This window comes from Thiomonas sp. UBA7699 (genome assembly GCF_002482605.1).
Classification (GTDB): Bacteria; Pseudomonadota; Gammaproteobacteria; order Burkholderiales; family Burkholderiaceae_C; genus Thiomonas; species Thiomonas arsenitoxydans.
Map to the genome: position 1 here is coordinate 112,306 of NZ_DLGH01000001.1, position 55,497 is coordinate 167,802.

A 55,497-nucleotide genomic window follows, 5' to 3' on the forward strand; every position below is an offset into this window, starting at 1 on the left:
TCCCCATCGAAGAGTTCCACAACGATCAGGGTGAAGCCGACGTTCACGTCGGCGATTTCGTCTCGGTTGCCATCGACGCGCTGGAAAACGGCCGCGGCGACACCGTGCTGTCGCGCGACAAGGCCAAGCGCCTGGCCTCCTGGCTGTCGCTGGAGAAGGCACTGGAAACCGGCGAATTCGTCGAAGGCACCACGACCGGCAAGGTCAAGGGCGGCCTGACCGTCATGGTCAACGGCATTCGCGCCTTCCTGCCCGGCTCGCTGCTCGACACGCGGCCGGTGAAGGACACCACGCCGTACGAGAACAAGACCATGGAGTTCAAGGTCATCAAGCTCGACCGCAAACGCAATAACGTGGTGCTGTCGCGCCGCGCCGTGGTCGAAGCCAGCCAGGGCGAAGAACGCGCCAAACTGCTCGAAACCCTACAAGAAGGCTCGCTGGTCACCGGCGTGGTCAAGAACATCACCGACTACGGCGCCTTCGTCGACCTCGGCGGCATCGACGGCCTGCTGCACATCACCGATCTGGCCTGGCGTCGTGTGCGTCACCCCAGCGAAGTGGTCACCCCCGGTCAGGAAGTCACGGCCAAAGTGCTCAAGTTCGACGCCGAGAAGGGCCGCGTTTCCCTGGGCCTCAAGCAGATGGGCGACGACCCGTGGCATGGCGTTTCGCGCCGTTACCCCGCGGGCACCCGTCTGTTCGGCAAGATCACCAACATCGCCGAGTACGGTGCGTTCGTCGAGATCGAGCCGGGCATCGAAGGCCTGGTGCACGTCTCCGAAATGGACTGGACCAACAAAAACGTCGCTCCGAGCAAAGTGGTGCAACTGGGCGACGAAGTCGAAGTGCAAGTGCTGGAAATCGACGAAGACCGTCGCCGTATCAGCCTGGGCATGAAGCAGTGCCGCCCCAACCCCTGGGACGAATTCGCTGCCAACCACAAGCGTGGCGACAAGGTTGCCGGCCCGGTCAAGTCGATCACCGATTTTGGCGTGTTCATCGGCTTGCCCGGTGGCATCGACGGCCTCATCCACCTGTCCGACCTGTCCTGGAACGACACCGGCGAGTCTGAAGTGCGCAACTACAAGAAGGGCCAGGACGTCGAGGCTGTGGTGCTGGCCATCGACATCGAGCGTGAGCGCATTTCGCTGGGTATCAAGCAGATGCTCGACGATCCGTTCATGTCGTTTGCCGCGCTGAATGACAAGGGCAAGATCGTCGAAGGCACCGTGAAGGCGGTGGACCCCAAGGGCGCCACCATCGATCTGGGCAACGACATCGAAGGCTATTTGCGTGCTTCCGAGATCTCGCGCGAGCGCGTCGAAGACGCCCGCAACGTGCTCAAGGAAGGCGATCAAGTCTCTGCGGTCGTCGTCAACATCGACCGCAAAACCCGCAACATCCAGTTGTCGGTCAAGGCGAAAGACGCCGCCGAACAGCAGGAAGCCATGGACCGTCTGGCGGGCGACACCCGCGAAGCCGGTACCACCAACCTCGGTGCGCTGCTGCGCGCCAAGATGGACAAAGGCTCTTGATCAGTTGCGTTGCTCGTTTGCATTGATCGACTCGCCCGTGCGGGCTGCTGTGTTGGGTAGCGTCGAACTCGGCGCAAACCCAACGCGGTCCTGATGTGCGGCGGCCTACGGTGTTCACCGGGGCCGCCGTTTTCACCTGTACCCCTTATGACTCGCTCTGATCTCGTTGAAATCCTGGCCGCTCAGTTTCCCCAACTGACCCACCGCGACGCTGAACTGTCTGTGAAGACCATTCTCGACGCGCTGGCGCAGGCCCTCGATGACGGGCATCGTGTCGAAATCCGGGGCTTCGGTAGCTTCAGCGTCAGCCATCGTTCGGCCCGCATCGGGCGCAATCCGCGCTCGGGCGAGCAGGTGGCCGTGCCCGAGAAGCGCATCCCGCATTTCAAGCCGGGCAAGACTCTGCGTGAACTGGTGGATTACCAGGCCGAAGAGCGCAAGGTGGATGGGCGAAATCAGCCCGAGAACGTCGTCGATTGAGCGTGCTTTAGCGGTCGATTCTGGCGACTGAACCCTAGGAGTCTGTCGGACTTGAGGATCGCGGGCTGCAAAATGGCGCTGCGGCGCCCTGCGCCAGCGGCTTTTTGCTCCATAGCGACGGCTATGGAGCGGCAAATCCGCCGCCACAGGGCATCCACACCGCCATTTTTCGCCATCCACGCCCCAAGCCCGACAGACTCCTAGTCCCGTGCCCTGCGAAGGGCACGGGACTTTTTTATGGGGCAGTCGGCAAACGCGCAATCTGCTCTTTCACCTTGAGCAGCAGCGCCTGGAAATCGCTTAGACGCTCGTGCTCCTGCGCCACCACGGCGGCCGGGGCGCGGTCGACGAAACTGGCGTTGGAGAGCTTGCCTTGTGCCTTGGCGATTTCGGCTTGCAAACGCTGCACTTCCTTGCCCAGGCGCGCGTGCTCCGCTGCGGCGTCCACCTCGACGAACAGGGCGAACTGCGTGGCGCCCAGCGCGGTGGTAGGCGCGGATTGCGAGGCAGCTTTCCAAGCGGCCTCGTCGGCGAACACCTTGACCTCCGACACTTTGGCCAGGGCTTGCAGGGCGAGGCGGTGGCGCTCGATCAAGCTCACGTCGCCGCAGGCCAGCAGCGGCAGACGCTGCGCCGGTGAAACGCCCAGTTCGCCGCGTAGATTGCGGCAGGCGTCGACCAGTTGCTTGAAGGCGGCGATTTCCGCTTCGGCAGCAGCGTCGATCTTTTCGGGTTGCGCCAGCGGATAGGGCGCCACGGCCAGGCTGGCGCCGCTGCGCCCGGCCAGCGGCGCGACGGTCTGCCAGAGTTCTTCGGTGATGAAGGGCATGATGGGGTGGGCCAGACGCAGCACAGTTTCCAGCGTGCGCACCAGGGTGCGGCGGGCGGCGCGCTGTTGCTGCGGCGTGCCGTGGGCGATCTGGGTTTTGGCGATTTCCAGATACCAGTCGCAATACTCATCCCAGACGAATTGGTAGATGGCCTGGGCGGCGAAGTCCAGGCGGTAGTCGGCAAAGCCCTGCGCCACCTGCTGTTCGGTGCGCTGCAATTGCGAGACGATCCAGCGGTCGGCGGCGCTGAAGTGCATATAGCCGTCGGGGCCGCAGTCGCCGCCGCCGGACCGCTCCAAGGCGGCGACCGCCCCCTCGGGGGGCAGCGAGCCTTGGCGAGCGTGGGGGCTGTTGCCTACGCCACATTGATCCATGCCACGGTCGAAGGCTTCGAGTCCATCGACCTGCATCAGCACGAAGCGCGTGGCGTTCCACAGCTTGTTGCAGAAGTTGCGGTAGCCCTCGCAGCGCTTGGTGTCGAAGTTGATATTGCGGCCCAGCGTGGCCATCGAGGCAAAGGTGAAGCGCAGCGCGTCAGCGCCGTAGGCCGGAATGCCGTTCGGGAATTCTTTCTCGGTGGCCTTGCGCACCGCAGGGGCGGTTTCGGGTTTGCGCAGGCCGGTGGTGCGTTTGTCGAGCAGGGGGGCGAGTTCGATGCCGTCGATCAGGTCCACCGGGTCGAGCACATTGCCCTCGCTCTTGCTCATTTTCTTGCCGTGCGAGTCGAGCACCAGACCGTGGATGTAAACGTGCTTGAACGGCACTTTGCCGGTGAAGTGCGTGGTCATCATGATCATCCGGGCGACCCAGAAAAAGATGATGTCGAAGCCCGTCACCAGCACCGAGGAGGGCAGGAACAGGTCCATCTCTTTGGTCGGTTCGGGCCAGCCCAGGGTGGAGAAGGGCACCAGTGCGGAGGAATACCAGGTGTCGAGCACGTCCGGGTCGCGGGTGAGCGTGCGGTTGTAGCCCGCTGCAGACGCCTTGTCGCGCGCCTCGGCTTCGCTGCGGGCCACAAAAATTTCGCCGTTCTCGCCATACCACGCCGGTATCTGGTGGCCCCACCAGAGCTGGCGCGAAATGCACCAGTCCTGAATATTGGCCATCCACTGGTTGTAGGTGTTCACCCAGTTTTCGGGGACGAACTTCACTTCGCCGTCGGCCACCGCGTCGATGGCCTTTTGCGCAACGCTCTTGCCGTCCGGGCCGGGCTTGGTGGTGGCCACGAACCACTGGTCGGTGAGCATGGGCTCGACGATCTGGCCGGTGCGCGCACAGACCGGCACCATGTTTTTGTGCGGCACCGCTTTTTCGAGAAAGCCCTGCGCTTCCAGGTCTTTGAGCAGCGCCTTGCGCGCGGCGTAGCGGTCGAGCCCCTGGTACGCGGCAGGGCCGTTTTCGTTGATGCGGGCGTCGTCGGTGAAGATGGTGATCAGCGGAATGTCGTGGCGCAGCGCGCAGGCGTAGTCGTTGAAGTCGTGCGCGCCGGTGATTTTCACGCAGCCCGAGCCGAAATCGCGCTCGACGAAGCCATCGGCGATGATGGGAATCTTGCGGTTGCACAGCGGCAGATCGACATACTTGCCGATGAACTTGGCGTAGCGTTCATCTTCTGGATGCACCGCCAGCGCGCCGTCGGCCATCATGGTTTCGGGCCGGGTGGTGGCGATGTGCATGCCGCGCACGCCGTCGATCGGCCCGTCGCTGAACGGGTAGAGGATGTGCCACATGAAGCCGTCGTGCTCCTGGCTTTCCACCTCCAGATCGCTCACCGCGCTCTTGAGCACCGGGTCCCAGTTCACCAGCCGCTTGCCGCGATAGATCAAGCCTTGTTCGTAAAGCTGCACAAAAGTCTCCACCACGGCCTTGGACAGCTTTTCGTCCATGGTGAAGTACTCGTGCTCCCAGCTCACCGAGTCGCCCATGCGGCGCATCTGGCCGGTGATGGTGTTGCCCGACTGCTGCTTCCATTCCCACACTTTTTCGACGAATTTGGCGCGCCCCAGGTCGTGGCGGCTCAGTCCCGCAGCCTGCAATTGCCGCTCCACCACGATCTGCGTGGCAATGCCCGCATGGTCCATGCCCGGCACCCACAGGGTGTTGTCGCCGCGCATGCGGTGGTAGCGCACCAGGGTATCCATCACCGTTTGGTTGAACGCATGGCCCATGTGCAGCGTGCCCGTGACGTTGGGCGGCGGCAGTTGCACGCAGAACGACGGTTTGGCGGCGTCCAGCGTGGGGGCGAACACGCCCAGTTCTTCCCAGCGCTGAGTCCAGCGGGCTTCGATGTTGTGGGGCTCAAACGATTTGGCAAGTTCGGTCATGGGAATGTGCGGGTGCGCGGCGGCATGTCGCGGTTCGGATGAAATGCGCTGGGCGCGGCAAATGACGCGACGCCCGAGCAAAGCGCCCGATTTTACGGGCGCGCGTCGCGCCGTTCTACACTCAATAAATGTCTTGTCCTGATTCCAGCCGTTCTGCAAGGTATTCGCTCTGGCGAGGCCTCCTCGCCGCGGTTTCCAGTCTGTATCTGGCCGGGGCGCTCAGCGGTTGCGCCGCATTGCTGCCGCGCGGCGAGGCGCAGACCAGCAAGCCCTGGAGCAACTTCTCCCAGGCGCATGCCGCGTATGAACGGATTACGCCTTACCGCACCACAACCGCCCAGTTGCGTCAGGAGGGCATCGACCCGTTGACCACGCCCAATATCACCATCCTGAACTACGCCGACATCGTGCGGCGGCTGCTGCCGCCCTCGGGCAATGACTTGGCCCTCGACCCCGGCATCCGCGACTGCATGCAGGCGCAAACCGCCTGTCGTGGTTTTGAGATCGACCAGCGCCATATCGACCGCGAGCGGGTGGGCAATTTCTGGCTCGACTTTCTCGACTTCCATCGCGAAACCGTCACTACCGGCTGGCGTTTCAACATGCTCTTGCTCGTGGTGGATGATCGCGTGGTCTATAAGCTCTGGGGCGGGCAGCCTGAAATCTCTGAGGTGGAGACCACGCGCAATCCACTGGGGCCGCTGCAGGGCTTCGGTCAATCGGTGCTCGGGCGATACTGAGCGCCAACGCGGGCGGCAAGCCAACTTCGGACGGCCTTGGGTTGTCTGCGAGCGGCGCGCGGCGAGCACACGACGCTGTGGCTTAAAATTGCGCTTTTTCACAACTAGGCTGCGCGATAGAGCGCCAGCCGCCGGTGGTTCCCTTACCCACCGTCCAAGCAAAAAGGTCGTCCATGTTGTTCACGCTTGACTTGAGCGCTGCTCGCCAGCGCGCCGTCGTGGCCGCTCTGGCCGCGCTGCATATCGCCATCATCATCGCCAGCAACTATCTGGTGCAGTTGCCCATCACCCTGTTCGGCCTGCACACCACCTGGGCGGCGTTCAGCTTCCCGCTGGTTTACGTCGCGACCGATCTCACCGCCCGGCTGCTCGGGGCGGGCCCGGCGCGGCGCGTGGTGCGCTGGGTGATGCTGCCGGCCCTCGTACTGTCCTACGCCATCTCGGTGCTGTTTCACGACGGCGCGTTTGCCGGGTGGGCGGCGCTGGGCGGGTTCAACCTGTTCGTATTCCGCATCGCTATGGGCAGTTTCATCGCCTACGCCGTGGGGCAGATGCTCGACATTTTCGTGTTCTCCCGCCTGCGCGCCACGCTGGCCGGTAGCCGCCATTGGTGGCTGGCGCCCTCGGTGTCGAGCGTGTTCGGCAATCTGGTGGACAGCGTTCTGTTCTTCTCCATCGCCTTCTACGCCAGCAGCGACCCCTTCATGGCCGCGCACTGGGTGGAGATCGCGCTGGTGGATTACGCGGTCAAGCTGGCAATGGCCGTGCTCGGCGTGCTGCCGCTCTATGGTCTGCTGCTGGCCGGACTGCAGCGCTGGCTGGCGCGTAGCGCGGTGCAGGCTGTGGCGGCTTGAAGTGAACGGGCGCTCCCTGCTGTTCAAACAAGTATAATTCCACATATACTTACCGGACTGCAGGGAGATCGCCATGTCACAAATCACCCTCTATCTCGACGACGCCACGCAAGCGCTGGTCGATCAGGCCGCCCGGGCCAATGGCGTATCGAAAAGTCGCTGGGTGGCCGACATCATCCGCAAATATGCCGCGCAGGAATGGCCGCAGGACTGCCTCGCGCTGGCAGGCCGTTTTGCTGATTTTCCGCTACGTGAAGAGGGCGGCGCCGCGCAGCCCGCCGATGTGCCGCGCCTGGGCTTTTGATCGCGCGTCATGCTTTTGCTCGACAGCAACACCATCAGCTATTACTTTCGCGGCGACCCACAGGTCGTGCCCCGTCTGCAGGCGCTTTCCCCGGCAGACATCGGTGTGCCGGCCATTGTGGAATACGAACTGCGCTACGGCCTCATGCGCCTGCCCGCAGAAGCTGCGCATCCCCGTCTGGCGGCGTTGACCGCCTTGCTTCGTCCGCTGCAGATCTTGCCCTTCGATAGCGAATGCGCCGCGCAGGCCGCCCGCATCCGTGTGGAATTGGAAGCCGCTGGCACGCCCATCGGCCCGCACGACACCCTGATTGCCGCCACGGCCTTGCGACATCAGGCCACGCTGATTACGCGCAACGGACGCGAATTCTCCCGCGTGACCGGCTTGCAGTGGCTGAACTGGCACGACTGAGCCGCCGAACGTCGGTCCGAAGGGCAGCGCGCGGTCGCCCTACCATCGCGCCAAACGCCGCCCACGCCATGACCGCCCATCCTTCCACGTCACCCTCTGCCGTCCCACACCCCGACGCCGCCCGCGCCGCCGATTTCATCGCCCGCTGGAGCGGCGTTGCCACCTCCGAACTCTCCACCGCGCAGAGCTTTGTGCGCGAGTTGTGCGAGCTGCTCGGCGTGCCTGTGCCGCACCCCACGCCCGAGCTCGACTACATGTTCGAGCGGCCCATCACCTTTCGCCACGGCGACGGCAGCAGCAGCCCCGGCCGCATCGACTGCTACCGGCGCGGCGCCTTCGTGCTCGAAGCCAAAAAGCTGCGTGCCAGCGCCGACACCCGCCGCTTCGACGACGCTCTGCTGCGCGCCCGCGCCCAGGCGGAGGGCTACGCCCGCGCGCTCGAACCCGCCGAACTCGCCGCGGGCGGCCGTCCGCCCTTTCTGCTCGTGGTCGATGTCGGCCAGGTGATCGAGCTTTACGCCGAATTCACCCGCAGCGGCGCCACCTACACCCCGTTTCCCGATCCGCGCAGCCACCGCATCGCGCTCGCCGACCTCGCCCGCGCCGAGGTGCGCGACACCCTGCGCCGCATCTGGCTCGACCCGCTCGGCCTCGACCCCGCCCGCGCCAGCGCCCGCGTCACCCGCGAAGTCGCCGCCCAACTGGCCGAGCTCGCCCGCTCGCTCGAAGCCAGCGGCCACGCCCCGCAGCTTGTCGCCGCCTACCTCACCCGCTGCCTGTTCTCCATGTTCGCCGAAGACGTCGGCCTGCTGCCCGGCGCGGGCGAAGGCGGGCAGGGTGGCCAAGGTGCACAGAGCGGGCAGGGCGACCAAGGCGGCTTCGTCACCCTGCTCAAGCGCCACCGCGACGACCCCGTCACCCTGCAGCGCATGCTCGCCGCCCTCTGGGCCGACATGGACCGCGGCGGCTTCTCCGTCGCCCTGGCGCAGACCGTGCTGCGCTTCAACGGCAAGTTGTTCAAGGGCGCGGCCGACGACGCTTATTCGCTGCCGCTCACCCGCGCGCAGGTCGATCTGCTGCTCGCCGCCGCCCGCGCCAACTGGCGCGAAGTCGAGCCCGCCATCTTCGGCGCCCTGCTTGAACGCGCACTCGATCCCGCCGAACGCCACGCCCTCGGCGCCCACTACACCCCGCGCGCCTACGTCGAACGCCTCGTGCTGCCCACCGTGATGGAACCCCTGCGCCGCGAATGGGCCGACGCCCAGGCCGCCGCGCTGCTGCTCGCCCACGAAGCCGCCGAACTCGACGGCCGCCCGCGCGACGCCAAGATGGACGCCGCCCGCGCCGAACTCCGCCGCTTTCATCACCGCTTGTGCACCCTGCGCGTGCTCGACCCCGCCTGCGGCAGCGGCAACTTCCTCTACGTCACCCTCGAACACCTCAAGCGCCTCGAAGGCGAAGTGCTCAACCAGCTTGCCGCTTTAGGCGAAACCCAGAACAAACTCGCGTTAGAGGGCGAAACCGTCACCCCGCAGCAGCTTCTCGGCCTCGAAGTCAACGCCCGCGCCGCCGCGCTGGCCGAACTCGTGCTGTGGATCGGCTACCTGCAATGGCACATCCGCACCCGCGGCGACCCCGCCGTGGCCGAACCCGTCGTGCACGACTACGGCAACATCGCCTGCCGCGACGCTGTGCTCGCCTGGAGCGCCCAGCGCCCCCTGCTCGACGCCCAGGGCCAGCCCCGCACCCGCTGGGACGGCCGCACCTACACCGTCCACCCCGCCACCGGCGAGCCCGTCCCCGACCCCGCCGCCCAAGTGCCGCAATGGGCCTACGACCAACCCCGCCCCGCCGACTGGCCGCAGGCCGACTACATCGTCGGCAACCCGCCTTTCATCGGCGCCGCCGCCATGCGTGCGGCGCTGGGCGACGGCTATGTGGACGCCCTGCGCAGCGCGTGGCCCGACATGCCCGAGAGCGCCGACTTCGTCATGTACTGGTGGCACGCCGCCGCGCGCAAAGTGGCCGCGGGCCAGGCGCAGCGCTTCGGCTTCATCACCACCAACAGCCTGCGCCAGACCTTCAACCGCCGCGTGGTGCAAAGCGCCCTCAACGCAGATTTACACCTCGTTTACGCCATCCCCGACCACCCCTGGGTGGACAGCGCCAGCGGCGCCGCCGTGCGCATCGCCATGACCGTGGCCGAAGCCGGCGCCGGCGAAGGTCGCCTGCAGACCGTCATCGCCGAGACCCCCGGCGAACACGGCGAAATGACCGTGCAACTGCGCGAGCAGACCGGGCTGATTCACGCGGATTTGACGGTGGGGCCGAACCTGTTGTCAGCGCAGGCTTTGCGGGCCGATCTGGGTTTGAGCAATCGCGGCGTGCAACTCTTTGGCGCCGGATTCATCGTCACCCCCGAGCAAGCCGCTGCGCTGCGCCCCACCCCGGCCCTCCCCACAAGTGGAGAGGGAGCAATCACACATCTCCCACGCAGGGGAGATGTTGGAAAGGACATGCCCACCCCGGCCCTCCCCACGAGTGGAGAGGGAGCAAACACAGCCAGCCTTGCTCCTCCCCCACCCCGTGGGGGAGGTTGGGAGGGGGAGATCGTGCGCCCCTACCGCAACGGCCGCGACCTCACCGACGCCCCGCGCGGCGTGCTCGTCATCGACCTCTTCGGCCTCGACGCCGAGCAAGTGCGCAGCCGCTACCCGGCCGTCTATCAATGGCTGCTCGAACGCGTGAAGCCCGAACGCGACCAGAACAACCGCGCAAGCCGCCGCGAGAAATGGTGGCTGTTCGGAGAAACCAATCCGATGCTGCGCAAACAACTCGCCGGCCTGCCGCGCTATATCGCCACCGTCGAAACCGCCAAGCACCGCACCTTCCAGTTCCTCGACGTGTCCATCCTGCCCGACAACATGCTGGTCGCGATCGCCAGCGACGATGCCTTCCACCTCGGCGTGCTGTCCAGCCGCGTGCACATCGTCTGGGCGCTGGCGATGGGGGGCACTTTGGAAGATCGGCCACGCTACAACAAAACCCGCTGCTTCGAAACCTTCCCCTTCCCCGACGCCGACACCGGCCTCACCCCCGCGCTGCGCCAGCGCATCGCCGAACGCGCCGAAGCCATCGACGCCCACCGCAAACAAGTGCTCGCCGCTCACCCCGGCACCCTCAGCCTCACCGCGCTCTACAACGTGCTCGACGCCCTGCGCGCAGGCCGCGCCCTCACTCCCAAAGAGCGCACGGTGCATCAACTCGGCCTGGTCGCCGTGCTCGCCGAACTGCACGCCGAACTCGACGCCGCCGTGCTGGCCGCCTACGGCTGGAGCGACCTCGCCGCGCCGCCTCGCCCCCTCTCCACTTGTGGGGAGGGCCGGGGAGGGGAGACTGGCGCCGCAGACCTTGCTCGGGCTGCCACCCTCACCCTGCTCACCCGACTGCTCGCCCTCAACCACGCCCGCGCTGCCGAAGAAGCCGCAGGCACCGTGCGCTGGCTGCGCCCGGCGTTCCAGCACCCGCAACCCAGCGCCGCGCCACCCACCCAAGCCACGCTTGGCATGGAGGGTGCGGGGGCGCAGCCCGTGGCCGCCACCCCCGCCCGCAGCCCCGAGCCGCCCGCTCAGCCATGGTCGTCCACCCTGCCCGAACAGATGCGCGCCGTGGCCGACCTGCTCGCCGCCAGCGCGCAGCCGCTCGACCTCGAAGCGCTCACCTCGCGCTTCAAAGGCCGCGGCCCCTGGAAAAAAAGCCTGCCCCGCATCCTCGACACCCTCGAAGCCCTGGGCCGCGCCCGGCGCGAGGGGCAGGGCTGGCGGGGGTGAGCTTGGCGATCTGGCATGCGCTTAGACTTTGAACACCGAAACCCGGCCGCCAACAAGGCGACACCCTCTCAGGACCACCCGCGATGAGCTTCCCGCAGCAGACTTTGCAACTCGACGAATCCGCTATCCGCATCTATTTGTTCGATGAGGTGTACCCGGCCCGCGCCGCTGAGGAACAGGCGGAGAAGAAAAAGCTCTCGGCGTTCGGCATGCTGGCCAAGTTCAACCCGCTCAACCGTCCGCGCGATGACACGGTGCGCCTGAGCCGCAAAGAGTTCCGGCTGGAGCCGTTCTGGCATGTGACCTCCACGCGCAGCGTGGACTACACCACGCAGATGACCTACCCGGTGCCGGTGCACAACCCCTATGCGCACAAAGTTGAACTCAACGGCGAGCAGTACGAGGTGACGCGGCAGGGCGACAAGGCGCGCATCGATCTGGCGGTGACCGAGATGTGTCACCGCAAGATGGCTTTCGACCAGTTTTCCGATGGTCTTGGGCGCGACATCAAGCCGGGCACGCTCGATGGCTATCGCACCAAATACAAGTTTTCCGAGGTCGAGCAGATCGAGCGCGACGAACTGATCAAGCCCACGGTGCCGCAGCAAGCGGCGCTGCTGGCTGCCAGCACCGCGCTCAACGGCAACAGCATCAACGCGCATCACATCCAGTCGGACGCCATTGTGGTGGAGCGCCTGCACCTTTACTGGCGACCGGTGTTCGCATTCGAGTTCATCTGGTCGACCGCCGACAAGCGCGGGGTCATCGAGGTGAACGGCCTGACTGGCGAGGTCAGTGAGAACGGTCAGTGGTTCAAGGACAAGCTGAGCAAGGTGATGACCCGCGAGATGCTGCTCGACGCGGGTTGCGAATTGGCCGGTGCGATGGTGCCGGGCGGGGGTATTGCGGTGAAGATCATCGGCAAGCTCACTGAATAGCGGGGCGGCCAGGCTGAGCGCGGCCGCGAGCTTGGGCTGCGGGTCGCGAGGGCTCGGGTGAGGGTGGGCATGAGCGGTCTCCCAACCGCCCGCGGGTGCGGACGGAAGACAACTTTGGGTGCTCCGCCAGCACGGCGGAAGGCCGTCGATCAGGGCGTGGCTTGAGTGGCAGCAAGAGCTGCCGTGCTCGGCTGAGGGGCATCGTGCACGAAATCCACCACGTCGTCGAGCACGGGCGACATCCAGCGCAGCGGGGTGGCGAACGAGCCGATGAGGGTTTCGTGGTTGACGCCTGGGTAGAGGTCGAGCGTGACCTGGGCGCCGTCGGCCTTCAGGGCTTGGGCGAGTTGCACGGTGTTGCGCTGCGGGTTGACCAGGCTGTCGACGCGCGCTGCGCCGAGGAAGGTGCGCGGCACGCGGGCGTCGTGAACGTAGTCGATGGGCATGCAGCCGGCGGGGTAGTCGGGGAAGTGAAAGACGGGCTGGACTTCTCGGTCGGTGATGGGCAGAAAGTCGTAGGGCCCGGCCAGCCCGATCCACCCGGCCAGATCGGCGCGGCGCAGCCCGGCGGCGTGCAGCCAGCGCGGGTCGAGCGCCAGCATGGCGGCGTTGTAGGCCCCGGCGCTGTGGCCCATGAGGTAGATCTGGTGCGGGTTGCCGCCCCACTGGGCGATGTGCTGCGCCGTCCAGGCGACGGCACGGGCGTTGTCGCGCAGGAAGTCGGGGTAGCGCACTTCGGGATAGAGGCGGTAGTCGGCAATGACGGTGACGATGCCGCGTGCGGCCAGCGCCTCGCCGACGAAACGGTACATGGCGCGGTTGCCGCTGGTCCAGCTGCCGCCGTAGAAAAACACGACCACCGGGGCACCGCCGGGCTGGGGCTTGCGCAGCGTGGCAGCGTTGGGCCGGTAGATGTCCAGCGCTTCGCGCGGGGCGGAACCGTAGGCGATGTCGCCACTGAAGCTGTAGGTGTCGGTCGGGGTGAGCCGGTTGATCAGGGTGACTGGCGAACAGGCGACCATGAGCGGGGCGAGGCAGGCCAGGGCGAGACGCTGGCAGAGTCGGGTCAGGGTCGGCAAGGAAGGGCGCATGGGGCGTGGAGCAAGGTGTCAGCGGGCGGCAGGTCTGCTTGGATTGGGGTTTGTTCTCTCTACGGCGCCACGACGGTTTTGGATTCAGCCAGAGGGGATGATGCAGGCTCCCAGGAGCCTGTCGGACTTGGGAATCGCGGGCTGCAAAAAGGCTGTACGGCGTCCTGCGGCAGCGGCTTCTTGCTCCATAGCTTCGGCTATGGAGCGGCAAATCCGCCGCCACAGGCCATCCCTACACCCTTTTTTCGCTCTACGCGACCCAAGCCCGGCAGGCTCCTAGAATCCGGCCCATGACTTCCGTCGCGCTGGCGCGCAAGTGGCGCCCTAAATCATTCGCCTCCCTCGTGGGACAAGACCATGTGGTGCGGGCGCTCACGCATGCGCTCGACCACGACCGTCTGCATCACGCCTATTTGTTTACCGGCACGCGCGGGGTGGGCAAGACCACGGTGTCGCGCATTCTGGCCAAGGCGCTCAATTGCACCGGGCCGGATGGGCAGGGCGGCGTCACCAGCCAGCCGTGCGGCGTGTGCCCGGCGTGCACCGAGATCGACGCCGGGCGTTTTGTCGATTACATCGAGCTCGACGCCGCCTCCAATCGCGGCGTCGAAGACATGACCACGCTGCTGGAGCAGGCGGTCTACAAGCCCACGGCGGGGCGCTTCAAGGTGTACATGATCGACGAGGTGCACATGCTCTCGAACCACGCCTTCAACGCCATGTTGAAGACGCTGGAAGAGCCGCCCGATTATGTGAAGTTCGTGCTCGCCACCACAGACCCGCAGAAAGTGCCGGTCACGGTGCTGTCGCGCTGCCTGCAGTTCAACCTCAAGCAGATGATGCCGGGCGCCATCGTCGGCCATTTGCAGCAGGTGCTGCAGGCCGAGAACGTGCCGGCAGACGACGCCGCGCTGCGCCTCATCGCCCGCGCCGCGCACGGTTCGATGCGCGATGCGCTCTCGCTCACCGACCAGGCGCTGGCCTACTGCGCCGGGCGGGTGGAGACCGAGGCGGTGCAGCAGATGCTGGGCACGGTCGATCGCAGCGATCTGCTGCTCATTCTGCAGGCGCTGGCCACGCAGGACGGTGTGGCGCTCATCCATCAGGCCGATGCGTTGGAAGCGCGCGGTCTGTCTTTCGGCGCGGCGCTGGAAGAGCTGGCCGCGCTGCTGCAAACCATCGCCCTGCTGCAACTCGTGCCGCAGGCCGCCGATGCCGACGATCCGCAACATGAAGCGCTGGTCGCCCTGGCCGCGCAGCTCAGCCCGGAGCTGGTGCAACTGGCCTACACCACGGTGCTGCACGGCCGCAACGAGCTGTCGCTTGCTCCGGACGACCGCACCGGCTTCACCATGACCCTGCTGCGCCTGCTGGCCTTCGCCCCGGTCATCGCGGGCAGCGTGCCTAGCTTGCCGCCAGGCGGGCTGGCGCTGCCCAAGGCGGCGGCTCCGGTTTCGCCACCGTCGCAGTCGGCTGCGGCGCAGGTCGCTGCGCAGCGCGAGCCGCCGTCCGCCAAGCCTACGGTGCAAACCGCAGCCAAGGCCATGCCGCGTACCGCAGCAACCTTGAGCGCCCCATTGGCGCCCGCCGCTCCCGTGCTCGCCGCGGAGGAAGCGCCCTCGACAAGCTATGCGGCAAAGCCCGAACCGCAAACCCCGCCGCAGCCCACGCCACCCCGCCCCGCCGACATCAAGCCGCCCCTGCAGATCACGCCCCACATCGCGCCTCACATCGCGTCTGATACCGACTGGCCCACGCTGGTGCAGCGGCTCGACGTGCCAGCGGGCCTGCCGCGCGCGCTGGCGCAGCAAAGCGAACTGGTGGCCATTCAGGGCACGGAGTGGCTGCTGCGCGTGCCCAACGAACAGCTCACCCGCGCCGGTTCGCTCGACAAGCTGCAGACCGCCGTGCGTCTGGCCTTGGGGCAAGACATCGTGCTGCGCGCCGAGGCCGGCGAAGTGACCGACAGCGTGATGCAGCGCGACGCGCGCGCCAAGGCCCAGGCGCAGGCCGATGCCGAAGCCGCGATACGCAACGATCCGCTGGTGCAGCAGCTCATGCACGATCTGGGCGCGCAAATCGTGCCCGGCAGCCTCAAACCCATGCCCCCGTCAGCGCAGCCGACATCGGCCTGACCGACAATGCCGCGTTGCTGCACGCGCGGCGATTTCATTTCTCAATCGAAGGACACCCCATGTTCAACAAAGGACAACTTTCCGGCCTGATGAAGCAGGCGCAGCAGATGCAAGACAACCTCAAGCGCGTCCAGGACGAGCTTGGCCAGATCGAGGTCGAAGGCCAGTCTGGCGCGGGCTTGGTGAAGGTGACGATGACCTGCAAATACGGCGTCAAGCGCGTGAACATCGACCCCAGCCTGGTGGCCGAAGACCGCGACATGCTCGAAGACTTGGTGGCCGCCGCCTTCAACGACGCGGTGCGCAAGGCCGAGGCCACATCGCAGGAAAAAATGGGCGCCGCCACCGCGGGCATGCCCCTGCCGCCCGGCATGAAGCTGCCGTTCTGAGCGACGGGCGAAGTTGAACTGAAGTGGCCCCGAACTTGACCTCGACACGTCATGCATGAGGCCGCGCCCGGCCATGTGCCCGCGCTCGACGCGCTGATCGACGCCCTGCGGCATTTGCCCGGCGTCGGGCCGAAGTCGGCGTCGCGTATGGCCTATCACCTGCTCGAACACGACCGCGAGGCCGCGCAGCACATCGCCCGCGCGCTCGACACGGCGCTGGGCGCGGTGCAACGCTGCGCGCGCTGCAACACCCTCACCGAAGACGCGGTCTGCAGCATCTGCGCCGACCCCAGACGCGACGCCCGCCAGCTTTGCGTGGTGGAAAGCCCCGCCGATCTCGCCGCGGTAGAGCAGACGCTCACCTACCACGGCCTGTATTTCGTGCTCATGGGCCGCATCAGCCCGCTCGATGGCCTGGGGCCGAAGGAAATCGGTCTCGACCGGCTGATGACCCGCGCGCTCGACGGCGCGGTGGAAGAGGTGATTCTGGCGACCAACTTCACCAACGAAGGCGAGGCGACGGCGCACGTCATCGCCGAAACCCTGCGTCCGCGCGGCCTGCGCGTTACGCGTCTGGCGCGCGGCGTGCCCGCCGGGGCCGAGCTGGAGTATGTCGATCTCGGCACCATCGCCCGCGCACTGGTCGACCGGCGCGGCACTTGAGTGGCACGCCTGCAAGTAAAAATCTGCTGACATAAGCTTGAGCCTGAACCGCGCAACCGTCGCGGGCACTTACTCTGAACTCTCATGCAGCGACGACACTTCATTCAATCGGCCGGAGCCCTGGCGCTGGGCACGGCCTTGTCCCCTTTGATCAGTCAAACCGCTTTTGCTGCCACGCAGGCCGCAGGCACGCTGGAGGTCTTTGCAGGCGCCATTGGCCCTGGCATGTACAACGGCGGCGACTTCGCCCAGGCGCGGTTTCACGATCCGCGCGGCATGGCGCTGGACGCGCAGGGCAACATCTTTGTGGCCGACTACGTCAACAGCGTGGTGCGCAAGCTGGGCACTGACGGCCAGGTCAGCATTGTCGCCGGGCAGGTGGAGCAGCGCGACGCCCGCAACGGCCCGGCTCTGCAGGCGCGGTTTTATTCGCCTGAATGTGTGGCGGTGGCCACCGATGGCACGCTGTTTGTGAGCGATTCCGGCAGCAATACGGTGCGCCGCATCAGCCGGGAGGGCAGGGTGAGCACCCTGGCGGGCAAGCTGGAGGTCGAAGGCTTTGCCGATGGCACTGGCCAGCAGGCGCGATTCAATCACCCCGTCGGGCTGGGCGTGAACGCAAAAGGCGTGGTGTATGTGGCCGATGCCTACAACAGCACGGTGCGCCGCATCAGCGCGCAAGGGGTGGTCAGCACCCTGGCCGGTTCACCCGGCGATACCGGCTGGCGCGATGGGCGGGGAGCGCAGGCACGTTTCAACACCCCGGTCGGGCTGACGCTGGACGCACAAGGGCAGATTTACGTGAGCGAATACTTCAACAACGTCATTCGCAAAATCACGCCCGATGGCACGGTAACGACCTTTGCGGGCAAACCCGGCAAGGGCGGTTTTGCCGATGGCAAGGTGGAGGAGGCGCTGTTTTTACACCCACAAACCCTGTCGTTCGCACCCGATGGCAGCTTGATCGTGGCCGATACCGGCAATAACCGGGTGCGCCGCATATCGCCGCAAGGCGAAGTTTCCACCCTGGCCGGAACCGGCGCGGGCGAGAAGGTGACCACGGGCGCCTTGCCCGCCGAGTTGCATCTGCCCTACGGCGTGCTCGCCTTGGCCGACGGCTCCGTGCTGGTGACGGGGCTGAACGCCATTTTGCGCATTCAGCCGTCAAAACTGCTCAAGGCCTGAGCAAGTTTCGTTAAGTCGCCTCAATTCGCTGCGGGTTCGGCGGCGTCGAACTGCGTCAGATCGACGCGCGGCGTTGGCTTCCATCCACGCTTGCGGTGCTCGACCACCACATTGGTGTAGATGCCGCCGCGAACATACCAGCGCGCCGTCACGCGCAGGAAGCGTGGCGACATGGCCTTCACCAGATCGTCGAGGATGGCGTTGGTGACCTTTTCGTGAAAGGCGCCTTCGTCGCGATAGCTCCACATATAGAGCTTGAGGCTTTTGAGCTCGACGCACTTCTTGTCGGGAATGAAGTCGATGTCGAATCGGGCGAAATCCGGTTGCCCTGTGAGCGGGCAAAGGCAGGTGAATTCAGGCACCTGCATGTGGATGTGATAGTCGCGCTCAGGGGCGGGGTTCGGGAAGGTTTGCAGGGATTTACTGGGTTTTGTGGTCATTTTCTTGCGATTTGGCTGAAATTCAGAATTCAAGGAGCACTGCGCTGGCGCTGCCGGGCGCGCTCCAGAGCCGCTTGCAGCAGGGCGGTCTTGCGGTCTGCTGCAGGAGCCGGTGCGGCGGGTGGCTCAGTCTGCGCCAGTGAGCGAGGGTGACGTTCGAGGTGCCGAGCATAGCGCTGGCGGGCTTCGCCGGCCTGCGCCGGGCTCCAGGCATTCCAGCCGCTGCGGGTGGCCAGAGCGGGGTCGGTCAGCGCTTCCATGCGGATGCAATCGACCGGGCAGGGCGGCAGGCACAGGGCGCAGCCGGTGCACCAGTCGTCGATGACGGTGTGCATGCGTTTGGAAACACCGGCGATCGCGTCCACCGGGCAGGCTTGAATGCACAAGGTGCAGCCGATGCACAGGGCCGGGTCGATCACGGCGCGCTCGCGCGGGCCTTCCGTTCCGCAAGATGGGTCGAGCGCGGTGGCCGGGCGCTGCAGCAGATGAGCGAGTTTTTCAATGCCCTGCGCGCCGCCGGGCGGGCAGCGGTTGATGTCGGCCTGGCCTTCGGCGATGGCCTGCGCGTAGGCGGCACAGTCGGGGTAGCCGCAGCGGGTGCACTGCGTTTGCGGCAGCAGGGCGTCGATTTGCGCGGCCAGGGCGACGGTCGCAACGGGCATGAGTCAACAGGTTCAGGCGGAGGCGCGGGATCGCGTCGGTTTGCGCGGCGGATCGCCCGCTGCCCCTTGAGGATGCGCGGCGATGAAATCGCGCACCACCGGATAGACCTTTTCGCGCCAGCGCCGTCCTGCAAAAATGCCGTAATGCCCCGCGCCTTCGGCTACGTAATGTTGACGGCTGACCGAAGCGATGCCAGTGCACAGGTCGTGCGCCGCCTCGGTCTGCCCCGCGCCGGAAATGTCGTCAAGTTCGCCTTCGATGGTGAGCAGCGCCGTGCGGTGGATGTCTTGCGGGCGCACCGCCTCGCCTTCCACCGTCCAGGTGCCGTTGACCAGTCCGAAGTCCTGGAACACCAGCTTGATGGTGTCGAGGTAGTAATCGGCGTCCATGTCGAGCACGGCGTTGTACTCGTCGTAAAAACGGCGATGCGACTCGGCATCATCGTTGTCACCGCGGATCAGGTCGAGAAAGTAGTCGTAGTGCGAGGTGAGGTGGCGGTCAGGGTTCATCGCCACGAAACCGCTGTGCTGCAAAAAGCCGGGATAGACGCGCCGACCCGCGCCGGGGTAGTTGGCGGGCACGCGGTAGATCACATTGTTCTCGAACCACTCGTAGCTCTTGTTCATCGCCAGGTTGTTCACCGCCGTGGGCGACTTGCGCGCGTCGATGGGGCCGCCCATCATGATCATGCTGCGCGGCGCGATCTCGCCCGCACTGGCCATGAGCGAAATGGCGCCCAGCACCGGCACCGTGGGCTGGCAGACCGACATCACATGCACATCCGGGCCGATGGCAGCGATGAACTCGCGGATGTAAGCGACATAGTCATCCAGGCTGAAACGGCCCTGCTCGGTGGGCACCATGCGGGCGTCGGTCCAGTCGGTGATGAACACCTTGTGATCCTGCAGCATGGTTTTCACCGTGTCGCGCAACAAGGTGGAATGATGGCCCGACAGCGGCGCCACGATCAGCACGGTCGGGTCATCCTTGAGTTTGCCCAGCAGGCTGACGTCGTCAGAAAACCGCTTGAACCGCAGCAGACGACAGAAAGGTTTTTCCAACACGACCCGTTGCTGCACTGCGACAGTCTTGCCCTCGATCTGCACGCTATTGATGCCGAACTCGGGTTTTTCGTAGTCCTTGAGCAACCGGTGCATCAGGTCGTAGCTGGCCGAGACACGCTGGGTGACGTTGTGCGGCACCGCAGGCCACACCGGGTTGGCATAAAACTTGGCGGCAGCCTCGGCAAAATCAGCCAGCGGCCGCATCAGCGAGCGCTGGGTTTCATACAGGTCATACACCATGATGGACTCCGACCTTTTCTTGTTGCGATGCACAAATTTTACTCGCGCCGGATCCTGAGCGCAGTAGGGGTTTTTCTAACCCAGCTTGTTGGCCGGAAAAGAGCAAACCGTGTTTGCTACGCAATTTGAAACAAAATGCTGCAAAGTGGGCTCCGGAGCGCAGACCATCCAGTGCAGGGTGTGCTTGACAGCCCACGACTACTCCGGTTCGAGAGGCCGGGGCTGAATACCAAATACCTCGGCAAGCACCGTGTAGAAAGCAAAGGCGCGGTCGAAGTTGCGGGCGCCAATGGGGAAAGAACATGCGGTGCTGAAAGATGTAGGCGCGCGCTCACTAGGGCGGTTTGAAGATACGGAACCTTCTACTGCATCACCGCCGCGATGGACTTGGCGACGTAGTCCACATTGTGCAGATTGATCGCGGCTACGCAGATGCGGCCGGTGGAGACGCCGTACACGCCGAATTCGGTGCGCAGGCGCTCCATTTGGGCGGCGGAGAGGCCTGAGTAGCTGAACATGCCTTTCTGGCGCGTGATGTAGGACAGGTCGCCCTTCACACCGGCGGCGGCGAGTTTTTCCACCAGGGTGCTGCGCATGGCGCGGATGCGCTCGCGCATGCCGGCAAGCTCTTGCTCCCACTGGGCGCGCAGTTCGGGCGAGCCCAGCACGGTGGCGACGATTTGCGCGCCGTGGGTGGGCGGGTTGGAGTAGTTGCTGCGGATGACGCGCTTGATCTGCGACAGCACGCGGCCGGCTTCTTCTTTGCTGGCGCACACCACGCTGAGCGCCCCGACGCGCTCGCCGTAGAGCGAGAAGCTCTTGGAGAAGGAGGTGGCGACGAAAAAGTCGAGCCCGGCGGCGAGGAATTGCTGGATGACCGCGCCGTCTTCGGCAATGCCTTCGCCGAAGCCCTGATAGGCCATGTCGAGGAAGGGCACGAGCTTGCGCGCCTTGAGGGCGGCAATCACCTGTTCCCACTGCGCCGGGCTGATGTCGTAGCCGGTGGGGTTGTGGCAGCAGGCGTGCAGCACGACGATGGTGCCCGCGGCGGCGGCGTTCAGCGCGGCGAGCATGGCGTCGAAGTTCACGCCCTGCTTGGCGGCGTCGTAATAGGGATAAGTGCCCACGTTGAAGCCTGCGGCTTCGAAGAGCGCGCGGTGGTTTTCCCAGCTGGGGTCGGAGATCAGCACTTGCGCGTTGGGGTTGAGGCGCTTGAGAAAGTCGGCGCCCACTTTCAGCCCGCCGGTGCCGCCCAGGCCTTGCACCGTGGCGATGCGGCCCGAGGTCACGGCCTCGTGATTGGCGCCGAACACCAGTCCTTGCACCGCTTTGTCGTAAGCGGCGATGCCGTCGATGGGCAGATAGCCGCGCGGCTTGGGCGCCTGCATGAGTTGCGCTTCGCCCGCTTTCACGCAGGCCAGCAGCGGCAGCTTGCCGTCGGCGTCGGTATAGACGCCGATGCCCAGGTTGACCTTGTTGGGGTTGGGGTCAGCAGCAAATTGTTCGTTCAGGCCGAGGATGGGATCGCGCGGGGCCATTTCCACGCGGGAAAAAAGCGACTGGGTCATGGGAGATGGGAGGTGAGGTGACGGGAAAACCGGGCTTGCGGGACAATGAGTGCCGCAAAAAACCGCAATTTTACGCCCCGCGTCGCCCTTTGAAGGCGCGCTATGACGCCGTGCAGACGGCTTTTTCGATTCCCACCTTCCGCCCATGTCCGCACCGCAACCCGTTCCCTCGCTCGACCCGGACAAGTTCGTCAGCTATCCCGACTCGCCCTTCCGCCTGTATCAGCCCTACCCGCCAGCGGGTGACCAGCCCACCGCGATTGCGCAACTGACCGAGGGGCTGGGCGACGGTTTGAGCTACCAGACTTTGCTGGGCGTGACCGGCTCGGGCAAGACCTACACCATGGCCAATGTGATCGCCCGCATGGGGCGCCCGGCCATTGTGTTTGCGCCCAACAAAACGCTGGCCGCGCAGCTCTACAGCGAGTTCCGCGAGTTTTTTCCAAAGAACGCGGTGGAATACTTCGTCAGCTATTACGACTATTACCAGCCCGAGGCCTATGTGCCGCAGCGCGATCTGTTCATCGAGAAAGACAGCGCGATCAACGAGCACATCGAGCAGATGCGCCTGTCGGCCACCAAAAGTCTGCTGGAGCGGCGCGACGTGGTGATTGTGGCGAGCGTGAGCGCGATTTACGGCATCGGCAATCCGTCGGACTATCACGCCATGATTCTCACGGTGCGCACCGGCGACCGCATGGGCCAGCGCGACGTGATCGCACAACTGGTGCGCATGCAGTACCAGCGCAACGAGGTCGATTTCACCCGCGGCACCTTCCGCGTGCGCGGTGACCGCATCGACGTCTTTCCGGCCGAGCACGCCGAGCTGGCGGTGCGCATCGAACTGTTCGACGACGAGATCGAGTCGCTCTCCCTGTTCGACCCGCTCACCGGCGTGGTGCGGCAGAAGATTCCGCGCTTCACCATCTACCCCAGTTCGCATTACGTCACGCCGCGCGAAAAGGTGCTCGAAGCGGCGGAGGGCATCAAGCAGGAGCTGCGCGAGCGGGTGAAGGAACTCACCGGCATGGGCAAGCTGGTGGAGGCGCAGCGGCTGGAGCAGCGCACCCGCTTCGATCTGGAAATGCTCACCGAGATCGGCCATTGCAAGGGCATCGAGAACTACTCGCGCCATCTCTCGGGCGCGGCGCCGGGCGAGCCGCCGCCTACCTTGGTGGACTATCTGCCGCCAGATGCCATCATGTTTCTCGACGAAAGCCATGTGCTCATCGGCCAGTTCAACGGCATGTACAACGGTGACCGCGCGCGCAAGCAAACCCTGGTGGATTATGGCTTTCGGCTGCCTTCGGCGCTGGACAACCGGCCGCTCAAGTTTGCCGAATTCGAGCGCAAGATGCGGCAGACCGTGTTTGTCTCCGCCACCCCGGCGGACTATGAAAGCCAGCACGCGGATCAGGTGGTGGAGCAGGTGGTGCGGCCCACCGGGCTGGTGGACCCGCTCATCGAGGTGCGCCCGGCCAGCAGCCAGGTGGACGACGTGCTGGGCGAAATTCGCCTGCGGGTAAACAAGGGCGAGCGCGTGCTGATCACGACGCTCACCAAGCGCATGGCCGAGCAGCTCACCGACTATCTCGACGAAAACGGCGTGAAGGTGCGCTATCTGCACTCCGACATCGACACGGTCGAACGCGTGGAAATTCTGCGCGACCTGCGGCTGGGCGTGTTCGACGTGCTGGTGGGCATCAACCTGCTGCGCGAGGGGCTGGACATTCCCGAGGTGTCGCTGGTGGCCATTCTCGATGCGGACAAGGAGGGCTTTTTGCGCTCCACCCGTTCGCTCATTCAGACCATCGGCCGCGCGGCGCGCAATGTGAGCGGCATGGCCATTTTGTACGGCGACCGCATTACCGACTCCATGCGTCGCGCCATCGACGAAACCGAGCGCCGCCGCGCCAAGCAGATTGCGTTCAACACCGAGCATGGCATCACGCCCACCGCGCTCAACAAATCGGTGCGCGATCTGATCGATGGCGTGGTGCAGACGCCGGGCAAGGGCTTGCGCGCGGGCAGCGTGGAGCGTGAAATTGCGGAACTGCAGATCGACAACGCGCAGGACGTGGCGCGTGAGATCAAGCGTCTGGAAAAGCGCATGATCGAGCACGCCCGCAATCTTGAGTTCGAGCAGGCCGCACGGGTGCGCGACCAGCTCGGGCTGCTGCGGCAGCGGGTGTTCGGCGGCGGCGACGACCACGACACCGACGCCCAGCAAAGCGCCTGAATCTGTTTTTGTTCCGCATCCCCAACGCGATCCCAGAAGGCTGACCATGCAAACGCCATCGCATCCGACTTTGCCCACCCGCCGCCACACCCTGCGCTGGCTGGGCGCAGGGCTGGGCAGCACCGTGCTGGGCGCTTGCGGCGGCGGGGCGGTGCTGGTGTGGGGCGAAACCCCGGCCTCGGCGGCGTCCAGTCCGTTGCCGGGCGCTACGCAGCCCGCGGTCAAAGCGGCGGTGGTGATTGTGGCCAGCGGTCTGTCGCGGCCGTGGGCGCTGACCTTTCTGCCCGATGGCCGCATGTTGGTGACCGAGCGCACCGGCGCGCTGCGCATCGTCGGTCTGGACGGCAAGGTGGCGGCGCCGATTGTCGGTGTGCCCGCGGTGGATGCGCGCGGGCAGGGCGGCTTGCTCGACGTGGCGCTCGATCCCGCCTTTGCCGCCAATCGCCGCGTGTATTTGAGCTATGCCGAAGCGGGCACGGGAGCCGAGGCCGGGCGCAACGGCACCGCGGTGGCGCGTGGGGTGCTCTCAAACGACGGCACCCGGCTGAGCGACGTGCAGGTGATCTTCCGCCAGACGCCCAAAATCGACAGCACGGCGCATTTCGGCTCGCGATTGGTGTTCGCGCCAGACGGCACCCTGTTTATCACCCTGGGAGACCGCTTCAGCCAGCGCGACGCGGCGCAGGATTTGTCCAACACTCTGGGCAAGGTGGTGCGCATTCACCCGGATGGCAGCGTGCCGAAAGACAACCCTTTCGTCGGCCGTGCCGGGGTGCGCGAGGAGATCTGGAGCTACGGCCACCGTAATGTGCAGGGCGCGGCGCTCCATCCGGTGACTGGGGAGTTGTGGACGCACGAACACGGCCCGCAGGGTGGTGACGAAGTCAACATCACCCGCGCCGGGCGCAACTACGGCTGGCCGAAAATTTCCTACGGCTGCGAATATGGCGCCCCGGTGGGCAACTGCCCGCCCGTGGGCGGCGCCACCAGCGCGCCCGGTATGGAACAGCCGCTGACCTATTGGGTGCCCACATCCATCGCGCCCTGCGGCATGACGTTCTACACCGGCAGCGTGTTCCCGCAATGGCGCGGCAACCTGTTCGTCGGCGCGCTGGCCGGGCAGGCGCTGTGGCGGCTGCAACTCGACGGCAACAAGGTGGTGTCGCGCGAGGCGCTGCTGGCCGATCTGGGCGAGCGCATCCGCGACGTGCGCCAGGGGCCGGATGGCGCGATCTACCTGATTTCAGACGGCGCGTCGGCCAAGATTTACCGGCTGCAGCCGGTGTGAAAGCGGCTTTGAAGCGGGTTTAAGATTGCATTCACCCCAGGAGCGAACCATGTCCCGAGCCTACGCATTCGACCCGCCGCACTACACCTACGACGACTACAAACTGTGGGAAGGGCGTTGGGAGCTGATTGGCGGCACGGCCTATGCCATGTCGCCGGCGCCGTCGCTTGCGCACCAGGAGGTGAGCAACAAGATTGCGCGTTTACTTGATGAGGCCTTGGATGATTGCGCCGATTGCCGCGCGCTGCTTCCCGTGGACTGGCGCATCAGCGACGATACCGTGGTGCAGCCGGATAATCTGGTGATCTGCCATCCGGTCGCGGGCGCCTACATCACCCGCGCGCCGGAACTGGTGTTTGAAATTCTCTCCAAGTCCACCGCGAGCAAAGACCAGCACGCCAAGTTCACCATCTACGAGACCGAAGGCGTGCGCTACTACGTCCTGGTGAATGTGGGTGATCGTGTCTGCAAAGTCTTTCACCTGCAGCAGGGGCGCTACATCAAGCTGGCCGATGCGGCGAATGAAACCCTGGAGTTCGACCTCGGCAAGTGCCGCATTGCCTTCGACTTCAGCCGGATCTGGCCGAAGTGAGGCGTTGCGCGTAGCGCAAGATCAGCCCGCCTTCTGCGGCGTTGCGCAGCGTCACCTCGCCGCCCAGGCGCTGCGCAATCTGGCGGATGATGGACAGGCCCAGCCCGCTGCCTTCGCTTTGCGCGCCCGGCAGGCGTACGAAGGGGTCGAACACCCGCTGCAACTGCTCGGGCGCAATGCCGGGGCCGCTGTCCTGCACTTCGATGACCGCGCGTTCGCCCTCGGCCCGCACCCGCAGATCGACCCGTCCGCCTTCCGGGGTGTAGCGCAGCGCGTTGTCCACCGCGTTGCGCAGCAGGGTGTAGAGCTGGGCGGGATCGGTGTCGATCTCCACCTTCTCGGCGCGGTCGATGCCCAGGTCGATGCCGCGGCTCTCGGCCAGCGGCAGCAGATCGGTGATCACTTCGCGCATCACCCCGCTCGGGTCGAGCGTCTGCCGCAGCGTCGTCTGCTCGCGTTGTGAACGGGCGAGGCTGAGCAACTGTTCCACCACGGTGCGAGCGCGGCGCAGGCCATCTTGCAGCGCGCCGATGCGCTGCCGCGCCTGCGGTTCGAGCTGCAGCGGTTTGAGGTTGTCCACCTGCATGCTGAGCACGGCGATGGGCGTGCGCAGTTCGTGCGCGGCGTCGGCGACGAAGCGGCGCTGCTGTTCCATCGAGGCATTCAAACGTTGCAGCAGGCGGTTGATGGAGTGCACGAAGGGCAGGATTTCCTGCGGCACATCGGTTTGCGGCAGGGGCTGCAGATCGGCTTCGCTGCGCGCGTCCACGCCCTGCGCCATTTGCCGCAGCGGCCGCAGCGCCCGCCGCACCACCCAAGCAGACAGCAGGGCCAGCAGTGGGATAAGCGCCAGCAGCGGAAACAGGGTGCGCTGCGCGCTGTCGATGGCGGCGTCGGTGCGCACATCGGTGCGCTGCGCCACGGCGATGCGGCCTTTGTCGCCCTGCTGCACGAACACGCGCCAGGCATGGTCGCCGCTTTGCACCACATGCATGCCGTCGCTCAGGTCTTTGGAGAGCTGCAGGCCGTGCGCGCCCACGGGTGCTCCGAGCTTCTGCACCACGATACGGGCGTCTTTATCGACATCGGCCCCGGCGGGGTTGAGCGCGTTGTCGGGAAGATGGCCCCAGCGGTGCACCAGGCTGGCGATTTGGCGCAGTTGCGCGTCCTGCAGTTCGTTGGCTTCCTGATAGCCGAAAAAGTAGGACAGCGCCGCCGTGCCCAGACCGACGACAACCACGCTCACCGTCATCCACAGCCACAGCCGACGCAGCAGCGATTGCGCGCCCCAATGGCGCAGTGCGGCCAGGGGATTCATGGCGCCTTGTCCGTATCGCCGCGCGGCGCCAGCCAGCCCACCCCGCGCACGTTTTTAATGACATCCGGCGCGAGTTTTTTGCGCAGGCTGTGGATGAGAAACTCCACCGCGTTGCTTTCTACCTCTTCGTTCCAGCCGTAGATGCGGTCTTCGAGTTCGCTGCGCGACAGAATGGCGCCGGGGCGCAGCAATAGTGCGTGGAGCAGGGCGTATTCGCGCGCGGTCAGACGCTGCGTCTGCCCCTGAAACCGCACCTCGCGGGAAACGGGGTCGAGTTCGAGCACACCGTTGGACAGCACCGGCTGCGCCTGTCCGCCCTGGCGCCGCGCCACCGCGCGGATGCGCGCCAGCAGCTCGGCGCTCTCGAAGGGTTTGACCAGATAGTCGTCTGCGCCCAGGTCGAGGCCGCGCACCCGGTCTTCGAGCGCGTCGCGCGCGGTGAGAATGAGGATGGGCAGGTTGCTGCCCGACTGCCGCAGCGCCTGCAGCACCGACAGACCGTCGCGCTTGGGCAGGCCGAGATCGAGCAGCATCAGCTCGTATTCGCCGCCTTGCGCCGCGCTCAGCGCCGACGCGCCGTCGAGTACCCAGTCCACCGCGTGGGTGGCGTCGCGCAGGGCTTCGCGCGTGGCGGCGCCCAGCATGTGATCGTCTTCAACCAGGAGAATGCGCATGGTTCACTCGGTAGGGGGAGAGACTGCAGACAGCGGCAGATTGTCGTCGGCCTCGGCGTCGTCCAGCCGGCCTCGCATCAGCTTGAACAGCACGGGCATGACCAGCAGCACCAGCGGCATCTGTACCGCCAGCCCCGCGATGATGGCCACGGCCAGCGGCTGTTGCATGGCAGAGCCTTGCCCCAGCGCGAGGGCCAGCGGCGCAAGCGTCAGCATGGCCGCCAGCGTGGTCATGGCGATTGGGCGCATGCGGTTCTGCCCGGCGGCCACCAGCGCCGCGTCCAGGCCCTGCTCAGGGTGCTCGCGCAGCAAGGACTGCACTTCGCTGAAGTAGAAAATCGCGACCTCGGTGACGATGCCCACGATCATGGTCATGCCCATCATCGCCGAGATGTTGAGCTCGATGCCTGCCGCCCACAGGCCAATGAACACCGCGGGCAGCGCAAGCAGCGGCATGGCCAGGATGCTGATCGCCACCTTGAAGCGCTCGTACAAAAAAAGCAGCAGCAAAAACACCAGCAGCACCGCCGCGCCGAGCACGCTGATCAGGCCTTGAAACGCGATTTGCTGCTGCTTGTACAGCCCGCCGAGCTGGGCATAGACGCCGGGCGGAAAGTAGCCGGGCGCGTCGATGATTTTTTTGACGTCGGCAATGGTCGAGCCCAGATCGCGCCCGCTGATGCGCGCGGTGACCGCGGCCATCGCCTTGAGGTTTTCGCGGTGGATTTCCGGCTGGCCGGTGAGCACCTTGAGGCTCGCGATGCGACCCAGGGTGAACACATGGCCGTCGGGTGCGCGCAGCGGCAGGCGGGCGATGTCGTCGGTCGTTTGACGCAGCGCCAGCGGCGTCCACAGCCGCACACCGACCATCTTCGGACCTTGCTGGATTTGCGTCACCACACTCCCGCCGATCAAGGTTTGCAGCTGCTGCTGCACCTGCTGCGGATCGACGCCTTCGAGCGCGGCGCGGGTGGGGTCGATATGGATGTCGAGCGCGTCGCCCGCGGGCTTGATGCCGCTGCGCACATCGACGATGCCGGCAATCTTGCCGATGGCCGCCGCCGTACGGTGCGCAAGCTCGGCGAGCTGCTGCGGGTTGTCGTCAAAGATTTTGATCTCCACGGGCTGCGGCACGGCGGTGAGGTCGCCGATCAGGTCTTCCATCAACTGCGCCAGTTCGATTTTCACGCCGGGCACCTGGGTTTCGATGCGCTGGCGCACCTCCTCCATCACCACGTCGATCGACTTGCGCGGCGGGGGTTTGAGACGCACGAAAAAGTCACCTTCGTTGGCTTCGGTCACGCCGCCGCCGAGCTGCGCCCCGGTGCGGCGCGACCAGGTTTGCACCTCGGGCGTGGTGCGCAGAATCTGCTCCACTTGCGCGAGGATGCGGTCGGTCTCGGTCAGCGAGGTGCCGGGCGGGGTGCGGTAGTCGAGAATAAAACCGCCTTCGTCCATATGCGGCATGAAGCCGCTGCCCACTTGCCCGTAAGCCAGCCAGCCCGCGAGCAGCAGCGGCGCCAGTCCCAGCGCGGCCAGCCACGGGCGGCGCAGGCTGGCGCCCAGCACCCGCGCATAGCCGAGTTGCACGGCAGAGAGCCAGCGGCCGTTTTCACGCTGCGCTTCACGCGCGATGTCCTTGGGCGAGAGCAGCTTGTCGGCCAGCAGCGGCACGGCCAGCCAGGCGACGAAAAAGGAGATGACCAGGGCGGCGGCCATGGTCAGCGACAGCGCCTTGAAAAAAGCACCGGTGACGCCGGAGAGGAAGGCCAGCGGCAGGAAGATGACCACGGTGGACGCACTCGACCCGGCCAGCGGCCGCAAATACTCCATCGCCGCATGCAGGATGCCGCTGTGCCGCGCTTGCGCTTCGCCGCGATGACGTGCTTCGCTCAACCGCCGCACGATGTGCTCGCTCATCACGATGGCGTCGTCGATCACCAGGCCCACTGCGGCCGCCATGCCGCCCAGGGTCATGATGTTGAAACTCATCCCCAGGGCGTAGAGCAGCACCACGGTGGCGGCCAGCACGGCGGGCACGGTGATCATGGCGATGAGGGTGATTTTCAGGCTGCGCAAAAACAGCAGCAGCACCAGCCCGGCCAGCGCCACGCCGATCAGAATGGCGTCGCGCACGCTGGCGGCGCTGTCCACCACCAGGGTGCTCTGGTCGTACCAACTGGCCAGGTGCGCGCCGGGCGGCAGCGGGGTTTTGGCGAGCAGTTCGCGCACATGGCGGGCGATCTGCACGGTGTTGCCGCCCGGCTGCTGGTAGATATTGAGCAGCACGGCGTCTTGCCCGTTTGCGGTGATGCGCACCCATTGCGGCACGGTGCTGCGCGAGATGCGCGCCACGTCTTTGAGGCGAATGACGCCGTCTGGCCCGGCCCGCAGCACGATGTCGCCGATCTGCGCGCCATCATGCAGGCGCGAGTCGGCCAGGGCGAGCAGGAGCTTGTAGCGGTCTTGCAGATGGCCCACGGCCTGCACGCCGTTGGCGGCGCTCACCGCATTGCTCACGTCCTGCAGCGCCAGCCCCAGCGCCTGCAGTTTCAGCGGGTCGAGGGTGACGTGATATTCCTCCTGCGCACCCCCCTGTATCTGCACCCGCGCCACCCCGCCGATGCTGGACAGCAGCGGCCGCAACTGGAATTCGGCCAGGTCGTAGAGCTGAGTTGGGGTATAGGCCCCCACGCTCGCCGAGGCTCGCTGCCCCCCGAGGGGGCGCTCACCGCCTTGGGGCGGCCCTGCGGCGGTGAGTGCGTTCGAGGTCAGGCTGTAGGCGATGACCGGGTCGACTGTCGGGTCCATGCGCTTGCTCGACACTTGGGTGCCGGGCGGCAGTTGCGGCAGCATCTGCGTGACCGCTTCGTTGACCTGTACCGCGGCCAGCGCCATGGGCGTGCCCCAGTCGAAGCTCACCGAAATATCGGCGGTGCCGCGGCTGGTGGTCGAGCGCACATCCACCACGCCGGGCACGCGGCGTACCGCCTGCTCCAGCGGCTGCGTGACTTGCAACATCATCTGGCTGGCAGGGCGGTCGCCCGCATCGGCGCTGACCACCACGCGCGGGAAGTCCACGTTCGGAAACAGCCCCACCGGCAGCTTGAACGCGGCAAACACCCCGCCGACTGCCAGCAGCGCGAGCAGAAACAGGACGGAGCGTCGATGGCGTTGCAGCCAGACCGAGGCGCCGCTCATCGCTGGGCTCCCATCACGCGCAGCGCCATGCCGGGGCGAAGTTCATAGTTGCCGGCGACGACCAGCGGCATGGCCGGGTTCAAAGCGCCCGTAATGCCGGTTTGCAGGCCGCTTTCAATGGCGATCTGCACAGGGATGCGTAGCGCCTTGCCGTGGTCGTCCTGAAACACGAAGGCGCCGCGCTCGTCCTGCAGCACGGCGTCGCGCGGCACCACCCAGCCGCGCCAGCGGCCGAGCACCATGTCGGCCTGCACGCTGGCTCCGGCCGGAGGAAGACCGGCCTGAGCAGGCAGGGCGATCTGCACGTCCAGGCGCTGGGTCTTGGGGTTGATGGCCGCTCCAATGCTGCGGATGGTGCCCTGCCAGTGCTGCGCCGGGTCGAACACCGAAGTCAGCCGCACGGGTTGTCCGGGCTGCAGGCGCGACGCGTCTTCCGGCGGCACGCCGGCCAGCGCTTGCAGGCTGCCGCTGCGCCCGAGCTGCAGCAACGGGCTGCCTGCGGCCAGCAGATCACCCGGCGCGGCACTCACCGCCAGCACGATGCCGTCTTGCGGCGCCAGCACCCGCGTTGCCGCCTGTCCCGCGCCTTGTTGCTGCAGGCTGTGCAGTTGCGCCTGCGCGTCGGTCAGCGCCTTGCGCGCCGCATCGACCTGCGCCTGCGTCGCGAGTTGTTGCGCCTTGAGCGCGGTCATGCGGCCCAGCTCGCCCTGCGCAAAAGAAACGGCGGTCTGCGCCTGGCTGTAAGCCAGCGCGGTGCTGGCGTCGCTGTGCAGCGTGGCTAGCACCGCGCCCTTGCGCACGGCCTGGCCGACATGCACGGCCACGGTTTGCACCTGCATGGCATGCTGAAAGGTGATGGCTTGAGTCTGGCTCGCAGGCACCTGCACCACGGCGTAGGCGCGCAGGGTATGCAGCAGCTCGCCGCGTTGCAGCGGCGCGGTCTGTACCTGTGCGGAGATGGGGCTGTCTGCAGCGAACGCACGCGGCAGGCTGCCAAGGGTCAGGAAAAGCGAGGGCAGACTCAGCGCGGCGAGAAGGGCGAGGCGGGCACGAGTGGGCAGGGTCATAGCGGTGCGGCGTTGGATTTGGACGGGGAAACTTGGGCGGCGGTCTGACGGTAGGGGCCAAGACCGGTGAGCAGTTGCAAGGCCAGAATTTGCTCGGCGCGCTGTTGCGCGTTGGCCTGCAGCGCCAGACGCTGGTCGAGCAGGGCGGTGCGCTGGTTGATGAATTCCAGCAGACTCATGCCGCCCTGCTGCAGCGCCTGCTGTGCGGCGGCATCGGCCGATTCCAGCGCGGGCAGGGCCTGCAGCAGAGTCTGACGCTGCTGCTGCAGGAGCGCGATGTCGGCCTGCGCCTGCCGTACATCGGCATCAGCCTGATCGAGCCGGGCCTGATAGTCGGCCAGCAGTTGCGCGCGGGTGGCGCGCTGCGTAGCGATCACGCCCTGATTGCGGTTGAACAGCGGCAGGCTGATGCTCACGCCGAAGCCCACGGTGTTCACCCCGGCGGTATCGCGCGCGCGGGTGAAGCCCAGATTGAAGGCCGGAAACTGCCCGAGCACGGCTTGCCAGACCTTCTGCTCCTGCGCGGCATAGCCTGCCTGCAGCGCCATCAGATCGGGGCGGATGCGCGGCAGTTGCTCGAGCGCTGCGGCCACCTGCGCGGCGGTGGGCGCGGCTTGTTCAGAGGGCGCGGCCAGCGGCAGCGGTACATCCGCCTGCAGCCCGAGCAGGGCATGGAGCTGCGATTGCAGGCCGAGTTGCTGGCGTTCGATCTGTTGGATGGTTTGCGTCAGGGCTTGCAGCGGGACGAGCTGGGCGTCCACGTCGAGCCGGGTGACATTGCCCTGCGCCAGCGCGGCCTGGCTGCGCTGCAGGCGCTGCGCGAACAAGGCGCGTTCCTGCTCCAGCAGTTTCAGCCGCGCCGCGTTGCCGGTGATCTGGGTGTAGAGCAGGCGGGCTTGCGCCACGGTCTGCCATTCGGCCCACAGCACTTGCAGGTTGACCTGGGTTGCGGCTTGTTGTGCGGCGCTTTGCGCGGCGTGGTGGGTGATGAGCGCGGCAATGTCGTAAGACAGCCCGAGGTTGTACGCCGAAGTCGTTGCTCCCGCGCTGTTGCCGGGGAAGTCTTGCGACAGGCCGAGTTGCGGATCGGGCAGCAGCCCGGCGTCGAAGGCTTGCGCGCGGGCCACGCCCAGCCTTGCGCGCTCGGCCTTGAGCTGCGGGTTGTTGAGCACGGCGAGGATGGCCAGCCCGGTGGCGTCCAGCGGCTTGGCGGTATCGAAGTTGTAGCGGGTCAGCGCGGGCAGCGCGATTTTGCTGCGCGCCACATCCAGGTGGTTCGCCGATGCGGCCAGATCGGCGGAAGTCGGCAGCGGCTCGGGGTGATAGCTGGCGCAACCGCCTAGAAGCAGAGCGGCGAGCAAAACGCTGCGAGATAAATGGGGAACCGTCATGGCAGTGGGCTGTGGGGTGACAATTTGCTTCATCGTAAAACCCAGCCTTGACGAATGGCCGGTGCGAACAGTTTGCGATAGAGGCCCGTGAGCAAGGGCATGGCGGGCTCCAGCAGACGATGCCGCGCCAGATGGACGACGAGCGCGGCCATCAATCCCACCAGCGCGGCGCCCGCCATGTCGAGCGGCCAATGCACGCCGAGATACACCCGCGCCCAGGCCACCGGCAGGCCCAGCAGTGCCAGCAGCAGACCGGCCCGGCGCCATGTCGGCGTGAGGAGCAGGCTCGTCGCGACCGAGGCGATCACGGTGAGGTGATCGCTGGGAAAGCCGCTGTCCGGCGCATGCTCCAGCAGCGCAGGGCCGAGGCCGAGGGCGAAGGGGCGCGGCTCGAACACCACCAGCCCGATGAGTTGATTGATGCCCAGCGCCACGAGGGCCGCCACCGCGGCTTGCAGCAGCGGGGGGCGCAGCGCGTCCGGGTGGCGCAGCCAGCCCCAGATCAACAGCAGGGGCGCGGCGTAGATGGCGTATTCGGCGAAGAACAGCGCCACGTCGATGCTGGCTTGTGACGCCGTGCCGTGAGCGGCCCAATGGGTGTAGAGCCCCAGATTGAGGGCGTTCCAGAAAGCAGGAAAATGCAGCATGGCGTGGCGGTGTTTTTGTGAGTTGACAAAACTACACCGCCTCCACGACACCCGGAGGGCTTCCGGATGAAAGGAGGCGGTTGCAGCGATCAGTCCTGCTGATCGTGGTCGTCGTGATCGTTGCGGTCTTGGGTCGAGGCGATCACCGTGCCTTGATCCGGGCTGATTTTCACGTCGAACACCTGCGCGCCTTTGACCACTTCCACGTCATACACCGCCTTGCCCGCGTGCTGCTCGACTTCGGCCTTGGAGGCCGTGCCGCCCACATGCTGCTCGGCTGCGGTGACGGCCTGGCTCAGGCTGATCTTGGCGTTGGGGATGATGCGCGCGTCGTTGCCCGCGTCATTCGAGGCGAAAGCGCTGACCCCGGCTGCGGCCGAAGCGAGTGCGAGCGTGGCGATGAGGATGGATTGGCGAATTTTCATGATGAAGCTCCCTGAAGAAGTTGAACAAACAACGCCGACTTGGCGTGAGAAGAACTCTAGGGAGCGAGTCTTAGCGCACCCATAGCGCTGGACTTATGCTTTCGCCATGCAAACAGCGCCTGTCTCCATGCCTTCGACCTCAGCGCCAAGACCCCGGCTCGGCTTGGCGCTGGGCGGCGGCGCCGCGCGCGGCATGGCGCACCTGGGTGTGCTGCGGGCCTTGGCCGATGCCGACGTGCGCATCGATTTCATCGCCGGGTGCAGCATCGGCGCGCTGGTTGGCGCCATTGCCGCAGCGGGGCGCACCGACGGGCTGGAGGCCACGTTCAAGACCTTCGACTGGCGCAAGACCCTGTCGTTTTTCGATGTGGTGTTTCCTCGCTCGGGGCTGATCGACGGCGCCAAGGTCACCGAACTGGTGCGCGAGCATTTGCCGGCGACGCAGATCGAGGCGCTGTCGATCCCTTTTGCCGCGATTGCCACCGATCTGCACAGCGGCGCCGAGGTGGTGCTGCGCTCAGGCGATGTGATCGAGGCGGTGCGCGCCAGCATTGCGGTGCCGGGCGTGTTCACCCCGGTGCGCGTGGATGGGCGGGTGTTGGTGGACGGGGGCTTGAGCAACCCGGTGCCGGTCAGCGTGGTGCGTGCCATGGGGGCGGACCAGGTGATTGCGGTCGATCTCAATCATGGCGTGGTGGACGGTCGGCTCAAGCGACGGCTGCGGCCCAAACCCCGGCGCAGCGAAACTTCGGTGGAGGAACCGGCAGGCCGCTGGGCGGCCGACTATCGGCGGGTGATGGCCGATCTCAAGCAGCGCCTGCAAGCCCCGAGCGCTCCGGCCAAGGATCAGTTCGAGCGCTGGGCCGACCGCGAGGAGCCGCTGCCCAATGTGTTCGAGGTGCTGCTGGCTTCGGTGAATGTGATGGAAATGCACATCACCGAAAGCCGTCTGCGCATCGAGCCGCCCGACTTGCTCATTCGGCCGCCGCTGGGCGACATCCGCTTTCTCGAATTCGGCCGCGCCGAAGAATCGATCGAAATCGGCTACGACGCGGCGATGCAGGCGCTGCGCGGCTGGAACCCGTAACTGCCCTCAGCCGGTATTGCGCAGCCCCGCGGCGATGCCGTTGATGCTCAGGTGAATGCCGCGCTTGGTGCGCTCGTCGGTCTGCCCTTCGCGGAAGCGGTGCAGGAGTTCGATCTGCAGGTGATTGAGCGGGTCGATATACGGAAAGCGGGCGCGGATCGAACGCTTGAGCGTGGGGTTGTCGGCCAGGCGTTCGGTGTTGCCGGTGATGGCGGTGAGCATATCGGTGGTGAGCTGCCATTCGCGCTGCAGCGCCTTGAGCACTTTCTGGCGCGTCTTGGGGTCGGCCACCAGTTCGGCATAACGCTGCGCCACGCGCAGATCGGTCTTGGCCAGCACCATGTCGATGTTCGACAGCAGGGTGGCGAAGAAGGGCCACTGCTTGGCCATGCGCTGCAGCAGCTTGAGGCCGTCCGGGTTGGCGTCGAGGAAGGCCTGCACCCCGCTGCCGAAGCCATACCAGCCGGGCAGCGCCACACGGCACTGGCCCCACGAAAAGCCCCAGGGAATGGCGCGCAGGTCGGCAATGGCGCGGGTGGCCTTGCGCGAGGACGGACGGCTGCCGATATTGAGCTCGGCGATCTCGGAAATGGGGGTGGCGCTATAGAAGTAATCGGTGAATTCCGGGGTTTCGTACACCAGCTTGCGGTAGGCCGCCATGGAGGCTTCGGACAGGGCGGCAGCCGCGTCGAGAAAGCGCGCCGGGGGTTTGCTCGCGGTCTTGGTCTGCGGCAGCAGCGTGGCCTGCAGCGTGGCGGCCACCAGGGTTTCGAGGTTGCGCAGACCGATTTCGGGATTGCCGTATTTGCTGGTGATGACCTCGCCCTGTTCGGTTAGGCGGATCTGGCCATTCACCGTGCCCGGCGGCTGGGCGAGGATGGCGTCGAAGCTCGGCCCGCCGCCACGTCCCACCGTGCCGCCACGGCCGTGGAACAGCCGCAGGGTGATGCCATGCTCGGCCTTGAGCTGTTCGAACTGCTCGGCCAGCGCGACCTCGGCGCAGTACAGCTCCCAGTTGGAGGTGAAGAAGCCGCCGTCCTTGTTGCTGTCGGAATAGCCCAGCATGATCTCCTGCTCGCCGCCGGAGCGCTGCACCAGCCCCGCGATGCCGGGCAGGGCATAGAAGTCGCGCATGATGGCCGGGGCGTTGCGCAGGTCTTCGATGGTCTCGAACAGCGGCGCCACCAGCAGCTCGGCGTAGCTGTCGTGGCTGCCCAGGGTGCCGTGGAACAGCCCCGCCTCCTTTTGCAGCAACAGCAGTTCAAGCAAGTCGCTGACGGTCTCGGAGTGCGAGATGATGTATTGCCGGATGGCGCGCGGGCCGAAGTCTCGCCGGGCGCTGTAGGCTCGGTCGAACACGGCCAGCTCGCTGCGCGCCCAGTCGGAATAGACGTGGTGCGGCAGACGCAGCGGACGCGGGTCGTTGAGGCAGCGGATGAGCAGCGCCTGCTTGGCGGCTTCGTCCAGATGGCTGTAGTCGGGGCACAGACCCGCGGCGGCGAGCAGTTCGCGCAGCACGGCCTCGTGCTGATCCGAGCTTTGCCGCAGGTCGATGGTGGCCAGGCGAAAGCCGAACACCCCGGCGGCGCGGATCAGCGGGTCGAGCCGCGTCTGTGCCAGCGGCCCGGCATGATGCCGGTGCAGCGAGTCGTGGATGATGCGCAGATCAGCGATGAACTCGTCGGCATTGGCATAAGGCTCGGCGCTGCCCACTTCGGGCAGCAGGGCCTGCACCCCGGCGAGCTTGCGCAGGTTGGCGGCCAGCCGGGCGTACATGCCGATGAGCGCACGCCGGTAGGGCTCGTCGCTGCGGTGTTCCGACAGATCGGGCGACTGTTCGGCCAGGGCCATCAGTTCCGGGCTGGCGCTGGCCAGCAGCGCCGAGATCGACAGCTCGCCGCCGATGGCGTGCACTTCGGCCATGTAGAACTCTATGGCGGTGCGCGACTGCATGCGCAAGGCGTAGCTCAGGGTGTCGGCGGTGACGAAGGGGTTGCCGTCGCGGTCGCCGCCGATCCAGTGGCCCATGCGGAAAAAGGCCGGCAGATCGGTCTTGGCAAGGTCTTGCCCGCCTGCGGGAAAGAGCGCCTCGATGTCGCGTTCCAGGTTGCGATACAGGCGCGGGAATTGCGAAAAAAACGTGGCGCCATAAAACGACAGCGCGTTCTTGATTTCGTCCGACACTTTCAGCTTGACGTAGCGCAGCAGCCGCGTCTGCCAGAGCTGCACCACGCGGGCGCGCATGGCGTCTTCGATGTCGGCGCGTTTTTGCGGCAGACGGGTCGCGTCGCGTTCGACCAGCAGTCGCGCCAGCGCCCGTTCGGCGTCGAGCACGCTCTTGCGCTGCACCTCGGTGGGGTGGGCGGTGAGCACCGGGGAAATGAGCGCCTGATCGAAAAACTGCAGGAGTTGTTGCCGATCCACGCCGGAGTCCTTGAGCGTCTCCAAGGCGGCGCGCACGCTGTCGCGCTGCGGCGGGGCGCCACGCTCGGCATCCTGCTCGGCGCGGCGCAGCACATGGTGATCTTCAGCGATATTGGCCAGAATGGAAAAGTAGCTGAAGGCGCGTATCACGCTGACCGCCTGGTCGCGGCTGAGGCTGCTGAGCAGCTTGTCGAGGGCGCGGCGGTCCTTGGCGTCGCCGTCGCGGTGAAACTTCACCGAGAGCTGGCGCACGGTCTCGACGATGTCGAACATCTCCTGCCCCTCCTGCTCACGGATCAGGTCGCCCAGCAGACGCCCGAGCAGGCGGATGTCGTCGAACAGAGGTGCGTCGGGATCGGAGGCGTTGCGTGCGGCTGAGGGGCGTGTCGACATGGCGAAGAGTGGTTGATTGGGCACGAAATTGGGGCGCAGTGATGCTATCAGCGCCCAGACAAAACGAAGCAAGATACGCGCCCGCACCGACACCGGAATTGCGCTGCCGCAGGCCGATCGAACTGCAATGCCCCGATCTGTGGCCTTCCAGGCACCGAATTCAGCCACGGCGCGAACCGGCTCTTTAGAATCATTCGATGACTTCCACTTTCACTCCCCCACCGTCCCTCGTCATTGCCACCCGCGAAAGCCGTCTGGCGCTTTGGCAGGCCGAGCATGTGCGCGATCTGCTCAAGGGGCTGTATCCGCAGTGCGATGTGCGGATTTTCGGCATGACCACGCAGGGCGACCAGATTCTCGACAAATCGCTGGCCAAGATCGGCGGCAAGGGGCTGTTCGTCAAGGAACTCGAAGTGGCCATGGAGCAAGGGCACGCCGACCTCGCCGTGCATTCGCTCAAGGACGTGCCCATGGTGCTGCCGACCGGATTTGCGCTCACCGCAGTGATGGAGCGTGAAGACCCGCGAGACGCCTGGGTCAGCCCGCATTACGCCAATCTGGCCGATCTGCCCGCGGGCGCGGTGGTCGGCACCTCCAGTTTGCGGCGCGAATCGCAACTGCGCGCGCGCTATCCGCATCTGAAAGTGCAGGCGCTGCGCGGCAACCTCGACACCCGGCTGCGCAAGCTCGACGAAGGGCAGTATGCCGGCATCCTGCTGGCGGCAGCGGGGCTCAAGCGGCTGGGCTTGGGCGAGCGGGTGCGCACCGTCATCGAACCTGAAGACATGCTCCCGGCCGTCGGGCAGGCGGCGCTGGGCATCGAAATTCGCGCCGACCGGCCCGATCTGGCGCAGGCGCTGGCTGCGCTCAACCATCCGCCCACGGCCTTGTGCACCCATGCGGAGCGCGCGGTGTCGCGGGGGCTGGGCGGCAGTTGCACCACGCCGATGGGCGCCTATGCCACATTGGAGGGCGAGGCAATGCACCTGCGCGCGGTGTTGGGGCTGCCCGACGGCAGCCAGGCGCTGCACGCGCAGCAGCGCGGGCGCGTCACCGATCTGGCGCAGGCCGAGGCGCTGGGGCAGCAAGTGGCGCGGCAGTTGCGCGAACAGGGCGCCGACGCGCTGCTGGCGCAACTCGGTTCGCATTGAGTTTTCCCGGTTGATGGCTCCAGGCAAAGCGGGGTAACGATGCTCAACACCACGCTGATCTCCACCCGGGCGTCCTCGCAGTCTGGAGGAGCGCATGAGATTTTGGCCGCGGCCGGTGTGCAGATGCTCGACTTTCCGCTGCAACACATCGGCCCGCCGGGCGATCTGCCCCGTTTTCACGCCGCCTTGGCCGCTTTGCCTCAGACCGATCTGGCCATTCCCGTCAGCCCTACGGCGGTGGCTGCGGTGTTCGCGGCGCTGCGCCAGCCCTGGCCCGCGCGTTGCGCCATCGGCGTCGTCGGCGAGGGCAGCTTGCGCGCGGTGCGCCGGGCTTTGACCGCGCAGCCTGACGACGCGCCATGGCCGCGGCTCATCGCGCCGGGCGCGGCGCCCCCAGGGCCGGGCTTAGCCCAGCCCGCCCCTCTAGGGGGTCAAGAAAATTTGGGGCGGCCCGGCGTTTTCTTGAGAGCGCCCCAGGGCCGGGCTTCGCCCAGCCCGCCCCCCGAGGGGGTCAAGGAAACTTGGGGGCGGCCCTGCGTTTCCTTGAGAGGCGATGAGCCGGGCGGCGAGGGCGACTCCGAGGCCTTGTGGAACGCGCTTCAACTCGCTTTCGCCCCGGGGCCGGTGGCGTCTTTTCCGTGGGCCGGGCGCCATGCGCTGATCTTCCGGGGCGGGCCGGGCCGCGACCTGCTGCAACGCATGCTCGAAGCGGCGGGCGCCAAGGTCAAAGTCATCGAGGCCTACAGTCGGCTGGCGCCCGAATATAACGCGCAGACCGCGGCGTTGCTGCAGTCTGCGTTGGGTAGCGGCGGCTGGTGGCTGTTTTCCTCGACTGAGGCCGTGCATAACCTGCAGCGCTTGCTCGAGCCGGCCGGGCTGGACGCCGCCGTGCTGCACCCGCAGCGAGCGCTGGCCATCCACCCGCGCATCGCCAGCGTCCTGCGCGAGGCAGGTTTCGGGCGGGTGGAACTGACCCGCGCGCCGCTTGAAGAGGTGCTGTCCACTTTGCATCGTCTGGCCGCAGCCCCGAGCCCAACAGACTCCTAGAATGCCCGCATGACTGAGCCCAGCACCCTTCCCGAGGCAGAGCCTTCTCCGGCGCAAGCGCCTGCGGCTGCGCAGGTTGCTGCTTCGGCTGCAGCTTCTCCTGAGCCTGCGGCCATGCCACCATCGGCGGAACTGACGAAGTCGGCGCCTGTCGGCCTGCCGGGCGCCCGCTGGGTCTGGCCGGTTCTCGTTGCCCTCGTCGTCGCTCTGGTGGCGATGGCGTGGTGGCTGAACAACCGCCTGTATGCCACCCAGGCGGAAATTGCGCAGCGCCTGCAAACCGCAACGACCGATGCCATCGAGGCCAAGACGCTGACCAAACAGGCTAGCGATTCGGTGCGCGATCTCACGACACGGCTCGCGGTGCTCGAATCGCGCCAGCAAGACTTCGCGGCGCAGCGTCAGGCGCTGGAGACGTTGTATGCAGACTTTGCCAAGACCCGCGATCAGGCCCGCCTGTCCGAAACCGGTCAGCTCATCGCCCTGGCGCAGCAGCAGGCCCAGCTGATCGGCAATGTGCAGCCGCTCATCGCCACCCTGCAAAGCGCCGATGCGCGACTGGCGCGCTCGCCCAATCCCAAGGCGCAAATCCTGCGCCGCGCGGTGCAGTCCGACCTGACGCGGCTGCGCAGCGCCGTCACGCCCGACATCGCCGCAGCCGCGCACAAACTCAACGATCTGGCCGCGCTGGTGGATAGTTTGCGGCTAGTTTCGGCGGCGGGACCGGCCCACGGCGCCAGCGCACCGGGCACCCCGCCCGTGGCCCCGGCGTCGGCCGCAGGCCCGCGCTGGGCGCCGTGGCTGGGCGACTGGTTCGAGCGCTTTCGCGCCTCGCTGGTGCAGTTGTTCGGCATCACCCGCGTGGGCTCGCGCGACGCTTTGCTGGCTTCGCCGCAGCAGGGCGAATTCCTGCGCGAGAACCTCAAACTGCGCATCCTCAATGCGCGGCTCGATCTGCTTTCGCGCAATGCGGTGGCGTATCGCAGCGATATGCGAGGCATCGATGAAGCGCTGAAAACCTATTTCGACAAGCGCCAGCCGCGCATGGTGCAGGCGCTGTCGCTCGCCCGTCAGGCCGCCCAGCTCGACCTCTCGGCCAATCCCGCAGCCAATCTGGAGTCGCTGGCCGTGCTCTCCACGCTGGATAGCGGAGCACCCTGATGCGCTGGCTCATCTGGGTGCTGATTCTGGCCGCGGCCGCTGTGCTGCTGGCCCTGGGCACGACCCTCAATACTGGCAACGTCGCCGTGCTGCTGCCCCCCTGGCGGGTGGATGTGTCGCTCAACTTCGCGGTTTTGTTGCTGCTGCTGGCTTTCGTGGTGTTCTACCTGGTGCTGCGCGGTCTGTCGCTGCTGCTGGGCATGCCACAGGCGGCGGCAGAGTTCCGGGCGCGGCGGCGGATGCGGCTGGCCGCGCAGGCCCTGCACAACGGCATGTTCGATTATTTCGGCGGTCGCTTTCGCAGGGCCGAGCGCGCGGCGCAGCGCGCGGCCGAGTTCATCGATTTCGCTCCCGCCGCGCTGATGACCGCGGCGCAGTCGGCGCAGCAACTCCAGGCCTATGACCGGCGCGACGCCTATCTGGAACAACTGCCGCAACCGGCCCGCGATGCCGGTGCGCTGCTGAAGGCGCAGTGGCAGCTCGACGCCAAGCAGCCGCGCGAAGCGCTGGCCCAGCTGCGCGCGCTGCCCGCCGGGGTGCAGCGGCGCACTCACGCGCTGCGCATCGAGCTGCAGGCCGCGCGCAAGGTGGGCGATCACGCTGCCGTGCTGCGGCTGGCGCGCACCCTGCTCAAACATGGCGCCCTGCATCCCGCAGCCGCGCAGGCCATGCTGCATACCGCAGCCACCGGGCTGTTGCGACAGGCAGGCGACGACCCGCAGGCCCTGCGCACGACCTGGCACCGGCTGACCGTGCAGGAGCGCACCGACCCCACCCTCGTGATTGCGGCCGCCCGAGGCTTCGCGGCGGCCGGTGAAGTCGGCGAAGCGCGGCAACTGCTGATCGACGCGCTCAACCGCCCGCAGGCCGAGCCGGGTCTGTTCATGCCCAGCCTGCGCGCCATGCTGACGGGCATTGACGCTGGTTTTGTCGCCCAGACCGAGCAGTGGCTGGGCCGCTGGCCGCAAGAGGCGCAGGCGTATTTCACCGCGGGCGCGGCCTGTGCCGAAATGCAGCTCTGGGGCAAGGCGCAGCAGCATCTGCAAAAGGCCATCCAGTCTTGCAGTGATGACGAAAGGCGTTTGCGCGGGCAGATTCATGCCGCGCTGGCGCAACTGCTCGAAGGCATCGAGCGTGAAGACCAAGCACAGCGCCATTGGCGCGAGGCGGCGATGGATCTCTGCGCCCTCGATCTGCCGGGCAAGGCCGGCCTGAACTGAGGCGGCCCAAGCTGCCCGCAAACCGCCTGCCCGCCGCTGATTTCCGCTGACATTTTCAGGAGACTTCCATGTCCTACCTCACGATCGATCAGGTGATCGGCAACACCCCGCTGGTGCAGTTGCAGCGCATCCCCGGCGCCGACAATGCGCGGCGCGGCAACGTGATCCTGGGCAAGCTCGAAGGCAACAATCCGGCCGGATCGGTGAAAGACCGGGCGGCGATTTCCATGATTCGCCACGCGCAGGAGCGCGGCGCCATCAAACCTGGCGACACGCTGATCGAGGCCACCTCGGGCAATACCGGCATCGCCCTGGCGATGGCCGCCGCCATTCTGGGTTATCGCATGGTGCTCATCATGCCCGAAGACCTCAGCATCGAGCGCGCCCAGACCATGAAAGCCTTCGGCGCCGAGCTGTTGCTCACCCCCAAGAGCGGCGGCATGGAATACGCCCGCGATCTGGCCGAGCAGATGCAGCGCGATGGCAAGGGTCTGATGCTCGATCAGTTCGCCAATGCCGACAATCCGCGGGCGCATTTCGAGACCACCGGCCCCGAGATCTGGCGCGACACAAAAGGGCGCATCACCCACTTCGTCAGCGCCATGGGCACGACCGGCACCATCACTGGGGTGTCGCACTTTCTCAAGGAGCAGAACCCGGCGGTGCAGATCATCGGCGCGCAGCCGGAGGAAGGTTCGCGCATTCCCGGCATCCGTAAATGGCCGCAGGAATACCTGCCCAAGATCTACGAGCCGCAGCGGGTGGACCGGCTGGAGTACGTCAGCCAGGCCGCGGCGGAGAACATGGCGCGCAAGCTCGCCCGCGAGGAGGGGCTGTTCTGCGGCATCAGTGCGGCTGGCGCCTGCGAAGTGGCGCTGCGCATCGCCCGCGAAGTGGAAAACGCCACCATCGTGTTCATCGTCTGTGATCGCGGAGACCGCTATTTGAGCACCGGGGTGTTTCCGGCTTGACGATCAGCTTTGAGGTGCGGCGTGGCTCGCCGCGCTGATCGGGCTTGGGGGAACCTGCGCGATGCCCTGATCGGGCACGCTGTAGGCCCCGGGTGCGAAGACATGGCTGTAGCCCATGTAAAAGCCGACGGACAAGCAGACAATGAGCAGAATTCCAAGTCCGGTCAGATAGATTTTGGTTCCCATGATGCGTCAGAAAGAAGAGAGGTCTGGCGGGTCCATGCGGACATTCGCACAGACTGATTTTGTTTTGAACATTAGCCAGCCAATCGCCGCAGGCAAGCCGGGTTCACCAAACGTCACAAGCCATACGTCCTGACAGGGCGGCGTACCTTTCGTAAGCCTCTCACGCCCTCTTATGCCATCTTCTCTCACGCCCCCTTCGCAGAACGCTTCGCTCCATCAGGGCATCACCCTGGCGCTCGTCGCCGCCTTGTTGTTCGGCGCGAGCACGCCGCTGGCCAAGCTGCTGCTGGCCGACACCAGCCCGTGGTTGCTGGCGGCCTTGCTGTATCTGGGCTCGGGGATCGGCCTGGCCGCCTGGCGGGCGCTGCGTGCCGTGCGCAGCGGCGAGGCGGCTACGTCTCATTTGCAAGCCGGTGAGTGGCCCTGGCTGGCCGCCGCGATATGCAGCGGCGGTGTGGCGGCACCGGTGCTGCTGATGTTCGGCCTCTCGCGCATGCCGGCCGCGGGGGCTTCGCTGCTGCTCAATCTGGAGAGCGTGTTGACGGCCTTGTTGGCCTGGTTTGTGTTCCGCGAAAACTTCGATCGCCGCATCGCCTTGGGCATGGGGGCCATTGTTCTGGGTAGTGTGGTGCTGAACTGGCCCGGCCAGGGAGTGAGGCTGGACTGGAGCAGTCTGTGGCCGGGGCTGGCGGTGATCGGCGCCTGCCTGGGCTGGGCGCTCGACAACAATTTCACGCGCAAAGTCGCCTTGGCCGATGCCGGTTTTATCGCCATGAGCAAGGGGCTCATCGCCGGGGCGGTCAACCTGCTTCTGGCGATGCTGGTCGGGGCGCAATGGCCGACTTGGCCTATCGTGCTGGCGGCAGGCGCGCTCGGCTTTGCCAGCTACGGCGTCAGCCTGGTGCTGTTCGTGCTGGCGCTGCGGCATCTGGGTACGGCGCGCACAGGCGCGTATTTCGCCGTGGCGCCGTTTTTCGGCGCCGCGCTGGCCGTGCTTTTGCTCGGCGAAGCCCTCACCCTGGGGCTGGTGCTGGCGGGCGGGCTGATGGCGCTGGGCGTCTGGCTGCACGTCAGCGAACGCCATGCGCATGCGCACGACCACGAGGCGATGCACCATAGTCACCGCCATGTCCACGGCGGCCCGAAAGACGACGGCCATCACGATCATGTGCACGAGCCGCCGGTGCCGATAGGCACGCAGCACAGCCACCCGCATGACCATGCGCCGCTGCGGCATACGCACGCGCACTTTCCCGACGCGCACCATCGACATCGTCACGGGTGATGCGCCTGCGGCGCGATTGCTTCGTGCTTTGATAAATCGCTAAACTCAGCCTCTTTTGCTGCGCAGCGAGGTCGCACGGCAAAGCGCACGGCAAAGCGCGCGTCAGGTCATCCCGGGCCTGCGCAACGCAACTCTCCGGGATGTCTTGGCTGGGCGTACATCATGGCGTTTGCGGAGCAAGGCGGCCTGCCTTCCCTGGAGGTTCTGTTTGGGCACATGGCCGATGCGGTGTATCTGCTCGACCCGGTGACGTCCAACATCCTCTGGTGCAACCGCGCGGCCTATGCCGATCTCGGACTGCAAGCCAGCGAAGTGCTGCATCACTCGGTGCTCAGCCTGCAGAAGGACGTGCAGGGCTTGCCGCAGTGGGCCGACATCGCCCAAGTCATCCGCACGGCCGACTGCTACACCTTCGTCGGGCGCCATCGCCACCAGGACGGTGGCGAAATTCCGGTCGAGGTCAACACAACGCACTTTAACCATCAGGGGCGCGACTACTTTCTGTCCGTCGCCCGCAATATCAGCAAGCGGCTGAGCCTGGATGAGGCAAGCAGCACGCGCGACGAGCGCCTGCGTTTTGCTCTCGAACAGGCCATGGACGGGCTGTGGGACTGGAACCTGCTCACCGACGCGGTCTATTTCAGCCCGCAGCTCAAGCGCATGCTGGGATACGGCCCGGATGAAATGACGCCGCATGTCGAGACCTGGAAACATAACGTCCATCCCGACGACCGCGATCAGGTCATGTCCTTGATCGATCAGCATTTGCGCGGACGGCTGATGCGCTTCGAGGCGGAATACCGTTTGCGCAACCGCAACGGTCATGACATCTGGGTGCACGATCGCGGGCAGGTCTGCGAGCGCGACGCCCAGGGCCGTCCAACCCGTATGGTCGGCATGGTGCAGAACATCACCGACCGCAAGCTGCTGGAGTTGCGGCTGGAAAAAATGGCCAGCATCGACGATCTCACCCAGCTTCCCAATCGCCGCGCGGGCATGGCGGCACTGGCTCAGCAGATCGCCTTGAGCGAGCGCAGCGGTGGCGCGCTGAGCGTCGGCGTGCTCGATATCGACGCCTTTAAATCGGTCAACGACCGCTTCGGCCATGCCGTGGGAGATGAAGTGCTCCATCAGGTGGCCAGGCTGCTGCGCCAGACCTTGCGCCCAGGCGATTTGGTGTATCGCTCCGGTGGCGAAGAGTTCGTGCTGATCTTGCCCGCAGCCGGGCGCGAGACCGCCGACACGATCGCCGCCGATATTCACGCGGCCTTCGCGGCCAAAGACTGGGAAGGGGATCTCAGCGTACCCGGCGTGACCGTCAGCATCGGGCTGGCGAGCTATCCGCAGGATCAGCCGCTGCTGCACAAGCTGCTCGACCAGGCCGATCTGGCGCTGTATCGGGCCAAGGAAAGCGGTCGCAATCGCACCTGCCGCGCAGGTGATCTGCTCGCCGCCCCAGCGCCTTCGGCCTCGATGATCGACTGATTCTTATGCGGACGGCGATCACTCGCCCAGCAACAGCTTGAGAGCCAGTGCGGCCATCGTCAAGCCGATCAGCACGTCGAGCACCTTCCAGGTGAAAGGGCGCGCGAACACCGGCCGCAACAGCCGCGCGCCATAGCCCAGGGCGAAAAAGAACACGAACGAGGCCGACGCCGCACCCGCGCCGAACGCCGCCGTACGCCCGGGAAACTGGGTGGACACCGAGCCGAGCAAGACCACGGTGTCGAGATAGACATGCGGGTTCAGAAAAGTGAACGCCAGCACGGTGGCCAGCGTCTTGCCGAGCGGGCTGGCGCCGCCATCGGCCGGCGCCAGCACCGCCGCCGAGCGCAGGGCCGCCCGGAAACTGCGCGCCCCATACCAGAGCAGGAACGCGGCTCCCGCGTAACGGCTGAGCGTGGTCAGCCAGGGCGCCCGTGCCACCAGCACATGAAACCCGGACACGCCGACGCCGATGAGCAGCGCATCGGACAGCGCGCACACCATCACTACCCAGAAAATGTGTTCCCCCTTCAGCCCCTGTTTGAGGACGAAGGCGTTCTGCGCGCCGATGGCGACGATGAGCGACAGACCGAGGGCGAAACCGGAGAGGTAGGCGTGCATAGAAAAATCAGGGGGAGGGCGCAGGATGAAGGCGCGCATTTTGCTTGCAAGCGGCGAAGGAGACTCGTAATAGGCTGCGCTGTTCTTCGGCCCGTCGCAGCAGTCTCTGAAGGAAACGCCGAGCCGCCTCTGCGGGCTCTCCGTAGACTCAGATTCGGCTTTCAATCCCCCGCGGGGCAGGCATTCCGGAGAAATTGATCAGCACAATTCATTGGATAGGCGGGGGATAGACGGAGAAAAGGCGGGGTCGGCAAATCGCCGATGGCCCGATTGCTGGCCCAATATTGCATCGACCACGAACTGCCTTTTGACGTGTTCGTCCCCGCCACGCGCTGGTCGGATTTGGCCGTCGCTGCGGTCGGGGCCGCGCGCGCAATCAGCGGGGGGCGAAGGTGATGCGTCTTGCGCGGGCGGAATTGCGCCTCGCTGCCGCGCCAGCCCGCATCCCCCGAGCTACGGCGCTGGCCGACACCTCCGATCTGCGCGGCTGATGTCGGCGCGTCTCGTGGTTCAAGTTTGCGGGGTGTCGAGCAGAAACAACGGCTCCATGTCTGCGGGCATCTGCGCCAGTTCAGCATCGGTAAGCCGGGCATAGACCTCCAGCAGATAGCCGCTGGGGTCGCGCAGCCACAGTTCGTGCAGCGGCGTGCCGCGCCAGGTGGTGCGCGGGGGCTTGACGATCTCGGCCCCCGCAGCCACGGCGGCACGGTAGGCGGCGATGACTTCGGCCTTGCCCGCCACACCCAGTCCGAGGTGGTAGAGGCTGTAGGTGTCGAGTGCCTCACCGCGGTCGTTGACCAGCAGCACCAGGTTGAGGCGCAGCTGCGGCACGATGAAGGTGCTGTAGCGGGCGGTGCGGTCTTTGGGCGGCAGGCCGAAAAACGCGGTGTAGAACGCTGTGCTGCGCGCCAGATCGGCCACACGCAGGCTCATGTGGAACTCATGGGCAGCAGGGAATGCGGGTGAGGAAGTCATGGTGGTTTTTCAATTTTGACCAAAATGTTTGCGCGGCGCCAAAGGCAAACCCTGGGGCAAGCCCGGCACTCAGGATCAGTCGAAACGGCTCAAAACGCCAGATCGCCCTCGATGGCACTCAGCCCGGCTTTGGCGCAGAGGTCATCGTTGGCGCCGCCCGGCGCGCCCGATACCCCGATGGCGCCCACCATCTGTCCGGCCGCATCGATCGGCATGCCGCCGCCGATCATCACCACGCCGGGCAGGTTCTTGATGGCTTGCTCGGCAGAGCCGGGTTTGTTCACCCGCTCCGCCACCGAGCTGGTGGACTCCCGCCAGCTCGCCGCCGTGCGCGCCTTGCCTTCCGCCGCTGCCACGGTGTGCCAGCCGGCGAAGCGGTCGCGCAGCATCAGCAACGGCAGCCCCGACGGGTCGGTCACGGCCACCGCCACCTGCCAGCCGCGCTTGACGCATTCGGCCTTGGCGGCTTCGGCGGCCTTGAGCGCAGTTTCCGGGGTGAGGATCTTCTGCGTCCAGGTGGCCGATTCGGCCTGGGCGTTGGCGGCAAGCGTGCTGGCCGCGGCCAGAGTCAAAGCAATGAGGGTCTTGTTCATGGGATTGTGGGTCTGTGAAAAGAGAAAGGTTGAAAAAGGCTCAGGCGCTGATCCAGCTCTCGACCATCGTGCAGCTGTTGGCACACAAAACCACGCACTTCGGCCTCGGCGAACTGCCAGGCTTGCAGCATGCAGGGGGCGGCTTGGGTGTCGGTCATGGTCAGCCCAAACGCCAGGCCAGCGCCAGCAAGGTGATCAGCAACACCGGTGTGGTCAGCGCCAGCCCGATGCGCATGTAATAACCCCAGCCGATGTGCACGCCCTTGCGGTCGAGCACGTGCAGCCACAGCAGCGTGGCCAGGCTGCCGATGGGCGTGAACTTGGGGCCGAGATCGCAGCCGATGACGTGGGCGTAGATCATGGCTTCGCGCACCGCCGGGGCTATGCCCTGCGCGTGGTGGATGCCCAGGGCGCCCACCAGGGTCATGGGCATGTTGTTCATCACCGAGGACAGCACCGCGCTGATGAAGCCCGTGCCCACCACCGCGACCACGGTGCCGTGGCGGGCCAGCGCTTCGAGCGCCAGCGCCAGGTAGTCGGTCAGCCCGGCATTGCGCAAGCCATAGACCACGAGGTACATGCCCAGCGAGAACAGCACGATCTGCCACGGCGCGCCCTTGATGACGTGGCGCAGATCGATGACCGCGCCGCGGCCGCCGCGCCACCAGCGCCCGGCCAGAGCCAGCAGAAACAGCGCGGCGATGCCGGTGACCAGCGACACCGGCACCTGCCACGCGGCGGTGACGAAATACGCCACCAGCAGCACGGCCATCACCGGCCAGGTCCAGCGAAACACCAGCGCGTCCTTGATGGCGCTGGATGGCGCGTCGAGCCGGGCGAGGTCGTAGCCTGCGGGAATGTCGCGGCGGAAAAACAGCATCAGCACGACCAGCGTCGCGGCCAGCGCGGCCAGATCGACCGGCACCATCACCGCGGCGTAGCGGTCGAAGGGAATGTTGAAATAGCCCGCGGTGACGATGTTGACCAGATTGGAAATCACCAGCGGCATCGAGGTGGTGTCGGCGACGAAACCGCAGGCCATGACGAACGCCAGCGCCGCTGCCGGACCGAAGCCCAGCGCCAGCAGCATGGCCAGCACGATGGGTGTGAGGATGAGCGCCGCGCCGTCGTTGGCGAAAAACGCCGAAATCACCGCACCCAGCACCACGATGAGCGGAAACAGCCGCCGCCCGCGTCCGCCGCCCCAGCGCGCCACATGCAGCGCGGCCCAGTGAAACACCCCGGCGTCGTCGAGGATGAGAGAGATGATGATCAGCCCGACGAAGGTGAAGGTGGCATCCCAGACGATGTGCCACACCACCGGGATGTCGCCCCAGTTGATCACGCCGAACATCAGCGCGATCGCCGCGCCGCCCAGGGCGCTGTAGCCGATGCCCAGACCGCGCGGCTGCCAGATGACGAACACCAGGGTGAGGATGAAAATGAGCAGGGCGGCGATCATGGGTGTGGAATTTTTGTTGGGAAATGGACGCAATCGAGGACGCAATCGAAACGCAAACGGCAGGCCGTTCTGCCTGCCGTTGGGCGCGGGGAGAGCGATTATTGAACGACCGGGTCGAGATCGTCTTTGGCGCAGGACTCCGGCAAAGGCATGACCGGGGTCTTGCCGATGTCCACGATTTCCCGCTTGATCGCGGCGGCGTCCAGCCGATCCAGCGGCAGGCTGACGAAGGCGCGCACCCGGCACATGATCTGGCGGAAGATGGTCTGGAAGGCGCGGCGCTTCTCTTCGTCGCTGCCCTCCACGGCGGCCGGGTCTTCAAAGCCCCAGTGCGCAGTCATCGGATGTCCGGGCCAGATGGGGCAGGTCTCGCCCGCGGCCTTGTCGCAGACGGTGAAAACAAAGTCCATCTGCGGCGCATCGGGCGTGGCGAATTCATCCCAGCTTTTGCTGCGCAAGGTGTCCGTCGGGTAGCCGATGCTTTTGAGCTGTTCGATGGCGAAGGGGTTGACCACTCCGCCTGGATGGCTGCCCGCGCTATAGGCCTTGAAGCGGCCCTTGCCCAGGGTGTTGATCAGTCCCTCGCCCATGATCGAGCGGGCGGAATTGCCGGTGCACAGCACCAATACGTTGTAAACCTTGTCCATGAACATCTCCAAGTGGGTAAAAGATCAGCAGCAGGATGATTTGGAAGCGGAGGCGCCGCCGCAGCATGCCGTCGCCGGGCGTGGTGCCGGTGACGGCACGGCAACCGCCGCGGCGGGCACGCAGCAAGCGCTGCCATCGGGCGAGTCATTGAACATGGGAATGGTGTCCAGGGTGTGATAGGTCTCCCAGGCGATGCCGACCGGGTCGTTGGCCCAGTATTTGTCGGAGCGGGCATAGCAGCAGGCGGCGCCGGTTTCTTCGATGAAGCCTGCCTCGGTGGATTCGAGCCGTTGCTGCATCTCCAGCAGTTCCGCATCGCTTTCCACCTGAATGCCCAGATGGTTCAAGCCGGGCGCGGCGCCGCGCTGCGAAATGGCGAAGTTCACTCGCGGGTCGTCGAGCATCCACTTGGCGTAGTCGGCCTTGCGCACCGTGGGCTCGGCGGCGAACAGGCCGGAGTAGAAGCGAATGGCGTCGTCCAGCGCGGGCACGCTGACGTGAACATGGAAGCGTTTCATGGGTGAGTCTCCTCAACAGTTGAGCGTACGGGTGGGGGGCAGTTCGCCTCGACCGGGCCGCAGGGATTGCCGCCGCAGCAGTTGTCGGTGAGGTAGCCGATCAGTTCATTCATGGTGGAAAAGCGCGCGGTGTAGATCACAAAGCGCCCTGACTGGCGAGACTCGACCAGGTCGGCGTGGGCGAGCTCTTTCAGGTGAAACGAGAGCGACGAGGGTGCAGTGGCGGTGAGCTCGGCAATTTTGCCCGCAGCCAGCCCTTCGGGGCCCGCCTGCACCAAGACGCGAAACACGCGCAGACGCGAGTCTTGCGACAGGGCGGCGAGAACCAGGAGTGCAGCTTTTGTTTCCATATTTCAAAGTTTATGGAAGCGTGGAAATTAAGGCAAGTGCTTTTTGGGGTCATGCCAGTTTGGCAGGCCGCTGTCTCTGTGCAGTGTGCGCTGCAGCAAAATCTGCTTACAGGTATGGCAAATCGGGTCGCACCAACATGATGCAAGTCAAGCTCCCGCTGCTGTGCTGTAGCACACTGCAAACTCACATTCACATTGGGGAGTTGCCATGAATCCGACCGAATCGCTGAAAGACTTGCAGAAGGCCGAGCTGGAAGCCGCCGTTGCGTTGAATCAGGTGCTTTTTCGCGGCTATGAGCAACTGACCCAGTTGCAGATGCAAACCATGCGTCTGATGGCGCAGCAGGCGGCGCAGACGCTGCAATCGGCAGTCGGCAAGGGCGAGGTGCCGTCTGCGCCTGGCGCTGACTGGGCAGATGCCGCGCGCGCAGGGGGCGAAAACGTCATGAGCTACGTCGAGAAATTCGGGCAGATCGCCTCTGCGACCCAGGCCGAAATGACCGAGATCCTGCAGTCCAGACTTGAGCGCCTGCAAAACAGCCTGCACGACAGCCTTGGGCAGAACGCGAGCGCAGCAGCGCCCGCCGGGGTTGAGCCGATGCAGGCCTTGCTGCAAAGCACCATGAACTGGACCACCCAGGCGCTCAACACCTTGCAAGACACGCAGCAGCAGGCGGTCAGGCTGATGAGCGCCCAAGTACCCAAGCCGGCCGCCGCAGCCAGCCGGACGTCGGCTTCATCGGCTGCGCGCCGCAAGTGAGTGTCACTCCATTGAAACCATTGAAACGAAAGGAAGAACCATGACGGAATCCCCGATGCGCGAGCGTCTGCATGAAGTCGAGTCCTTGCTGTCCACGCTCGGCAAAAGCCATCCCAACGAAGTCCAGGCCTTCATGAACTTCATGGGCAAGGCGGAATCCGGCCCTGCGCTGTCTGGCAAGCAGAAAGAACTGGTCAATGTGGCGCTGTCGGTCGCGGCGCAGTGCGAGTGGTGCATCGCGTTTCACGTCAAGCAGGCAGCGCATGCCGGGGCGAAACGCGACGAGCTGATCGAGGCCGGGTTCTTGGCGGTGCTCATGCACGGCGGCCCCGCAATGATGTACATGACGCCCTTGCTCAAGGCGCTCGATGAATTCGGTCTGCCTGCTGCGGTTCAGGTGTAGTGCATGAAACAAGCGCCGTTGTCGCCCGAGAAGATGCGGGAGTTTGAAGAGTTCATCTGGCGTGCCATGGGACGGCTGGACGGCAGCGAGTCGCGCGATTTGCTCGACCCCAAGAGCGAACTCGGCCAGATCGCGCGGGCCTACTATGAAGAATTGGCCGAAGGCAAACCTTGGGAGGAGATGGCCGATTACCTCACCCCCGTCGGCAGCGATGCGCTGCCGGAACATTTGCCTGCCGATCCGCCGCTGAAATCTGACCTGGGTTTAGGAGACTGAAATGGCAAAAAACAGCACGCAAAACAAAAAATCTGCATCCCACCCCGATCACGGTTATGGCAAAACCCTCGAAGCCCTGCAGATCGAGCTGGTGAAGTTCCAGAAACACCTCATCGCCAAGGGCGACCGCATTCTCATCCTGCTCGAAGGGCGCGACAGCGCGGGCAAGGATGGCACCATCAAGCGCGTCATCGAGCACCTCTCGCCGCGCGATACCCGCGTGGTGGCGCTGAACAAACCCTCCACCCGCGACGAGTCGGAGTGGTACTTCCAGCGCTATGTGCCTTATCTGCCGGCGGCCGCCGAATTCGTGCTGTTCAACCGCAGTTGGTACAACCGCGCCGGGGTGGAGTGGGTGATGGGTTTTTGCACCGAGGCGCAGTACGAGGAATTCATGGAGACGGTGCCGACGTTCGAGCAGATGCTGGTGCGCTCGGGCATTCAACTGTTCAAGTACTACCTCGACATCGACAAGGCCGAACAGAAACAGCGCCTCAAGGATCGGCTCACCAATCCGCTCAAGCAGTGGAAGATGAGTCCGATCGACGCCGCCGCGCAAAAGCACTGGAAAGACTACAGCACCGCACGCAACGCCATGTTCGCCCGCACGCACACGCCCACTGCGCCCTGGACCATCGTGCGCGCCAACGACAAAAAACAGGCGCGGCTCAACCTCATCATGGATCTGCTCACCCGGCTGGATTACAAGGACAAGGCTCACGCCTTGCTCTGCCCCGATCCCGACGTGGTGTTCAACTACACCCACGACGCGGTGGAGCAAGGCCGCGTGGCGGCCTGAAGGCCGGGCGCATGGCAACCGCCATCCAGGCCGCGTCGCAGGGCGCTGCCGTTCACCCAGATCACGCGCAGATCATCGCCCTGCTCGATGCCGCGCCCATGCGCTTGCCGCACTATCTGGCCTGGGCGCTGGCTACCGGGGGCACGCTGATCGACGGTCTCTCGGTGTTCATGCTGGGCATGGCCATCCCGCTGCTGGCGGTGGGCCTGGATCTTTCGGCGCTGCAAACCGGGCTGCTTGGCGCAGCGCTGGTGGCCGGGGCCATCGGCGGTGCGGCGTGGGGCGGGCGCTTGGCCGACCGCTATGGCCGCAAATCGGTGTTTCTGATCGACATGGTCATTCTGGCCGTCGCTGCGGGCTTCAGCGCGCTGACCTGGAATGCCTGGGGGCTGATTGCCGCGCAATTCGTGGTGGGGGTGGGCATCGGCATGGATTTTCCTGTGAGCGGCAGCTATGTCGCCGAATGCATGCCGCACGACAAGCGCAGCCGCATGATGGTGGCCACCATCGCCTGCCAGTCGGTCGGGCTCATTGTGGCGGCGCTGCTGTCCCTGGCGCTGCTGCATCTTGTGCCCGAGCCCAGCGTGTGGCGCTGGTTTTTTGCCACAGAAATGCTGTTTGCGCTGCTGTTTTTGCTGGGGCGGTTGAATCTGCCGGAAAGCCCGCGCTGGCTGATCGGGCAGGGCCGCAACCGCGAAGCGGTGCACATGCTCGAACGCTTCGTGCCCTCGGACCGCCGCCAGCTCGAACGCATGGCCTCGCGCCTGGGCGATACGGTGCACTTCGTTGCCCGTGTGCCGCAGTCGGCCAAGCCGCAGGGCTACGGCCTGCTGTTTCACCCGGCCTACCTGCGCAGCACGCTGCTGAGCACCGTGCCGTGGTTTTTGATGGATATTGCGACTTACGGCGTGGGGCTGTTCACCGCCGTGCTGCTGGCGCAGATGCATGTGGCGGGCGAGGGGCTTGCTCTGGTGCCTCATGTGGCGGCGCTGGCGCGCGGTACGGGGCTGATCGATGTGTTCTTGCTGCTCGGCTTTGTCATCGGCCTATGGGCGGTGGCGAAGTTCGGGCGCATTCGCATGCAGCTCATCGGCTTTGGCGGCATGGTGTTCGGCATGGCGGCGTTGTGGTTGAGCACGGTGCTCGCGGGCGGCGA

General features: G+C 65.8%; 51 protein-coding genes (2 of these 51 cut by a window edge). 28 read left to right on the top strand and 23 right to left on the bottom strand.

Annotated elements, in window-relative coordinates:
• Both rpsA and B3H47_RS00530 read left to right on the top strand, forming a co-directional pair.
• Positions 1-1,535, top strand: the 3' portion of a protein-coding gene (gene rpsA / locus B3H47_RS00525; RefSeq protein WP_286985380.1) for a 30S ribosomal protein S1. It extends 169 nt beyond the left edge of the window; the window shows 1,535 of its 1,704 coding nt (coding positions 170-1,704); its start codon lies beyond the left edge, outside the window; the stop codon is at positions 1,533-1,535.
• A gap of 147 nt (positions 1,536-1,682) precedes the next feature.
• A complete protein-coding gene (locus B3H47_RS00530) occupies positions 1,683-2,015 on the top strand; it encodes an integration host factor subunit beta (RefSeq protein WP_013106244.1) in 333 nt (110 codons plus the stop codon).
• Between the two features lie 235 nt (positions 2,016-2,250).
• Here B3H47_RS00530 and B3H47_RS00535 read toward each other — a convergent pair whose 3' ends face one another.
• Positions 2,251-5,169 carry a valine--tRNA ligase gene (locus tag B3H47_RS00535; RefSeq protein WP_286985381.1) on the bottom strand — a complete coding sequence of 973 codons (2,919 nt, stop codon included), beginning with the start codon at positions 5,167-5,169 and terminating at the stop codon, positions 2,251-2,253.
• 128 nt (positions 5,170-5,297) lie between these two features.
• Here B3H47_RS00535 and B3H47_RS00540 point away from each other — a divergent pair, with 128 nt between their 5' ends.
• The 6 genes from B3H47_RS00540 (at position 5,298) to B3H47_RS00565 (ending at position 12,246) form a co-directional block, all read left to right on the top strand.
• Positions 5,298-5,909, top strand: a complete 612-nt coding sequence (locus B3H47_RS00540) for a hypothetical protein (RefSeq protein ID WP_286985382.1) — start codon at positions 5,298-5,300, stop codon at positions 5,907-5,909.
• A gap of 173 nt (positions 5,910-6,082) precedes the next feature.
• Positions 6,083-6,763 carry a 7-cyano-7-deazaguanine/7-aminomethyl-7-deazaguanine transporter gene (locus B3H47_RS00545; protein WP_276727177.1) on the top strand — a complete coding sequence of 227 codons (681 nt, stop codon included), beginning with the start codon at positions 6,083-6,085 and terminating at the stop codon, positions 6,761-6,763.
• 73 nt (positions 6,764-6,836) lie between these two features.
• A complete protein-coding gene (locus B3H47_RS00550; protein ID WP_286985383.1) occupies positions 6,837-7,067 on the top strand; it encodes a CopG family transcriptional regulator in 231 nt (76 codons plus the stop codon).
• 9 nt (positions 7,068-7,076) lie between these two features.
• On the top strand, positions 7,077-7,478 hold the full coding sequence (locus B3H47_RS00555) for a type II toxin-antitoxin system VapC family toxin (protein ID WP_013106239.1): 402 nt from the start codon (positions 7,077-7,079) through the stop codon (positions 7,476-7,478).
• Between the two features lie 68 nt (positions 7,479-7,546).
• A complete protein-coding gene (locus tag B3H47_RS00560) occupies positions 7,547-11,308 on the top strand; it encodes a class I SAM-dependent DNA methyltransferase (RefSeq protein WP_286985385.1) in 3,762 nt (1,253 codons plus the stop codon).
• An 83-nt stretch (positions 11,309-11,391) separates the two neighbouring features.
• Positions 11,392-12,246 carry a hypothetical protein gene (locus B3H47_RS00565; RefSeq protein ID WP_286985386.1) on the top strand — a complete coding sequence of 285 codons (855 nt, stop codon included), beginning with the start codon at positions 11,392-11,394 and terminating at the stop codon, positions 12,244-12,246.
• 149 nt (positions 12,247-12,395) lie between these two features.
• Here B3H47_RS00565 and B3H47_RS00570 read toward each other — a convergent pair whose 3' ends face one another.
• On the bottom strand, positions 12,396-13,337 hold the full coding sequence (locus B3H47_RS00570; protein ID WP_286985388.1) for an alpha/beta hydrolase: 942 nt from the start codon (positions 13,335-13,337) through the stop codon (positions 12,396-12,398).
• 290 nt (positions 13,338-13,627) lie between these two features.
• On the opposite strand from B3H47_RS00570, the gene dnaX reads away from it, so the two are divergent.
• From dnaX to B3H47_RS00590, 4 genes are all read left to right on the top strand, one after another.
• Entirely contained in the window at positions 13,628-15,472 is a 1,845-nt protein-coding gene (gene dnaX, locus B3H47_RS00575; protein WP_286985389.1) for a DNA polymerase III subunit gamma/tau, read from the top strand.
• Between the two features lie 59 nt (positions 15,473-15,531).
• On the top strand, positions 15,532-15,861 hold the full coding sequence (locus B3H47_RS00580) for a YbaB/EbfC family nucleoid-associated protein (RefSeq protein WP_013106234.1): 330 nt from the start codon (positions 15,532-15,534) through the stop codon (positions 15,859-15,861).
• Between the two features lie 51 nt (positions 15,862-15,912).
• Positions 15,913-16,524: a recombination mediator RecR gene (gene recR, locus B3H47_RS00585; RefSeq protein ID WP_286985390.1), complete on the top strand. Its 612-nt coding sequence runs from the start codon at positions 15,913-15,915 to the stop codon at positions 16,522-16,524.
• An 84-nt stretch (positions 16,525-16,608) separates the two neighbouring features.
• A complete protein-coding gene (locus tag B3H47_RS00590; RefSeq protein ID WP_286985391.1) occupies positions 16,609-17,709 on the top strand; it encodes a hypothetical protein in 1,101 nt (366 codons plus the stop codon).
• Positions 17,710-17,729: 20 nt separating this feature from the next.
• Here the strand turns inward: B3H47_RS00590 and queF are convergent, their stop codons facing one another.
• The 4 genes from queF to B3H47_RS00610 form a co-directional block, all read right to left on the bottom strand.
• Positions 17,730-18,149: a preQ(1) synthase gene (queF, locus tag B3H47_RS00595; RefSeq protein WP_013123453.1), complete on the bottom strand. Its 420-nt coding sequence runs from the start codon at positions 18,147-18,149 to the stop codon at positions 17,730-17,732.
• 29 nt (positions 18,150-18,178) lie between these two features.
• Positions 18,179-18,811: an RnfABCDGE type electron transport complex subunit B gene (locus B3H47_RS00600; protein WP_286985392.1), complete on the bottom strand. Its 633-nt coding sequence runs from the start codon at positions 18,809-18,811 to the stop codon at positions 18,179-18,181.
• A gap of 12 nt (positions 18,812-18,823) precedes the next feature.
• On the bottom strand, positions 18,824-20,116 hold the full coding sequence (locus B3H47_RS00605; protein WP_286985393.1) for a polyhydroxyalkanoate depolymerase: 1,293 nt from the start codon (positions 20,114-20,116) through the stop codon (positions 18,824-18,826).
• Between the two features lie 362 nt (positions 20,117-20,478).
• Positions 20,479-21,684, bottom strand: a complete 1,206-nt coding sequence (locus B3H47_RS00610; RefSeq protein WP_286985394.1) for an amino acid aminotransferase — start codon at positions 21,682-21,684, stop codon at positions 20,479-20,481.
• Positions 21,685-21,829: 145 nt separating this feature from the next.
• On the opposite strand from B3H47_RS00610, the gene uvrB reads away from it, so the two are divergent.
• From uvrB to B3H47_RS00625, 3 genes are read left to right on the top strand one after another with little or no spacing between them, the layout of a single operon-like run.
• The gene (gene uvrB / locus B3H47_RS00615) at positions 21,830-23,923 is read left to right on the top strand and encodes an excinuclease ABC subunit UvrB (RefSeq protein ID WP_286985395.1); all 2,094 of its coding nucleotides are present in this window, start codon (positions 21,830-21,832) and stop codon (positions 23,921-23,923) included.
• 46 nt (positions 23,924-23,969) lie between these two features.
• Positions 23,970-25,211 (top strand): PQQ-dependent sugar dehydrogenase, encoded by a 1,242-nt coding sequence (locus tag B3H47_RS00620; RefSeq protein WP_286985396.1) that lies wholly within the window; start codon positions 23,970-23,972, stop codon positions 25,209-25,211.
• A 49-nt stretch (positions 25,212-25,260) separates the two neighbouring features.
• Positions 25,261-25,803 carry a Uma2 family endonuclease gene (locus B3H47_RS00625; RefSeq protein ID WP_286985397.1) on the top strand — a complete coding sequence of 181 codons (543 nt, stop codon included), beginning with the start codon at positions 25,261-25,263 and terminating at the stop codon, positions 25,801-25,803.
• Here the strand turns inward: B3H47_RS00625 and B3H47_RS00630 are convergent.
• From B3H47_RS00630 to B3H47_RS00660, 7 genes are all read right to left on the bottom strand, one after another.
• Entirely contained in the window at positions 25,781-27,121 is a 1,341-nt protein-coding gene (locus tag B3H47_RS00630; RefSeq protein ID WP_286985398.1) for a sensor histidine kinase, read from the bottom strand. The two genes, B3H47_RS00625 and B3H47_RS00630, sit on opposite strands and share 23 nt — an antisense overlap.
• Entirely contained in the window at positions 27,118-27,795 is a 678-nt protein-coding gene (locus tag B3H47_RS00635) for a response regulator transcription factor (protein ID WP_013123445.1), read from the bottom strand. Before B3H47_RS00635 ends, B3H47_RS00630 begins: the two co-directional genes overlap by 4 nt.
• Positions 27,796-27,798: 3 nt before the next feature.
• Positions 27,799-30,996: an efflux RND transporter permease subunit gene (locus B3H47_RS00640; RefSeq protein WP_286985399.1), complete on the bottom strand. Its 3,198-nt coding sequence runs from the start codon at positions 30,994-30,996 to the stop codon at positions 27,799-27,801.
• Positions 30,993-32,063 (bottom strand): efflux RND transporter periplasmic adaptor subunit, encoded by a 1,071-nt coding sequence (locus B3H47_RS00645; protein ID WP_286985401.1) that lies wholly within the window; start codon positions 32,061-32,063, stop codon positions 30,993-30,995. The genes B3H47_RS00640 and B3H47_RS00645 overlap by 4 nt, the downstream gene beginning before the upstream one ends.
• On the bottom strand, positions 32,060-33,454 hold the full coding sequence (locus B3H47_RS00650; RefSeq protein WP_286985402.1) for a TolC family protein: 1,395 nt from the start codon (positions 33,452-33,454) through the stop codon (positions 32,060-32,062). Before B3H47_RS00650 ends, B3H47_RS00645 begins: the two co-directional genes overlap by 4 nt.
• 29 nt (positions 33,455-33,483) lie before the next feature.
• Positions 33,484-34,101: a phosphatase PAP2 family protein gene (locus B3H47_RS00655; protein ID WP_156052966.1), complete on the bottom strand. Its 618-nt coding sequence runs from the start codon at positions 34,099-34,101 to the stop codon at positions 33,484-33,486.
• Positions 34,102-34,190: 89 nt separating this feature from the next.
• Positions 34,191-34,526: a PepSY domain-containing protein gene (locus B3H47_RS00660; protein WP_286985404.1), complete on the bottom strand. Its 336-nt coding sequence runs from the start codon at positions 34,524-34,526 to the stop codon at positions 34,191-34,193.
• A 106-nt stretch (positions 34,527-34,632) separates the two neighbouring features.
• Here B3H47_RS00660 and B3H47_RS00665 point away from each other — a divergent pair, with 106 nt between their 5' ends.
• Positions 34,633-35,613: a patatin-like phospholipase family protein gene (locus B3H47_RS00665; protein ID WP_286985405.1), complete on the top strand. Its 981-nt coding sequence runs from the start codon at positions 34,633-34,635 to the stop codon at positions 35,611-35,613.
• A gap of 6 nt (positions 35,614-35,619) precedes the next feature.
• Here the strand turns inward: B3H47_RS00665 and ppc are convergent, their stop codons facing one another.
• Positions 35,620-38,598 (bottom strand): phosphoenolpyruvate carboxylase, encoded by a 2,979-nt coding sequence (ppc, locus tag B3H47_RS00670; protein WP_414718215.1) that lies wholly within the window; start codon positions 38,596-38,598, stop codon positions 35,620-35,622.
• 29 nt (positions 38,599-38,627) lie between these two features.
• Here ppc and hemC point away from each other — a divergent pair, with 29 nt between their 5' ends.
• From hemC to cysM, 5 genes are all read left to right on the top strand, one after another.
• On the top strand, positions 38,628-39,581 hold the full coding sequence (gene hemC / locus B3H47_RS00675; protein WP_286985406.1) for a hydroxymethylbilane synthase: 954 nt from the start codon (positions 38,628-38,630) through the stop codon (positions 39,579-39,581).
• Between the two features lie 39 nt (positions 39,582-39,620).
• Positions 39,621-40,628, top strand: coding sequence for a uroporphyrinogen-III synthase (locus B3H47_RS00680; protein ID WP_286985407.1), 1,008 nt, complete (start codon positions 39,621-39,623; stop codon positions 40,626-40,628).
• 9 nt (positions 40,629-40,637) lie between these two features.
• Positions 40,638-41,789 carry a uroporphyrinogen-III C-methyltransferase gene (locus B3H47_RS00685; RefSeq protein ID WP_286985409.1) on the top strand — a complete coding sequence of 384 codons (1,152 nt, stop codon included), beginning with the start codon at positions 40,638-40,640 and terminating at the stop codon, positions 41,787-41,789.
• Positions 41,789-43,009, top strand: coding sequence for a heme biosynthesis protein HemY (locus tag B3H47_RS00690; RefSeq protein ID WP_286985410.1), 1,221 nt, complete (start codon positions 41,789-41,791; stop codon positions 43,007-43,009). The genes B3H47_RS00685 and B3H47_RS00690 overlap by 1 nt, the downstream gene beginning before the upstream one ends.
• Before the next feature lie 68 nt (positions 43,010-43,077).
• Positions 43,078-43,980, top strand: a complete 903-nt coding sequence (gene cysM / locus B3H47_RS00695) for a cysteine synthase CysM (RefSeq protein ID WP_286985411.1) — start codon at positions 43,078-43,080, stop codon at positions 43,978-43,980.
• Between the two features lie 3 nt (positions 43,981-43,983).
• Here cysM and B3H47_RS00700 read toward each other — a convergent pair whose 3' ends face one another.
• A complete protein-coding gene (locus tag B3H47_RS00700; RefSeq protein ID WP_041608984.1) occupies positions 43,984-44,166 on the bottom strand; it encodes a hypothetical protein in 183 nt (60 codons plus the stop codon).
• 172 nt (positions 44,167-44,338) lie between these two features.
• On the opposite strand from B3H47_RS00700, the gene B3H47_RS00705 reads away from it, so the two are divergent.
• Positions 44,339-45,451: a DMT family transporter gene (locus tag B3H47_RS00705; RefSeq protein WP_286985412.1), complete on the top strand. Its 1,113-nt coding sequence runs from the start codon at positions 44,339-44,341 to the stop codon at positions 45,449-45,451.
• A gap of 162 nt (positions 45,452-45,613) precedes the next feature.
• Positions 45,614-46,936, top strand: a complete 1,323-nt coding sequence (locus B3H47_RS00710; RefSeq protein WP_286985413.1) for a sensor domain-containing diguanylate cyclase — start codon at positions 45,614-45,616, stop codon at positions 46,934-46,936.
• Between the two features lie 18 nt (positions 46,937-46,954).
• Here the strand turns inward: B3H47_RS00710 and B3H47_RS00715 are convergent, their stop codons facing one another.
• The 8 genes from B3H47_RS00715 to B3H47_RS00750 form a co-directional block, all read right to left on the bottom strand.
• Positions 46,955-47,557 carry a LysE/ArgO family amino acid transporter gene (locus B3H47_RS00715; protein WP_286985414.1) on the bottom strand — a complete coding sequence of 201 codons (603 nt, stop codon included), beginning with the start codon at positions 47,555-47,557 and terminating at the stop codon, positions 46,955-46,957.
• Positions 47,558-48,067: 510 nt separating this feature from the next.
• A complete protein-coding gene (locus tag B3H47_RS00720) occupies positions 48,068-48,532 on the bottom strand; it encodes a VOC family protein (protein WP_286985415.1) in 465 nt (154 codons plus the stop codon).
• Between the two features lie 89 nt (positions 48,533-48,621).
• On the bottom strand, positions 48,622-49,125 hold the full coding sequence (locus tag B3H47_RS00725; RefSeq protein WP_286985416.1) for a GlcG/HbpS family heme-binding protein: 504 nt from the start codon (positions 49,123-49,125) through the stop codon (positions 48,622-48,624).
• A complete protein-coding gene (locus B3H47_RS00730) occupies positions 49,122-49,283 on the bottom strand; it encodes a hypothetical protein (RefSeq protein ID WP_197737898.1) in 162 nt (53 codons plus the stop codon). The genes B3H47_RS00725 and B3H47_RS00730 overlap by 4 nt, the downstream gene beginning before the upstream one ends.
• 2 nt (positions 49,284-49,285) lie before the next feature.
• The gene (locus B3H47_RS00735; RefSeq protein WP_286985418.1) at positions 49,286-50,587 is read right to left on the bottom strand and encodes an arsenic transporter; all 1,302 of its coding nucleotides are present in this window, start codon (positions 50,585-50,587) and stop codon (positions 49,286-49,288) included.
• A 98-nt stretch (positions 50,588-50,685) separates the two neighbouring features.
• Positions 50,686-51,234 (bottom strand): arsenate reductase ArsC, encoded by a 549-nt coding sequence (locus B3H47_RS00740; protein WP_286985419.1) that lies wholly within the window; start codon positions 51,232-51,234, stop codon positions 50,686-50,688.
• Between the two features lie 24 nt (positions 51,235-51,258).
• A complete protein-coding gene (locus B3H47_RS00745; RefSeq protein ID WP_286985420.1) occupies positions 51,259-51,753 on the bottom strand; it encodes an ArsI/CadI family heavy metal resistance metalloenzyme in 495 nt (164 codons plus the stop codon).
• Positions 51,750-52,103 (bottom strand): ArsR/SmtB family transcription factor, encoded by a 354-nt coding sequence (locus B3H47_RS00750; RefSeq protein WP_286985421.1) that lies wholly within the window; start codon positions 52,101-52,103, stop codon positions 51,750-51,752. The genes B3H47_RS00745 and B3H47_RS00750 overlap by 4 nt, the downstream gene beginning before the upstream one ends.
• A 208-nt stretch (positions 52,104-52,311) precedes the next feature.
• On the opposite strand from B3H47_RS00750, the gene B3H47_RS00755 reads away from it, so the two are divergent.
• The 5 genes in view from B3H47_RS00755 to B3H47_RS00775 are tightly spaced (at most 40 nt apart) and all read left to right on the top strand, a layout consistent with a single transcriptional unit that may run on beyond the window.
• Complete coding sequence (locus B3H47_RS00755) at positions 52,312-52,863, top strand: phasin family protein (protein WP_286985422.1); 552 nt, start codon at positions 52,312-52,314, stop codon at positions 52,861-52,863.
• A gap of 40 nt (positions 52,864-52,903) precedes the next feature.
• Positions 52,904-53,266, top strand: a complete 363-nt coding sequence (locus B3H47_RS00760; RefSeq protein ID WP_013123425.1) for a carboxymuconolactone decarboxylase family protein — start codon at positions 52,904-52,906, stop codon at positions 53,264-53,266.
• A gap of 3 nt (positions 53,267-53,269) precedes the next feature.
• On the top strand, positions 53,270-53,542 hold the full coding sequence (locus B3H47_RS00765) for a hypothetical protein (protein ID WP_013106199.1): 273 nt from the start codon (positions 53,270-53,272) through the stop codon (positions 53,540-53,542).
• A 1-nt stretch (position 53,543) separates the two neighbouring features.
• Positions 53,544-54,341: a polyphosphate kinase 2 gene (ppk2, locus tag B3H47_RS00770; RefSeq protein ID WP_286985423.1), complete on the top strand. Its 798-nt coding sequence runs from the start codon at positions 53,544-53,546 to the stop codon at positions 54,339-54,341.
• A gap of 11 nt (positions 54,342-54,352) precedes the next feature.
• Positions 54,353-55,497, top strand: partial view of an MFS transporter gene (locus B3H47_RS00775; protein WP_286985424.1) — the 5' portion only. Its footprint extends 382 nt past the window's final position; 1,145 of the gene's 1,527 nt are visible here — the first part of the coding sequence; the start codon lies at positions 54,353-54,355; its stop codon lies off the right edge, out of view.

What these genes read in the sequence shown, in the direction of transcription:
- B3H47_RS00530 (WP_013106244.1), top strand. Translation starts at nt 1,683, where the DNA reads ATGACTCGCTCTGATCTCGTTGAAATCCTGGCCGCTCAGTTTCCCCAA.
- B3H47_RS00535 (WP_286985381.1), bottom strand. Translation starts at nt 5,169, where the DNA reads ATGACCGAACTTGCCAAATCGTTTGAGCCCCACAACATCGAAGCCCGC.
- B3H47_RS00540 (WP_286985382.1), top strand. Translation starts at nt 5,298, where the DNA reads ATGTCTTGTCCTGATTCCAGCCGTTCTGCAAGGTATTCGCTCTGGCGA.
- B3H47_RS00545 (WP_276727177.1), top strand. Translation starts at nt 6,083, where the DNA reads ATGTTGTTCACGCTTGACTTGAGCGCTGCTCGCCAGCGCGCCGTCGTG.
- B3H47_RS00550 (WP_286985383.1), top strand. Translation starts at nt 6,837, where the DNA reads ATGTCACAAATCACCCTCTATCTCGACGACGCCACGCAAGCGCTGGTC.
- B3H47_RS00555 (WP_013106239.1), top strand. Translation starts at nt 7,077, where the DNA reads ATGCTTTTGCTCGACAGCAACACCATCAGCTATTACTTTCGCGGCGAC.
- B3H47_RS00560 (WP_286985385.1), top strand. Translation starts at nt 7,547, where the DNA reads ATGACCGCCCATCCTTCCACGTCACCCTCTGCCGTCCCACACCCCGAC.
- B3H47_RS00565 (WP_286985386.1), top strand. Translation starts at nt 11,392, where the DNA reads ATGAGCTTCCCGCAGCAGACTTTGCAACTCGACGAATCCGCTATCCGC.
- B3H47_RS00570 (WP_286985388.1), bottom strand. Translation starts at nt 13,337, where the DNA reads ATGCGCCCTTCCTTGCCGACCCTGACCCGACTCTGCCAGCGTCTCGCC.
- dnaX (WP_286985389.1), top strand. Translation starts at nt 13,628, where the DNA reads ATGACTTCCGTCGCGCTGGCGCGCAAGTGGCGCCCTAAATCATTCGCC.
- B3H47_RS00580 (WP_013106234.1), top strand. Translation starts at nt 15,532, where the DNA reads ATGTTCAACAAAGGACAACTTTCCGGCCTGATGAAGCAGGCGCAGCAG.
- recR (WP_286985390.1), top strand. Translation starts at nt 15,913, where the DNA reads ATGCATGAGGCCGCGCCCGGCCATGTGCCCGCGCTCGACGCGCTGATC.
- B3H47_RS00590 (WP_286985391.1), top strand. Translation starts at nt 16,609, where the DNA reads ATGCAGCGACGACACTTCATTCAATCGGCCGGAGCCCTGGCGCTGGGC.
- queF (WP_013123453.1), bottom strand. Translation starts at nt 18,149, where the DNA reads ATGACCACAAAACCCAGTAAATCCCTGCAAACCTTCCCGAACCCCGCC.
- B3H47_RS00600 (WP_286985392.1), bottom strand. Translation starts at nt 18,811, where the DNA reads ATGCCCGTTGCGACCGTCGCCCTGGCCGCGCAAATCGACGCCCTGCTG.
- B3H47_RS00605 (WP_286985393.1), bottom strand. Translation starts at nt 20,116, where the DNA reads ATGGTGTATGACCTGTATGAAACCCAGCGCTCGCTGATGCGGCCGCTG.
- B3H47_RS00610 (WP_286985394.1), bottom strand. Translation starts at nt 21,684, where the DNA reads ATGACCCAGTCGCTTTTTTCCCGCGTGGAAATGGCCCCGCGCGATCCC.
- uvrB (WP_286985395.1), top strand. Translation starts at nt 21,830, where the DNA reads ATGTCCGCACCGCAACCCGTTCCCTCGCTCGACCCGGACAAGTTCGTC.
- B3H47_RS00620 (WP_286985396.1), top strand. Translation starts at nt 23,970, where the DNA reads ATGCAAACGCCATCGCATCCGACTTTGCCCACCCGCCGCCACACCCTG.
- B3H47_RS00625 (WP_286985397.1), top strand. Translation starts at nt 25,261, where the DNA reads ATGTCCCGAGCCTACGCATTCGACCCGCCGCACTACACCTACGACGAC.
- B3H47_RS00630 (WP_286985398.1), bottom strand. Translation starts at nt 27,121, where the DNA reads ATGAATCCCCTGGCCGCACTGCGCCATTGGGGCGCGCAATCGCTGCTG.
- B3H47_RS00635 (WP_013123445.1), bottom strand. Translation starts at nt 27,795, where the DNA reads ATGCGCATTCTCCTGGTTGAAGACGATCACATGCTGGGCGCCGCCACG.
- B3H47_RS00640 (WP_286985399.1), bottom strand. Translation starts at nt 30,996, where the DNA reads ATGAGCGGCGCCTCGGTCTGGCTGCAACGCCATCGACGCTCCGTCCTG.
- B3H47_RS00645 (WP_286985401.1), bottom strand. Translation starts at nt 32,063, where the DNA reads ATGACCCTGCCCACTCGTGCCCGCCTCGCCCTTCTCGCCGCGCTGAGT.
- B3H47_RS00650 (WP_286985402.1), bottom strand. Translation starts at nt 33,454, where the DNA reads ATGACGGTTCCCCATTTATCTCGCAGCGTTTTGCTCGCCGCTCTGCTT.
- B3H47_RS00655 (WP_156052966.1), bottom strand. Translation starts at nt 34,101, where the DNA reads ATGCTGCATTTTCCTGCTTTCTGGAACGCCCTCAATCTGGGGCTCTAC.
- B3H47_RS00660 (WP_286985404.1), bottom strand. Translation starts at nt 34,526, where the DNA reads ATGAAAATTCGCCAATCCATCCTCATCGCCACGCTCGCACTCGCTTCG.
- B3H47_RS00665 (WP_286985405.1), top strand. Translation starts at nt 34,633, where the DNA reads ATGCAAACAGCGCCTGTCTCCATGCCTTCGACCTCAGCGCCAAGACCC.
- hemC (WP_286985406.1), top strand. Translation starts at nt 38,628, where the DNA reads ATGACTTCCACTTTCACTCCCCCACCGTCCCTCGTCATTGCCACCCGC.
- B3H47_RS00680 (WP_286985407.1), top strand. Translation starts at nt 39,621, where the DNA reads ATGCTCAACACCACGCTGATCTCCACCCGGGCGTCCTCGCAGTCTGGA.
- B3H47_RS00685 (WP_286985409.1), top strand. Translation starts at nt 40,638, where the DNA reads ATGACTGAGCCCAGCACCCTTCCCGAGGCAGAGCCTTCTCCGGCGCAA.
- B3H47_RS00690 (WP_286985410.1), top strand. Translation starts at nt 41,789, where the DNA reads ATGCGCTGGCTCATCTGGGTGCTGATTCTGGCCGCGGCCGCTGTGCTG.
- cysM (WP_286985411.1), top strand. Translation starts at nt 43,078, where the DNA reads ATGTCCTACCTCACGATCGATCAGGTGATCGGCAACACCCCGCTGGTG.
- B3H47_RS00700 (WP_041608984.1), bottom strand. Translation starts at nt 44,166, where the DNA reads ATGGGAACCAAAATCTATCTGACCGGACTTGGAATTCTGCTCATTGTC.
- B3H47_RS00705 (WP_286985412.1), top strand. Translation starts at nt 44,339, where the DNA reads ATGCCATCTTCTCTCACGCCCCCTTCGCAGAACGCTTCGCTCCATCAG.
- B3H47_RS00710 (WP_286985413.1), top strand. Translation starts at nt 45,614, where the DNA reads ATGGCGTTTGCGGAGCAAGGCGGCCTGCCTTCCCTGGAGGTTCTGTTT.
- B3H47_RS00715 (WP_286985414.1), bottom strand. Translation starts at nt 47,557, where the DNA reads ATGCACGCCTACCTCTCCGGTTTCGCCCTCGGTCTGTCGCTCATCGTC.
- B3H47_RS00720 (WP_286985415.1), bottom strand. Translation starts at nt 48,532, where the DNA reads ATGACTTCCTCACCCGCATTCCCTGCTGCCCATGAGTTCCACATGAGC.
- B3H47_RS00725 (WP_286985416.1), bottom strand. Translation starts at nt 49,125, where the DNA reads ATGAACAAGACCCTCATTGCTTTGACTCTGGCCGCGGCCAGCACGCTT.
- B3H47_RS00730 (WP_197737898.1), bottom strand. Translation starts at nt 49,283, where the DNA reads ATGACCGACACCCAAGCCGCCCCCTGCATGCTGCAAGCCTGGCAGTTC.
- B3H47_RS00735 (WP_286985418.1), bottom strand. Translation starts at nt 50,587, where the DNA reads ATGATCGCCGCCCTGCTCATTTTCATCCTCACCCTGGTGTTCGTCATC.
- B3H47_RS00740 (WP_286985419.1), bottom strand. Translation starts at nt 51,234, where the DNA reads ATGGACAAGGTTTACAACGTATTGGTGCTGTGCACCGGCAATTCCGCC.
- B3H47_RS00745 (WP_286985420.1), bottom strand. Translation starts at nt 51,753, where the DNA reads ATGAAACGCTTCCATGTTCACGTCAGCGTGCCCGCGCTGGACGACGCC.
- B3H47_RS00750 (WP_286985421.1), bottom strand. Translation starts at nt 52,103, where the DNA reads ATGGAAACAAAAGCTGCACTCCTGGTTCTCGCCGCCCTGTCGCAAGAC.
- B3H47_RS00755 (WP_286985422.1), top strand. Translation starts at nt 52,312, where the DNA reads ATGAATCCGACCGAATCGCTGAAAGACTTGCAGAAGGCCGAGCTGGAA.
- B3H47_RS00760 (WP_013123425.1), top strand. Translation starts at nt 52,904, where the DNA reads ATGACGGAATCCCCGATGCGCGAGCGTCTGCATGAAGTCGAGTCCTTG.
- B3H47_RS00765 (WP_013106199.1), top strand. Translation starts at nt 53,270, where the DNA reads ATGAAACAAGCGCCGTTGTCGCCCGAGAAGATGCGGGAGTTTGAAGAG.
- ppk2 (WP_286985423.1), top strand. Translation starts at nt 53,544, where the DNA reads ATGGCAAAAAACAGCACGCAAAACAAAAAATCTGCATCCCACCCCGAT.